We start from the raw sequence: 57,671 nt of genomic DNA, 5'->3' as shown, positions 1-57,671 counted from the left end.
GCTGGGGTCGAGTGCGCGTACGCGGACGCGACGACTTACCGGGCCGAACCCGTACGTCGTCCTCGTCGTACTCCCGCCGTCTGGTCGCCAGGACCTGTCCCCTTCTCGCGTCAGCTCTTGCCGGTCACCATCGCTGACCATAGTGCCGGGAACTCGGGCATCGTCTTGGAGGTACACCCCACGTCGTCCAGCTCGATGCCGGGAACGGCGAGCCCGGTCACCGCGGCGGCGTGCGCCATCCGGTGGTCGTGGTAGGTGCGGAAGGTCCCACCGCGCAGGGGGCGGGGCCGGATCTCCAACCCGTCCGGTGTCTCGGTGATGTCCGCACCGAGCCCGCTGAACTCCCGCGCCAGCGCGGCGAGCCGGTCGGTCTCGTGGCCGCGGATGTGCCCGACGCCGGTGAAGACCGACGGTGAGTCGGCCAGCATGGCCAGCGCGGTCAGCACCAGGGTCAGCTCGCCGACGTCGGACAGGTCGGCGGTCAGACCGTGCACCACGCCGGTGCCCCGCACGGTCAGCCCGTCGGTGGAGAGGGTGACCTCGCCGCCCATCCGTTGCAGCAGCGAGCGGAGCTGCTCGAGCGGTTGTGCACTGCTGTGCGGCCAGCCCTGGAGGGTCACCTCACCACCGGTGACCAGGGCTGCGGCGAAGAACGGCACCGCGCCGGAGAGGTCCGGCTCGATCTCCCAGGCGCGCCCGGTGAGCGGGCCGGGCTCGACGGCCCAGACGTCGGGGGTGCTGTCGTCGACCGCCGCGCCGGCAGCCTGCAGCATCTGCACGGTCATCCGAAGATGCGGCGCGGAGGGCACCGGCGGGCCGACGTGGCGCACCACGACGCCCCGGTCGAAGCGCGGGGCGGCCAGCAGTAGCCCGGAGACGAGCTGGCTGGAGGCGGACGCGTCGATGACCACCTCACCTCCGGTGACCCGGCCGGTGCCGAGCACGGTCAGCGGCAGGCTGCCCGTGCCGGTGACGTCGATCCGGACGCCCAGCGAGCGCAGCGCGCCGACCAGTGGGCCGAGTGGCCGGGTGCGGACGTACGGGTCACCGTCGAAGGTGACCTGCCCGTCGGCCAGGCCCGCCACCGGTGGCACGAACCGCATCACGGTGCCGGCCAGCCCCACGTCGACGTGCGCGGGGCCGACCAGCGGGTGCGGTCGGACCAGCCAGCGCTCGTCGTCGCTGATCGAGACGTGCGCGCCCATCGCCCGCAGGCCGGCGGCCATCAACTCGGTGTCGCGGGCGCGCAGTGGCCGGGCCAGCGTCGACGGGCCGGCGGCCAGCGCGCTGAGCACCAGGGCGCGGGCGGTCATCGACTTGGAACCGGGCAGGCGCAGCGTCGCCGCCACCGGGTCGGAAGCGGTCGGAGCGGTCCACGGCTGCGGCGGCCGGGTCGCGGTCAGGTTCCCCACGGTTACATTCTGCCGTGTCGCTGCTGGACGGCGGATGCCGGCGGTCGTACTCCCGGTTGGCGGGACAGCCGGGAGGGCCCGCGACGCGTTAGCGTGTGCCCATGTGCGGCAGGTACGCGACGACCCGGAGCCCCGGCGAGCTCAGCGCGCTGTTCGAGTCGTCCGATGACACCGACGGCCTGCTCCGACCGGACCACAACGTCGCGCCGACCGATCGGGTGCCGCTGGTCCGGGTGAGCCCGGAGGGGCATCGCAGTCTCTGCGTCGGCCGCTGGGGTCTGCTGCCGCACTGGTCCCGGTCCGCCGCCGGAGCCGCCCGCATGATCAATGCGCGGGCGGAGACGGTGGCCACCAGCCGCGCGTACGCCGGGTCGTTCTCCCGCCGCCGTTGCCTGGTCCCGGCCGACGGCTGGTACGAGTGGGTCCGTCGGCCCGACGGCGGGCGGCAGGCCTACTACATGACGCCCACCGACGGCTCGGTGCTCGCCCTGGCCGGCATCTGGTCGGTCTGGGAATCCGGCGCCGACTCCCGGCTCACCTTCAGCGTGCTGACCACCGCGGCGCTCGGCGACCTGGCCGAGGTGCACGACCGGATGCCGGTGCTGCTGCCACCCGAGGCCTGGTCGTCGTGGCTGGCGCCGACCGACGAGCCGGAGCGGTTGCTCGTCCCGGCGTCGGCCGAGCGGCTGGCGGGGTTGGAGATCCGGCCGGTGGGGGCGGCGGTGGGCGACGTCCGCAACGACGGCCCACAGCTGACCGCCCGGGTGTCGGTGCCGCCAACGGTGGCACCACAGGAGCTGACCCTGTTCTGAGGCGAAACCACATCGTCGGGCACCGATTTGACAGGGTTGCGCTCGATTCGTCTCCTGGCTGTTCAGTCATGTTCCCGGCAGACCCTTGTCCCGGTGTCGCGAAGTGCGATAGAACACAGCGCCGGTAGTGGCTGTCGATTCGCACGGGGCGGACGCCATCCACCGATCTTGCCGGTCCCACGGGGGAGGTGGGTGGATTGACACGAGCGCGTATGCCCCGCCCGCACGAGGTGGCAGCGGCGCGGCGAGATCCGCGACTGCTGCGGGCAGTGCGGGAACGGCGACAAGACGACGCGTGGCGCACCAGAGGCACCTGTCAGAGCGTCGATCCGGAGACATTCTTTCCGGCACCGAACGAGCCGGCGGACGCTGCCGTCGCGCTGTGCCGCAGTTGTGACGTTCAGGGGTCCTGCCTGGCCTGGGCCCTCGACGTCGGTGACTGCCATGGCGTCTGGGGGGCCACCACGCCCCGCGAGCGGCGGGCGATGCTGGTCGCCTGGCGGGGCGAGGTCGAACCTGACCGGGGCGCCGTCGACGACGCCGGTCCGCCGGTACGGGACCGGCTGCTCACCCTGGTGCCGCTGAGCTGACCAACGGTCCGGTCCGCCACCGGTCGTCCGTCACACGGCGCAGAATGGGCCGGTGCCAACCAGCGACGAGATCGACACCCCGCGCGGTCCGGCGGGGATCACCACCGACCTGCCGACCCGCCCGGTCACCGCACTGCTCGTGCTCGGGCACGGCGCGGGCGGCAGCGTCGACGCGCCCGACCTGCTCGCGGTCCGGGACGCGTCGGTCGCGGCCGGCCTGGTGGTGGTCCGGGTGACCCAGCCATACCGGGTCGCCGGTCGACGTGCGCCCGCACCGGCGGGTCACCTCGACGAGGCGTGGACGGCTGTGCTCGCCGTGCTGCGGGACCGGCACGCCGACGTGCCGACGGTGCTGGTCGGCGGCCGGTCCAGCGGTGCCCGGGTGGCCTGCCGGACGGCGCGTGCGGTGGGCGCGGCCGGTGTGGTCGCGTTGGCCTTCCCGCTGCACCCGCCCGGGCGGCCGGAGCGCTCGCGCGCCGCCGAACTGGGCACCGGCCTGCCGACGCTCGTCGTCAACGGCGACCGGGACCCGTTCGGGACGCCTGAGCCGACGTCGGCCGTGCAGGTGGTGAGCCGGCCGGGGGAGACGCACGACCTGCGGCGCGATCCGGTGGGAACGGCCGCTGTCGTACGGGACTGGCTGCGGACCCAGGGCTGGGCGGCCGACTGAACGGCTTCGACCGAGCGACCGTTTCCGGTGCCGGGCGCGGGTCGTTGCATCCGATGGTGCCACCGGGCCGATTCGGGCCGGCTGCACCAGTCCTCCCAGGCCCTTCCTGGTCCCAGCGCCGGCCGCCGTCGGGGCCGGGACCAGGAACGGGGAGGGGCGGCCGGAATGCCCCAGTGGTCATCTCGCGTTACAAACCCCGGACGACTTTTCTGCGAGGGGGGTGACCGGTGCCGACCGAGACACGGAGCCTGGAACGGGACGAACGGGACGCCCGGCAGCTGAAGCGGCTGCTGGATGGTCCGGAGTGGCCCGCGACGGCGGGACCGGGCGGGGTGGGTGTGGTGAGCACGGGCACACCGGCCGGAAGTGAATCTGCGGGCAGGTCCGTGCGCGTATCCTCGGCGGGAAAGCATCCGACGCGAGGGGATGTGCGGTTGACCACCGAGAAGACGGACGAGCGCAGGGCCCGATTCGAGCGGGACGCGATGCCATTCGTCGATCAGCTCTACGCTGCTGGGCTGCGGATGACACGCAACCCGGCGGATGCCGAGGACCTGGTCCAGGAGACATACCTGAAGGCGTACGCCGCCTTCCACCAGTTCGAGCAGGGCACCAACCTGAAGGCCTGGCTCTACCGGATCCTGACCAACACCTACATCAACTCCTACCGCAAGCGGCAGCGCCAACCGATCCAGGCGCCGACCGAGGAGATCACCGACTGGCAGCTCGCCGAGGCCGAGTCGCACACCTCCAGCGGGTTGCGCTCGGCGGAGACCGAGGCACTGGACCGGCTGCCGGACAGCGACGTCAAGGAGGCCCTCCAGCAACTGCCGGAGGAGTTCCGCCTGGCCGTCTACCTGACCGATGTCGAGGGCTTCTCGTACAAGGAGGTCGCGGACATCATGGGTACGCCGATCGGCACCGTGATGTCACGTCTGCACCGGGGCCGTCGTAATCTGCGCAAGCTGCTTGAGCGCTACGCCGGGGAGCGGGGCTTCAGTGCCGCCCGCTCGTCGAAGGGCTCGAGTGCCGCCGCTGCCGGCCGGGAGGTGTGACGTGAGCTGTGGGGAGCCGCACGAGACGGATTGCCGCGAAGTGCTCGCGGAGGTCTACCTCTACCTGGATCTGGAGTGCGCCGACGAGCGGCGCTCGCTGATCCGGCACCACCTGGACGAGTGCGGGCCGTGCCTGCGCGAGTACGGGCTGGAGCAGGAGGTGCGGGCGCTGGTGGCGCGTTGCTGCGGCAACGAGACCGCGCCGGACGAGCTGCGCGAAAGGCTGCGGGTCAAGCTCACCGAGTTGGTGGTCTTCGAGACCAGTGACTCCCGCGAGCTGGCCGACTGAGCGCCTGCACATCTGACGGACCAACACCGGTGGCCCGGGTCGACGTCGACCCGGGCCACCGGTGTGCCCGGCGTCGGCCGGGTCGGGCTGATCGGTGACGGGCCGCAGGCCCGTCGACTCGTTCAGGAGTTGGGACGCTTGCCGTGGTTCGCGGCGCTCTTCTTACGGGCCTTCTTCTTCCGGGACTTCTTCGCCATGCTGACCTCCTCGTGATGGGTCGGATCCGTCCTGCGCACGACCTCGGCGCGGGTGCACCCACCGGCCGTCCGGCGTCGGGTCCGACCCGCTGATGGTAGTGCGGTCGACACCCGCCGCCTTCCCCAGGGCGGATGTGCCATCCCGGCTGTGCCGCTGTGCGCTCACCGTCGGTCGGCGCATGATTGGATACGACGGCAGACACATCGCGAAGAGGGAGGGCCCGGACATGGCCGAGGAGATCCGCGCCGAGATGGTGGCGAACGTCTGGAAGGTCGTCGCCACGGCTGGTGACACGGTGGCCGAGGGCGACACCCTGGTGATCCTCGAGTCGATGAAGATGGAGATCCCGGTCATCGCCGAGTCCGAGGGCGTGGTTCAGCAGCTCGCCGTGCACGAGGGCGACGTCGTGCAGGACGGCGACCTGATCGCGGTGATTGCTTGACCGGGCTGCGGGTCCGTCCCGCCGAGTCGGCCGACTTCGCGGCGGTGGCCCGGCTGACCGTGGCCGCGTACGAGGCGGACGGTCAGCTCAAGGGCGAGCACGGCTACGGCACGGTGCTGGCCGACGTGTCGACCCGGGCCGCCGACGGCGAGGTGCTGGTCGCGGTGGACGAGGCGACCGACGCGGTGCTCGGCTCGGTGACCTTCGTGCTGCCGGGCACCCGCTTCGCGGAGTTGTCCGGGCCCGGCGAGGCCGAGTTCCGGATGCTCGCCGTCGACCCGGGCGCTCAGGGGCGGGGTGTCGGCGCCGCGCTGGCCCAGGCGTGCGTCACGCGCGCGACCGAGTTGGGCTGCGTGGCGGTGGTGATCTGCGTCCGGGCCGGGATGGCCCTCTCGGCCCACCGGCTCTACTCGCGGCTCGGGTTCGTCCGCTCACCGGAGAAGGACTGGTCGCCGGCACCGGGGGTGGACCTGCTCGGTCTGCGGCTGGACCTGACGCGCGGCTGAACCGGCCGACCGCTCAGCCCGGGTCGGCCGTGCCCCTGTGCGGCGTCCCGGTCGGATCGAGTGGAGCGCTCGGGTCGGGTGGCGAGGTCGGGTCGAGTGGCGAGGTCGGGGCGGGATCGGTGCCGATGGCGGCCAGCAACTCGTCGGCCACCTCCAGCGCGATCTTGCGGCGTTCGTCGTCGCTGATCTGCGGCGCGCGGACCGCGAACCAGCTGCTGTGTAGCGCGAACAGCGCCAGTGCGGCGCGGAGTTGGGCGGCCGGGGATTCATCGCCCTGGCAGAGCGCGTTGGCAAGCGCCATCATCCGTCCGCGCATCTGTTGGCCGGCGGCGAGGCTCTTGAGCACGGTCTGGTTCTGCTCGAAGAAGCGCATCACCGACGGCTGCTCTCCGCCGAACATCGTGTCCGCGTACCGGGAGATCAGCTCGCGCCGGGTGGCCAGGGTGGCTGGCTGCGTCTCGGCCCACGCGGTCAGCGCGTCCATCTGCTCAAACCGGTCCTCGACGAAGCTGGCGACGATGTCGTCCTTGCTCTTGAAGTGGTAGTAGAGCGCGGCCTTGGTGACATTGAGGCGCTCGGCGATCTCCCGGAGCGAGGTCTTCTCGTACCCCTGCTCGGTGAAGAGTTCGAGCGCGACGGCCTTGATCCGTTCCCGCGTTCCGCCGCCTGTGCTCTCGCTCACGCCCGCCCTCCAAATGGCTTGACCGTTGCTTGTACCCAACTTACCGTGCGGCTAGTAAGGTGACTAGCCGGGCGGCAAGTAAGTGTGGCAATCCTCGGGGGGAGCTTACCCATGACTCAGGCAACCCAGGCCGGCACACGACCCAACAACATCCGGGTCGTGCTGTTCGGGCTGATGATCGCGATGATGCTCGCGATGCTCGACAACATGATCGTCAGCACCGCGTTACCGCGGATCGTCGGCGAGTTCGGCGGGCTCAACCACTTCACCTGGGTGGTAACCGCGTACGTCCTGGGCACCACCGTCTCCACCCCGATCTGGGGCAAGCTCGGTGACCTCTACGGCCGCAAGTCGGTCTTCCTGACCTCGGTCGTCGTCTTCCTGGTCGGCTCCGCCCTCTGCGGCATGGCCGGCTCCGGGATGTTCGGCGGCCCGCAGGACGGCATGGTCCAGCTCATCGCCTTCCGGGCCGTGCAGGGCCTCGGCGCCGGCGGCCTCATGGTCGGCGTGATGGCGATCATCGGTGACCTGGTCCCGCCCCGCGAGCGCGGGCGCTACCAGGGCATGATCGCCGGCATCATGGCGATCGCCATGGTCGCCGGCCCGCTGGTCGGCGGCTTCATCACCGACCACCTCTCCTGGCGCTGGGCGTTCTACGTGAACCTGCCGCTGGGCGGTGTCGCGCTGCTCGTGCTGATCACCACCATGCACCTGCCGAAGTACCGCACCGAGCACCGGATCGACTGGCTCGGCGCGGGTCTGCTCTCGGTCGGCATCACCGCGATCGTGCTCATCACCACCTGGGGTGGCAACGAGTACGACTGGACGTCCCCGCAGATCCTCGGCCTGGCCGTGCTGGCCGTCGTCGCGTTGGTGGTGTTCGGCCTGGTGGAACGCCGGGTCCAGGAGCCGATCCTGCCGTTGGCGCTCTTCGCCAACCGCAACTTCGCGCTGATCTCGGTGATCGGCTTCCTGCTCGGCTTCGCGATGTTCGGCGCGATGAACTTCCTGCCGCTCTACCAGCAGACCGTGCAGGGGGCGTCGGCGACCAACAGTGGTCTGCTGCTGCTGCCGCTGATGTTCGGCATGCTGGTCGTCTCGCTGGTCATCGGCCGGGCGATCACCAAGAACGGCAGGTACCGGGCGTACCCGATCGTCGGTGGCGTGGTGATGACCGCCGGCATGGCGCTGCTGGCCATGCTCGACACCGACACCAGCAAGCTGATGTCCTCGCTCTACATGGTCGTGCTCGGCGTCGGCATGGGCTTCCTGATGCAGACGTCGATGCTGATCGCGCAGAACAGCGTGGAGCAGAAGGACCTCGGCGCGGCCAGCGGCGCGGCGACCTTCTTCCGGTCGATCGGCGGCTCGTTCGGCATCTCGCTGTTCGGCGCGATCTTCGCCAACCGGCTGGCCAACTCCGAGGGCGGCCGGGCCTTCGGTGGCGGCGAGGCCGGCGCCGGCATGGACCTGGCGAAGCTCAAGGAACTGCCCGCCGAGGCGCGCGAGTTGGTGCTCGGCGGTCTCTCCGACGCGATCTCGCACGTGTTCCTGTGGGCGGTGCTGTTCACCATCGTGATCCCGGTGCTCGCCTGGTTCATCAAGGAGATCCCGCTGCGGACCGCCAACGAGGCGCCGCCGCAGGCCACCCCGGAGGAGGAGGCCGAGGTCGCTCTCGGCAAGGCCCCCGTCGCCTGATCCGACAGCCGCACCGCACGCCGCGTCGTCCAGTCCGGGCCGGCGCGGCGTGTGCTTTCCCTGCGAACGCGCGGTTACCGGCGGCGCAGGCGGTGCCAGAGTCGGCGTAGGGGATTGCGAGGGCGGGGGACCCGGGCGGATCGCGGGCCGAGTAGTTCGGTGGCGAGGGCCGCGGTGGCCGGGTCCAGCTCCGGGGCGGCGAGCGCCAGGTGGGCCAGCGAACCGGCGATCGGGACCGGCCGGGTCCGCGCCACGTCGGCCGCGTCGGCGAGCCGCTCCGCCACCACCCGCGCCACGTCCGAGCGCACCGAGGGATCCACCCAGGCTGCGGTGACCAGGGCGAACAGCGCCGCCTCGGTGACCCAGTCCTCGACGCCCCAGATCAGGTCGAGCAGCACCCGGCGGCGGGTCGAACCCTCCCACGGCTCGTCGGTGCGGTGGTGCAGCAGACCCAGGCAGGCCCACACCTGCACACCCCGGACCCAGACCGACGGGTCGTGGGCGGCCAGCAGTCGACCCACCGCGTTGGCCGGTGCCGCGGGCGGGTGAACCAGCAGGCCGAGCAGGTCGGCCACGTCCAGACCGGCCAGGCCCACCGCCGCGTCGTACGCCGCGGGCGGGTGTGGCCACGCCGGCTGCGCGATCTGCCCGATCCGTTCGACCGCCGTCGCCGAGGGCGCCGGCAGGGCGGGCGCGGGCACGTCGTCCGCGTACCGCCACAACAGTTGTGCGGATGCCCGTCGAGGCTCGCGCGGGTCCGGCTCCGGCGCGCCGCCGACGACTTCGATCCGCAGCCCGGGTGCGGTCGACGTCGCCGTCCGGACGGCGCTCGGCGGGGCGGGGGCAGCCAGGCGTACGGCGCTGCCCAGGCCGTTGTCGTCGTCGGCCACCGCCTGGCGCATCGCGTCGAGCAGTGGGCCGTCAGCCGGCGTCAGTTGACCGAGCCAGGGTCGGGCCCGGCAGCACTGGGCCAGGTCGCCGTGCTCGTGGCTGTCGTCGGGGTGGTCCCGGACGAAGTCGGCGAGCGCGACCAGGTGGGCCAGGTCGCCGTCGCGCAGGTGCCGCAGGCGGTGTGCGGTGTGCACCGCGCAGTCGAACGACGGGTCGCGTGCCAGCGCCCGCTCGGTCCACTCCAGCGCCTCGTCGAGCCGGCCGATGTCGGCCAGGGTGCCGGCGATGTCCGCGTAGATCGCCAGGTCGTCCGGGTCCAGCTCGACTGCCCGACCGAGAGCCGCCAGGCCGTCGCGGGTCCGGCCCGCGCTGCGGTACGCGTACCCGAGCCACACCTCGCCCATCTTCGACGGCTGTGCGCGTACCCCTCGGGTGGCCCAGCGGACCGCCAGCTCGACCTCGCCGAGGCGCCGGGCCAGCGCGGACGCCGCGCCCAGCAGCAGGCTGTGCTCGGGGTGCACGGTGACCGCGTTGCGGGCCAGCGTCAGGTACGGCGTCAGGGCGCTCCGGCCGAGCCGTGGCACCGGGTCGGGCAGCGCCGCGCACACCTGCATGAGGACGCGGGCGGTGTGTTCCGGGTCCAACCGTTCGGGCAACTCGGGCGCGGTGACCCAGGGGACGCCGGCCCACGGCGCACTGGGCGCGTACGCGGTGGCCGCGGCCAGCAGCTCCAGCCCCTCGGCGGGGCGACCGGCGGTGGCGAGCAGGTGGGCGCGGGCGACGACGGCTCCCACGAACGTGTGGTGGTTGATCGGGAAGAGGGCGAGGCCACCGTCGCTCACCGCGGCGAGCCGGGCCAGCGTCTCGTGCACCTCGGGCAGGGTGGGTGCCCGCGCCAACGCGCCGGCGAGGTGGCCGGCGGCGTGGTGCAGGTCGCCCTCGTCCAGTGCCAGCCGGGCCAGCGCCAGCTCCTCCGTCGCGGAGAGCGCGGCATCGTCCGTTCCCTCGGGCACGTCGTCCTCTCGTCGCAGACTCGTCCGTGTGCAGCGGGCCAAGCGTAGTTGATATTGGGATGATTCGGTGATCATCTGCGCACTCCTGCTCGTTCGATTGCTCGGAGGCGTGTAAAGGTGCAAGACTGAGCAGGAAACGCGCGGGAACCGCGCAGGGGAGGAGTGTTAGTGACACGCGCAGGGGCTGGCATGGCCGCCGACATCGACGAACAGCCCGCTGGCTACGCGCGGCTGCTCTCCGCCGCCAACGCCGCCGAGATCGCCCGGGTGGCGGCGGTCGTCGCCGAACGCCGCCCGCGGCACGTGGTCTTCACCGCCCGGGGCACCTCCGACCACGCGGCTCTGTACGGGGCGTACCTGACCGAGATCCGGCTGGGCCTGCCCGCCGGGCTCGCCTCGCCCAGCGTGGTCACCCTGTTCGGGGCGCGCCCCGACCTGTCCGACGCGTTGGTCGTCGGGGTCAGCCAGAGCGGCGGGTCGCCCGACCTGGCCGAGGTGCTACGCGCCGCCCGGGCCTCCGGGGCGCTGACCCTCGCGGTGACCAACGCCCCCGACTCGCCGCTTGTCGACGTGGCCGAGTTGAGCGTCGACATCGCCGCCGGACACGAGCGGGCGGTGGCCGCCACCAAGACGTACACCGCCGAGCTGCTCGCCCTGCTGATGCTGGTGGAGGGGATCCGGGCCGGCGACGGCGTGCTCCCGGCGGCCGAACGGGAGGCACTCGACGCGCTGCCCGAACTGGCCGCCCGCACCCTCGCCGACGACACTCCGGCCCGGCTCGCACCCCGCTACCGGTTCGCCCGGCAACTGGTCACCACCGGGCGGGGGTACGCGTACCCGACCGCCCGGGAGGCCGCGCTGAAGCTGATGGAGACGTCGTACCTGCCGGCGCTCGCCTTCTCCGGCGCCGACCTGCTGCACGGCCCGCTCGCGATGACCGACCCGGAGGTCCCGGTGCTCGCCGTGGTCGGTTCCGGCCCGGGTGGGCGGTCGATGGGCGAGGTGCTGCCGCGTCTCGGTGAACGCCGCGCCGACGTGGTGGTGGTCGGCTCCGCCGAGGTGCCGGGAGCCACCCGGCTGGCCGTTCCCGAGGTCGACGAGCGGTACGCGCCACTGCTGGACATCCTGCCGCTGCAGCGGTTGGCGCTGGCCCTGGCCCTCACGCGGGGTGAGGACCCGGACGCGCCACGCGGGTTGAAGAAGGTCACCGCGACGATGTGAGGCGCGGCGTGGCACCCTGGTCACCGTGTCCACGCTGCGCGACCTCGCCGAGGAGCACACCCATCTCCGTCCGGCCGACATCGACCACCTGCACCGCATCGCCGGCGACTGGCAGCTGCTCTCCGATCTGTCCTTCGCCGACCTGCTGCTCTGGGTGCCGGTCGACGCCGACGGCACGTTCCTCTGCGTCGCCCAGGTCCGCCCGACCACCGCACCCACCGCGTACCAGGACGACCAGGTGGGGCGCATCGTCGGCGGGCCGGAGGTGGCGCACCTGGGCGTGGCGTACTCCCAGGGCCGGATCTGGCGGGAGGGCGACCCGGTCTGGTACGGCGACGTGCCGGCCCGGCACGAGGCGATCCCGGTCCGGCTGCGCACCGCCGAGGGGGAGGCCGGTGAGGTGATCGCCGTGGTGGGGCGGGACACCAACCTCTCCACCGCGCGCACCCCCAGCCAGTTGGAACTCAACTACCTGACCACGGCGGACGACCTGGCGCAGATGATCGCGGACGGCACCTTCCCGCCGCCCCGGCATCCGGGCGAGACCACCTCCGCGCCCCGGGTCGGCGACGGCCTGGTCCGGCTCGACGCCGGGGGGAAGGTCACCTACGCCAGCCCGAACGCCCAGTCCGCGTACCGCCGACTGGGCTACGCCTCCCATCTGGTGGGCGAAGACCTGGCCGCGCTGCACCGCCGGCTGGCCGGTGACCCGCTGGACGGCACCGAGGCCTCGAACGGCATCCTGGCCGCGCTGCGCGGTGAGGCGCCGCCCCGACGGGAGATCGACGCCCGCGGTGCCACGATGCTCACCCGGGCGCTGCCGCTGATGCCCGCCGGGGTCCCGATCGGCGCGCTGGTGCTGGTCCGGGACATCACCGAGGTTCGTCGCCGGGACCGAGCGCTGATCACCAAGGACGCCACCATCCGGGAGATCCACCACCGGGTGAAGAACAACCTCCAGACCGTGGCCGCGCTGCTGCGGTTGCAGGCCCGCCGGGTGTCCATGCCGGAGGCGCGGGTCGCGTTGGAGGAGTCGGTACGCCGGGTCGCGTCGATCGCCCTGGTGCACGAGACGCTCTCCATGTCCAGCGACGAGGCGGTCGAGTTCGACGGCATCGTCGACCGGGTGGCCAGCGCCGCGACCGAGGTCGCGGCGACCGAGGTGAGCGTCGGCATGCGACGGCGGGGCAGCTTCGGCGTGCTGCCGGCGGAGATCGCCACCTCGCTGGTGATGGTCCTCAACGAGTTGCTGCTCAACGCCGTCGAGCACGGCTTCCCGCCGACCGACGAGGGCGACGAGCCCCCCGCGGTCGCCGCCTCCGGGATGGTGCCGGTCGCCGTACCCGAGGTCGATCCGTCGGTACGGCCCGAGGTGGTGGTCTCGGCCCACCGGTTCCGCAAGATGCTGCACGTATCGGTGGCCGACAACGGGCGCGGTCTGCCGTCGGACTTCGACGCCGAACGTGCCAGCCGACTCGGCCTCCAGATCGTCCGGGCCCTGGTCACCGGGGAGCTGCGTGGCACCATCGAGCTGCGCGCCGGGGCCAACGGCGGCACCGAGGCGGTGCTGGTCGTCCCGCTGGCCCGCAATGCCCCGGACGGTCGCTCACAAGCCTGAGCCGCGCTGGTCACCCTCCGCCGGGTCGCGGCCCGCCGGGGCCCGCCTGCCTTTTGCCGCCCGTGTTCCTTTTGCCGCCTGCGTGCCGCCTGCGCCTGCGTGCCATGGCCCTCGTGCGGTCGCTCGCCCATCGCCGGGGGTGCGGTAGCTCGTTCAGCTGCCGGGCCGTCTGGTCAGCAGGGCGACGGTCAGGCCGGGGCGCGGCCAGACCTGGGCGACGGTGAACTGCGCGCGGAGCGCGTCGCCCTTGGCGCCCGGCACGGCGGCCAGCGGATCGGCGTGCCGGCCGGCGACGACCAGCCACACCCGTGGTGCGCCGGCCAGGCACTGCGCCGGTTGGGGGCACTCGGCGGCCCACAGGTCACCCCGGCGGGCCTCGTCCTCGGTGACCAGGACGTCACGCGGCGGGTCGTCGAGGTGGTACTCGATGCCGAGGTCGAGGAAGAGCCAACTGTGTCGGGGCGAGTAGACCACCGTGTCGCCCGGCCGCTGACCGTCGCCGATCACCCTCGCCGCGCCCGCGTAGTCCACCGGCGCGTTGCGCGGCCACTCGTGGGTCCGCCGCAGCGCGGCCTGGTCGGGCAGGCCGAGCAGCCCGGCCAGGACCACCACGACGAGCGCGGCCGGCGCGGTCACCGCGGCCAGCGCCGCGCCCGCCAGCACGCACGCGAAGGGCACCACGAAGACCAGGTACCGAGGCACCCACAGGGGTACGACCGCGCCGGCCACGAAGAGCAGCAGCACGGGCAGCAGTACCGCGCTCGCCGGCAGCAGGGCGCGCCGCCCGAGCCGGGCCGCGCCCAGCGCGGCGATCCCCAGCACCAGGCCACCGACCACGCTGCTCTGGGCCACGCCGCCGGGCAGCGCGGTCAGGTCGTCCAGCCGAGCCAGACCGACCCAGTTCAGCTGCCGGGACTGCTGGGTCCGGGCCCTGAGCAGCAACGGACCGGCCAACAGCGCGACCGGCACCACGGCGACCACCCACCGCCACACCCGCCGATCCCGCGCACCGTTGCGACCGGCCGGCGCGGTGGCGCCCGGCGCGGAGATGCCGGGCGCGGTGGCGCTTGACGCGGGGATGCCTGGCGCGGGGATGCCCGAGGCTGCGGTGCCAGGCCACCAGGCGAGCACGACGACCAGCGCGTGCGCGGCGAGCAGGGTGAGCGCGATCAGGTGGATGAGTCCGAGAGCGGTGACCGCGGCGGCGTACCCGGCCCAACGGGCCCAGCTCGGCCGACGCAACGCGGTCACCAGGAGCAAGGTGGCGAGCACCGCGAGCATGGTGGCCAGCGCGTACGGGCGCGCCTCCTGGCCGTAGCGCGACGTGCCGGGGAGCACCGCGAACAGCAGACCGGCGAAGAGACCACAGCGTCGGTCGACGAGCCGTGCGCCGAGCACGGCGAGCAGCCCGGCGGCCACGGTCATCGCCAGCACGGCCGGCGCGCGCAGGGCGACCGTGGAGTCGCCGACGATCCGGGTCCAGCCGTGCATCAGCAGGTAGTACGGCCCGGTGGCGGCGTCGATGGTGCCGGCCAGGCGGGCCAGGTCGGTGGGCGACCGGGTGGCCGCGCTCCAGGTCGCCAGCTCGTCGCGCCAGAGTTGGGCGGAGCCCAGCCCGGTCAGGGTCACCGCCAGGGTCAACAGCGCCGGGGGGAGCCAGACCGGTAGGCGGCGCAGGTGGTCCCACGCCGCCCCGCTCGACTTCTCGGACAATCCGCCCACGGTTCGAGCCTGCCACGGCCATGCCGCCCGTGGGTGTCAGCCGGCGGCAGGCGATGGGCGCCAGGAGGCCATCACGTCGTTCGGTCGGGCGGTCTTCGCCGGATCACGCTCGACGAGGTCGCCGAGCACCGCGTCGATCCGTGCCGTCAGCTCGTCGTCCAGCCGTACCGAGGTGGCCTCGGCCGTCTCCGCGAGCTGCTCGGGTCGGGACGCGCCGACGATCGCCCCGGCCACGGTCGGTCGGCGCAGCACCCACGCCACCGCCAACTGGGCCATCGTGCAGCCGGCGTCCGCAGCGATCGACCGGAGCTGGCGTACCCGGGAGAGCAGTAGGTCCGAGGAGTAGCGGGCGACGAACGACCCACCGAAGCTGTCGGTGGCCCGGGAGCCGGCGGGCGGACGTCGCCCGGGCTCGTACCGACCGGTAAGTACGCCCATGGCGAGCGGTGCCCAGGCGAGCTGACCGAGGCCGAACTCGGCGCAGGTGGGCACCACCTCGGCCTCCACCACCCGCCACAGCATCGAGTACTGCGGCTGGTTGGCGATGAACGGCACCCGCAGTTCGGCGGCGAGCCGCAGGCCCGCCCGCAGCTGCGGGGCGGTCCACTCGGAGGCGCCCACGTAGAGCACCTTGCCCTGGCGTACCAGGTCGGCGAAGGCGAGCATCGTCTCCTCCAGTGGCACCGTGTCGTCGTACCGGTGCGCCTGGTAGAGGTCGACGTAGTCGGTGCCCAGCCGGTTCAGCGAAGCGTGGCAACCCTCGATGATGTGCTTGCGGGACAGCCCGGCGTCGTTGGCCCCTGCCCCGACCGGCAGGCACACCTTCGTGCACAGTTCGATCGAGCTGCGCCGGACGCCGCTCAGCGCCTTGCCCAGCGCCTCCTCGGCCCGCCCCTGGGCGTACCGGTCGGCGGTGTCGAAGGTGGTGATGCCCGTGTCCAGGGCGGCGGCCACGCACGCGGCCGCCGCGTCGTCGTCGAGCTGATTGCCGTGGGTGACCCAGTTGCCGTACGCGACCGCGCTGACGCGCAGGCCCGACCGGCCCAGTTGCCTGTACTCCATGTGAGGATCCTCGGACCGCCCCGAGCTGTCGCCGAGACGTTCGAGCGTGGTCGAATCCGTCCGTGATCGAGGTTCGGTTCTCGCCCGACGACCTGAGCCGGGTGCGGTTCGTGCACTCGCCCCTGGCCGAGCTGGTGGCCAGCTCCTGGGCGTTGCGCAAGCCGGCGAAGTACTGGATGCACCGTCCGTGGCGGGAGCGCGCGGAGCGGCTGCTGCCGGACGCCGGCCTGGAGCCGCTGTTGGCGGTGCTCAGGTCGTCCAACGGTTACGTGCCGGATTTCCTCACCCCGATCGGGGTGGCACCGAACCTGGCCGCCGAGCTGCGGGCGGTCGCCGGCACCGACCCGTCCCGGGTGCGGCGGCAACTGGAACGCGCCGGCGCACCCCGGCTGTCCCCGGACGAACTGGTCGCGCAGCTCCACCGGTACTTCACCCTGTTGATCGCGCCGGACTGGCCGCGACTGCGGGCGCTCGCGCTGGCCGATATCCGGCGGCGGACCCTGCTCGCCGCCGAGCAGGGCGGGCGCACCCTGCTCCGCGAGGTGCACCCGTTGATCCGGTGGGACGGCGCGGCGCTGCGGGTCGCCGTCGGCACGACCCGCCCGGCCGGCCTGGACGGACGCCCGTGGACGCTGCTGCCCACCTCGTTCTCCGGACCGACGGTGCACGCGATCATGGAGGGCGACGCCGGGCCCGCCCTCTGCTATCCGCCGGCCGGGCTGGGCGGGCTGTGGGACTCGCCGCCGCCCAGCGCCGCGCTCGGCGCTCTGCTCGGCAGTACGCGGGCGGCGGCGCTGTCCCTGCTCGACACGCCGCTGAGCACCGGCGAGTTGGCCGCGATGCTGGGGCTTGCGCCGGCGACCGCGTCGCACCACCTCACCACCCTGCGGGACAACGGCCTGATCGCCGGCGTACGACAGGGGCGGGTGGTGCGTTATGCCCGAACTGTCCTTGGTGACCAGCTGGTCGGCTGACCTCCGGCCCGTGATGTGGGATCCAGCACGTGGACATTGGCCGGTCCCCTTGGGGTGTGGCAGCATGGGCCCATGACCGCCGCAGTCGTCCGCCGCTTCGTGGCACGTCGCCACGTCGATTACGGCCGCGTGCGCAGCGCGATCTGTCCGGCCTACTGACGACGCCCGACCAATCTGTCTCGGGCGCGCTCCGCGCCGGCTGTCTCAGACACCGTTGTCCCGCCCGCTTCGCCGGGCCGGCCGCCGCGCCCCGCGTATCCCGAGGCACAGCAGACAACGGAGGACGCCGCGATGGCGGTCAGCAGCATCCCGGCCCGATCCGAGGACCCGACGGCTCGCCCGACCCGAGCGCCGCGCCGGCCACGGGGTGAGGGTCAGTGGGCGCTCGGCCACCGCGAGCCGCTCAACCCCAACGAGCGGATCAAGAAGGACGACGACCCGCTCAACGTCCGGGCACGCATCGAGACGATCTACGCGCACCGCGGCTTCGCCTCCATCGACCCGCAGGATCTACGGGGCCGGTTCCGCTGGTGGGGCCTCTACACCCAGCGCAAGGCGGGCATCGACGGCGGGCGCACCGCGGTGCTGGAGCCGCACGAGCTGGAGGACGAGTTCTTCATGCTCCGGGTCCGCATCGACGGCGGCCAGCTCAGCCTGGCCCAGCTGCGGGTGATCGCGGACATCTCCCGGGAGTTCGCGCGGGACACCGCCGACATCACGGACCGGCAGAACATCCAGTACCACTGGATCCGGGTCGAGGACATGCCGGAGATCTGGCGTCGGCTGGAGTCGGTCGGTCTGCAGACCACCGAGGCGTGTGGCGACTGCCCGCGCATCGTGCTGGGCAGCCCGGTCGCCGGCGTGGCCCGCGACGAGCTGCTCGACCCGACTCCGGCGATCGACGAGATCGTCTCCCGGTACGTCGGCGACAAGCAGTTCTCCAATCTGCCCCGCAAGTTCAAGACGTCGATCTCCTGGTTGGTGGACACCCCGTACGAGTCGAACGACATCGCCTTCCTCGGTGTCGACCACCCCGAGCACGGGCCCGGCTTCGACGTCTGGGTCGGCGGGGGTCTCTCCACCAACCCGATGCTCGCCAAGCGGCTCGGCGTCTGGGTGCCGCTGGCCGAGGTGCCGGACGTGTGGGCCGGGGTGGTCGGGATCTTCCGCGACTACGGCTACCGCCGACTGCGCAACCGGGCCCGGTTGAAGTTCCTGGTGGCCGACTGGGGCGTGGAGCGCTTCCGCGAGGTCCTGGAGAAGGACTACCTCGGCCGCACGTTGCTCGACGGCCCGGCGCCGATCCTGCCGTCGAAGCCGGTCGACCACGTGGGCGTGCACGAGCAGTCCGACGGGCGGCACTACGTGGGCGCGGCCCCGGTGGTCGGGCGGGTCTCCGGTGCGCAGCTCAGCCAGCTGGCCGACGTGGTCGAGGCGCACGGCAGCGACCGGGTGCGGCTCACCCCGTACCAGAAGCTGCTGGTGCTCGACGTGCCGTCGGAGCGGACGGAGTCGCTGGTCGACGCGCTGCGCGGGATCGGCCTGGAGGCCCGGCCCTCGGCCTGGCGGCGCGGCACCATGGCGTGCACCGGCATCGAGTACTGCAAGTTGGCGATCGTCGAGACGAAGGCCCGCGGCGAGGAGTTGGTGGCCCGGCTGGAGCAGCGGCTGCGCGACTTCGACGCGGACATCTCGATCCACATCAACGGCTGCCCGAACGCGTGCGCGCGCACCCAGGTGGCCGACATCGGGCTCAAGGGTCAACTGGTGGTCGGCCCGGACGGCCGGCAGGTCGAGGGGTTCCAGGTGCACCTGGGCGGCGGGCTGGGCATGGCCCAGGGGCAGACCGCCGGTTTCGGGCGCAAGCTGCGCGGCCTGAAGACCACCGCCGAGGAGCTTCCGGAGTACGTGGAACGGCTGGCCCGTCGCTACCTGGCCGGTCGGAGCGAGGGCGAGACGTTCGCCAACTGGGTGATCAGAGTCGACGAGGAGGACCTGCGGTGAGCAGCGAGAACCGAGCGGCACCCCTGTACTGCCCGTACTGCGGCGAGGAGGACCTGCGGCCGCACGAGGCGGGGCACGGCGCGTGGGAGTGCCACGCCTGCACCCGCGTCTTCTCGGTGAAGTTCACCGGCCTGCTCTCGCGGGCGGTGACCCGATGAGTCTCGTCTCCGCCGCGAGTCTGCGCCTGGTCGGTCCGGGTGGTCCGACGCCGACCGAGCCGGCCCGGCGCGACCCGGACGAGCTGCGGGTCCTGGCCGAGCAGGCGGCCCGGGATCTGGAGGGCGCCCCGGCTCTGGAGATCGCCCGCTGGGCGGCGCAGACCTTCGGCGACCGCTTCTGCGTCACCAGCTCGATGGCCGACGCCGTGCTGGCCCACCTGGTGTCCCGGGTGGCTCCGGGCGTGGACGTGGTCTTCCTCGACACCGGTCTGCACTTCCCCGAGACGCTGCGGGTGCGCGACGAGGTCGCCCGCACGCTCCCGGTGAACGTCAGGTCGATCCGGCCCCGGCTCACCGTCGGCCAGCAGGACGGCCAGTACGGCCCCCGGCTGTTCAACAAGTCGCCGGACGACTGCTGCCAGCTGCGCAAGGTGGAGCCGCTGGAGCGGGCGCTGACCGGGTACGACGCCTGGGCTGCGGGCCTGCGCAGGGACGAGTCACCGACCCGGGCCAACACGCCCGTGGTGACCTTCGACGCGCGGCGGGGCAAGGTCAAGGTCAACCCGATCGCGGCGTGGTCGCAGCGGGATGTGGACGCCTACATCGCCCGCTTCAACGTGCCGGTCAACGAACTGTTCAAGCAGGGCTACGGGTCGATCGGCTGCTGGCCGTGCACCCGCCGCACCAAGGCCGGCGAGGACGCGCGGGCCGGCCGGTGGGCCATGTTCGAGAAGACCGAGTGCGGCCTGCACGTCTGACCTCACCGGCGACGACCCCGACCGGCCCCGGTGCGGCCGGCGGGGCCGATCCGGTGGTGCTGGTCGCGCACGGCAGCCGTGATCCACGAGCGGCCGAAGCCACCCGGGCGCTGGCCCGAGCCGTGTCGGCGGCCCGCCCGGGCACACCGGTGTGGGCGAGTTGGCTGGACCACACCGAGCCGGGGCCGACCTCGGTGTTGCGCGACCTGGCCGTGGCCGGTCACCGTCGGGCGGTGCTGGTGCCGCTGCTGCTGACAGCCGCGTACCACCATCGGGTGGACATCCCGGCGGCGGTCGCTGCGGCGGCGCAGACGGGGCCACCGCTGACGGTGCGGGTGACCGACGTGCTCGGCCCGGCGGACGGGACGGTCGACACAGGGCTGCTGGGCGGGTTGCGCCGCCGGCTCAGTGAGGCGTGCCCGGGTCGCTTCGACGCGCTTGTGCTGGCTGCGGCGGGCACCCGCGACGCACGGGCGCGCCGTTCGGTGGGCCGGGTCGCGGACGCGCTCGCCGAGGAGTTCGAGGTGCCCTGCCGGGTGGCGTACGCCTCAGCGGCTCCGCCGTCGGCCGGAGTGGCGGTGTCCCGGCTGCGGGCGGCTGGCGCACGGCGGGTCGCGGTGTGCGCGTACTTCCTGGCGCCTGGCCTGTTTCACGATGCGGTGACCGAGGCGGCCCGGTCGGCGGGCGCTGTGTCGGTCGCCGCGCCGTTGACCGACGCGCCCGAGTTGGTCGAGTTGGTGTTGCGGCGGGTCGACGACCGGGCTGTGCCGGCGTCGACGGGCTGACCCGTGCCGGCCCGCGGTGATCGGGTGCCGGACAGCGGAACGCCCCGGCGGGTGAACCCGCCGGGGCGTACAGCTGTGTCGTTGGGGGATCAGGCGGAGTGAGCGCGCAGCACCCGGAGGCCGCCGCGCCGCTTCACAGCGCGCCGCTCCTCCTCGCTCATTCCGCCCCAGACGCCGGCGTCCTGACCGGACTCGAGCGCCCACTGCAGGCACTGGTCGGTCACGGAGCAGCGCCTGCAGACGGCCTTGGCCTGCTCGACCTGCAGGAGAGCCGGACCGGACGTCCCGATCGGGAAGAACAGTTCCGGGTCCTCGTCGCGGCAGACAGCATGGTGACGCCAGTCCATGGCGGCAACACTCCTCATTCTGGATGGGTGGCAACAATTGCTTGTCGTGCTTTTCCTATATGCATCCGCAGTGCCGGTGGTGACAGTTAGCGTCCGACCATTCGGCAGTGCGTGAGCAGGCGGCCAGCGCCGGGGACCTGCTGGAACAGCTCAACCTGACGAGCATATCCAGGCAATGTCCCGGTAACTCAAGTTCGCTTGTGAATACTTTCACGAACGCTCGTGATGTCAAGGGTGACGCTCGGAAAAACTCCGGGCGGTGAGCAAGCCCACAACCCGTTTGTCCGGATTCCAGTGCTTTCCTGGTTACCCGCCGTGCCACAGCCGAGGGTCAATATAGTACAGTCCGCGTGACATTGCTGACATTTCCGGCACCTGTCCCTCGGTGTGGCGGTGACCGGCCGTTGCGGTTGTGGCCACCGTGTCAACCAAGAGCAGTACCCGAGACCTAGCAGATTACTCTCAGTGCGGCGGGAACGGAGGTGAATCTGACTTTCTCCCGCTCGCCGAGATAGTCGCCGTCCAGCTGGAACGCCTGCGGACGGCTGGAGACCAGGGTGAACTCCGGCGTGTCATGGAGTCGTAACACCTGCCGACCGCGCGGATCCGGCCGCCGGGACAGGAACTGCGTCACTGTCCGTGTTGTGCTAGCCACCCGGAGCTGACGCAGTGCCAGCACATCGAGCCCGAGGTCGAACGACGCCGCCGGATTCGGGTTGACCTCCCGGTCGCCCAGGTACGTCCACGGCGCCGTGTTCTGGATGATGACGGTGGCCAACTCGGACTCCGCCTGCTCGCCCGGACGCTCCAGGCTGATCGCGGGATGCCGGCGGTCCGAGGCGAGGAAGTACTGGTTCATGATCGAGCGCAGGTACAGCGTCGGCGTGGAGACCCGTCCCTTGCGCCGAGCCTGCTCCACCCGGTGGATCACCGCGGCGTCCAGGCCGAACCCGGCGCAGAACGTGAAGTAGCGGTCGTCCGCACGGCCCAGCCCCACCGTCCGGCTCCGGCCCAGCCGAAGCCCTTCGAGGATCATGCTGGTCGCCTCCGGCCACTCCCGGGGCAGGCCCAGCGCGCGGGCGAACACATTGGTGCTGCCGCCCGGAACGGTCGCCAGCGCCGGCAGTCGCTGGGCCAGCGCGGCGTCGTCGCCGAGATTCGGCGGGTCGGCCGTCATCAGACCGTTCACCACCTCGTTCACGGTGCCGTCGCCACCCAGGGTGACGACCAGGTCGACCCCCTCCGCGGCGGCCTCCCGGGCCAGCGCCACGGCGTGCCCGCGCCGACGGGTGTAGCGCACGTTGAGGTCGACTTCGCTGCGCAGCGCCCGGACAAGCACGTCCCGGCTGCGTTCGCTGGTGGTGGTGGCCTTCGGATTGACCACCAGGACGGCCCGCATGGGCGGCACTGTACCTCCCGACAGCCCGGGTATCGTGGCGCGCGTGACCATCGACTCGGCCCCGATTCCCGTCACGCTCCGCTGGGCGGTCCGGCTGCTGTGGGCGGAGGCGGCTGTCGTCGGGCTGATCGCCCTCTGGCTGGTCTGGGCCGACCTCACGGCCACCACCACCGATCTCCTGTCGGCGTTGCTGGTGACCGTGTTCGCCATCGGGGCGGCGGTGGTGCTCTGGGCACTGGGCCGGGCGCTGCTGCGCCGCCGGGCGGGCGCACGGGCCCCCGCGATCGTGCTCCAGCTGATGCTGCTGCCGATCGGGTGGTTCATGATCCAGGGCGGGCTGGGTTGGCTCGGCGTGCCGTTGATGGCGCTCGGCCTGGGCGTGGGTTGGTTGCTGGTCAGCCCTCCGACGACCCGAGCCCTCGGCTTCGACTGACCGTGCCGGTTGGCCTGACCGTGCCGGCGCGTGCCCAGCCGGTCAGTGGCGGGGCAGCCGCTCAGTAACCGCCGGAGCGGCGGGTGAGCAACGCGATCGTGGCCCGACCGTTGGCGGCCGTGGCGGACGCCGAGGTGGTCAAGGCGGTGAGGACCTTCCAGGCGAACGACGACTCGGCGGGCAGCGTGGCACCCCGCACGGTCGGCACGGTCACCTCGACGGTCAGCGCGTCCTCGGTGACGGCGAAGCGGCACTCCAACTCGGCGTCGCGGGTGGCGATGGCGAGCAGCATGGCGCACGCCTCGTCGACGGCGATCCGCAGATCCTCGATCTCGTCGAGTGCGAACTGCAACCGGGCCGCCAGGCCGGCGGTGGCGGTGCGGAGCACGCCGAGGTAACCGCCGTCGGCGGGCACCGTGAGGTGCACCACGTCGTCGTCGGTCGCTGGCTGGCCAGTCAGTTGAGTCACGCCTCATCCCCCCGGTCGGGGACTCTACCCGGTCAGTCGCCCGTACGCGTGCCGACGGTATTGGCGTGGCCGGCCAACTGGCGCAGGGCGTCACCGCTGAGCCGGTAGGGCACCCACTCGCTCATCTGTTCCGCACCGATCGAGGCGTAGAAGCCGGCGGCCGGGTTCCAGTCGATCATCCACCACTCCAGCCGCCGGTAGCCGCGTCGTATGCAGATGTCGGCCAGGGTGGCGAGCAGCATCCGACCTGCCCCGGTGCCCCTCGCGGACGGCCGGACGTACAGGTCTTCCAGGTAGATGCCGTGCACGCCGGCCCAGGTGGAGAAGTTGAGGAACCACAGCGCGAAGCCGACCGGCTCGTCGCGCTCGTCCACCGCGACGTGACCGAAGAGCGCCGGAGCGCTCGGCTCGTCCGACGCCGCGCCGAGGCCGAACAGAGCCGAGGTCAACTGATCGGTGGTGAGGTGGCACTGCTCCGGGGCGCGTTCGTACTCCGCCAGCTCGTGCACCATGGCGACGACGGCCGGCACGTCCTCGGGACGTGCCGGCCGGATCGTCGGGATGACCGACGAGGTCATGCCTTCTTGGTCTCCCAGAAGATCTTCGAGATCTCGTCGATCTTCGCGAGCAGCTTGTCGGCGGTGGCCGGGTCGAGGCTGCCCTTGACGCCACCAGCGCCGGCGAGCTTGGTGGCCTCGTTGAACAGGCTGTGCAGGTTCGGGTACTTCTCGAAGTGCGGCGGCTTGAAGTAGTCGGTCCACAGCACCCACAGGTGGTGCTTGACCAGCTCGGCGCGCTGCTCCTTGATGATGACGGCCCGGGTGCGGAACTCCGGGTCGGTGTTCGCCTGGTACTTCTCGCAGATCATTTTGACCGACTCGGCCTCGATCCGGGCCTGAGCCGGGTCGTAGACACCGCACGGCAGGTCGCAGTGAGCGCTCGCGGTGACGCGGGGCGCAAGGATGCGCGGAAGTCGCATCGGGATCCTCCATGGGAAGTTTGCGATGATCAAAGGCGACATTACTCCTGGGAATGCTCCCCGAACCGGGTGGAGGTGAAACCAGTGGACGCCGATCACCCGGCTGAGGCGGCCCGGTTGCGCGGGCCGCTGACCGCCGTCCTGGTGACCGGTCCGTCCATGGCGCCGACGCTGCGGCACGGCGACGCGGTGCTGGTGCGCCCCGGAGGTCGCCCGATCCGACCCGGGGACGTGGTGGTCGCGGTCTTCCGGACACGTCCCGAACTGCTGGTGGTGAAGCGGGCGGTCCGGCCGCAGGACGGCGGCTGGTGGCTGCGCGGGGACAACGACCTGATCACCGACGACTCCCGGGCGTACGGCGTGGCCGACGTGCGGGGGAGGGTCGTGGCCCGGTACTGGCCGCGCCCCGGGCGGGTACCCCGTCGGCGGATATGACCCTGCTCACATCCGAGGGGCAGTGCCGACACTATGCTCGGAAAGTGCCCGGGTGACCCCCCGCGCCGCGTGCCACCGCTCGCCGCCCACCTCGCGGCCGGGCCCGCCGCCTCACATCTGCTCGACAGATCCTGGAGTCACCGCCATGTCTTCGTCCATCGTGGACCCCGCTGATCCCGTCTTCCTGCTGCACCGGGGCGGCAAGATGGCCGTCGCCTCGACCGTGCCGCTCACCAGCCGGGAGGACCTCTCCCTGGCGTACACCCCGGGGGTGGCTCGGGTGTGTGAGGCGATCGCCGCCGACCCCGACCTGGCCGACGAGTACACCTGGGCGGCGCACGCCGTCGCGGTGGTCACCGACGGCTCGGCGGTGCTCGGGCTCGGCAACATCGGCCCGCGCGCGGCGCTGCCGGTGATGGAGGGCAAGGCGGTGCTGTTCAAGCAGTTCGGCGGGGTGGACGCGGTGCCGATCTGTCTGGACACGCAGGACGTCGACGAGATCGTCGCGGCGGTGCGGGCGCTGGCGCCCTCGTTCGGTGGCATCAACCTGGAGGACATCAGCGCGCCGCGCTGCTTCGAGGTGGAGCGCCGCCTCGACGAGGCGCTGGACATCCCGGTCTTCCACGACGACCAGCACGGCACCGCGATCGTGGTGCTGGCCGCGCTGCGCAACGCCGCGAGCCTGCTCAACCGCAAGCTCGGTGACCTGCGGGTGGCGGTGAGTGGTGCGGGCGCGGCCGGTGTGGCCGTGACGAAGATGCTGATCGCCGGGGGCGTCAACCCCGACCAGGTCGTGGTCTGCGACTCGAAGGGGATCATCGGCCGGCACCGCACCGAGCTGACCGGCACCAAGGCCGAGTTGGCGGCGAGCACCAACGCCGACGGCCGCCACGGCGACATCACCGAGGCGCTGCGTGACGCGGACGTGCTGGTCGGGGTCTCCGGCGGGCAGATCCCCGAGGCGGCGGTGGCCGGGATGGCGCCTGGCGGGATCGTGTTCGCTCTGGCGAACCCGACCCCCGAGGTGCACCCCGAGGTGGCGGCCCGGCACGTCGCGGTGGTCGCTACCGGGCGCAGTGACTACCCCAACCAGATCAACAACGTGCTGGCCTTCCCCGGGGTGTTCCGCGGTGCGCTGGATGCCGGTGCCACCCGGATCACCGAGGCGATGAAGGTTGCCGCCGCGGACGCCATCGCCGGCGTGGTGGCCGAGTCGCTGACCGCCGACGCGATCGTCCCGTCCCCGCTCGACCCGCGCGTCGCGCCGGCAGTGGCCGAGGCGGTCGCCGAAGCCGCCCGCCGCGACGGCGTCGCCCGCCGGTAAGGAAGGGCCCCTTCTTAACGCCTGGTGCATAAGAAGGGGCCCTTCCTAACATCTCGGCACCTTCTTAACGAGCGCTCAGCTTGTTACCGTGCCGATCATGCGTGCTGCCTTTGCCTCCCGTTTCGACGACGCCGACCCGCTCGCCGCGCTCACCGTCGGCGAGCGGCCCGAGCCGACCCCTCCGGCGGACGACTGGGTGACCGTGCAGTTGCGGGCCACCTCGCTCAACCACCACGACCTCTGGTCGCTGCGCGGGGTGGGTCTCACCGAGGCTCAACTGCCGATGATCCTTGGCTGCGACGCGGTCGGGCTGGACCCGGACGGGCGCCCGGTGGTCGTGTACCCGGTGGTCGTCACTCCGGGTGACCCGCGCGGGGTTTCCATCCTCTCCGAGCACTTTTCCGGGACGCTCGCCGAGCGGGTGTCCGTACCCCGGTCGAATCTGATCCCGCTGCCCGACGGCATGGCGGCGACCGACGCGGCGTGCCTGCCCACGGCCTGGCTGACCGCGTGGCGGATGCTGACCACCAAGGGCCGCGTCGCGGACGCTGACAGCGTGCTGGTCCAGGGCGCGGGCGGTGGCGTGGCCACCGCGGCCGTCGCGCTCGCCGTCGCGATGGGCAAGCGGGTGTACGCGACCAGCCGCGACGCCGCCAAGCGGGACCGGATCTCCGCCCTCGGCGCCACCGCCGTGGAGCCCGGCGCCCGGCTGCCGGAACGGGTCGACGTGGTGATCGAGACGGTCGGCGCGGCCACCTTCGACCACTCGCTGAAGTCGGCCGCGCCGATGGCCCGGATCGTGGTCTCCGGCGCGACCGCCGGGCATGAGCCGTCGGTCAACCTGCGCCGGGTCTTCGCCATGCAGTTGGAGATCCTGGGCACCTCGATGGGCACGCCCGGCGAGCTGTACGAGCTGCTGGCGTTCTGCTCCGACAACGAGGTGCGCCCGGTGGTGGACAGCGTCATCCCGTTCAGCCGGGTCGAGGACGCCTTCGCCCGACTGCACTCCGGCGACGCCTTCGGCAAGGTCGTCATCGACCACACCGCCTGATACCGCGCCGCGCCGCCGCTCGCGTCAAGATCCGCACGACATCGGGGAAACTGCTGCCTCCCGGCGTGTCGAGGCAGCAACATCCCCGATGTTGCGCGGATCTTGCAGGCGGGGTCGGGCGGCGGGGCGGGTCTGCGTGGCGGGGCGGGTCTGCGGGGCGGAGTGGGGCGGCGGGGCGGGTGTGCGTGGCGGGTTCGGGCGGCGTGGCGCGGCGGGCGCCGTGGGTCTCAGGGCTCCTGGTCGGGGGTGCGGGTGTAGACGAAGGTGGCGATGTCCAGCGCCACCGCCCGGCCCTGCTCGTCGCGGTGCACCGTGAGGATCTCGCCGTCCTGCCCACCGGCTCGACCTCGCCAGCGGTCCGGGCCCTCGGCGACGAAGCGGAGGTTCGGTGCGCCGACCGGGCCGGCGCGCAGGTCGCCGTCGGCGTCCGCGTACACCTCGATCGTGGTGCCCATCCACCACCAGCGACCGGTCAGCTCGGCGAGTGCGGCGGGCGGTGGGGCGGTGGCCGGCCGCCAGGGGGCGACCGGTGCGGGCTCGGCGTCCAACACCAGGGTGAGCAGCCGCCGCCCGAGTGCGCCGAGGTGCACGTTCCGGAGGGTGTACGCGTTGACCAGCCCGACCACGGCGGTACGGCTGGGTCGGTGCACGGCCAGCGAGGCGCCGTAGCCGGGCATCGATCCGCCGTGCCCGACGTACACCCGGTTGCCCTCCCGGAACAGCTCCAGCCCCAGGCCGTGCCCGTGGGTCCAGGCCTCGTGGTCACTGATCACGACGGGGGAGCACATCTCGGTCAGTGTCTCGGCGGCCAGCACCGACGGGTCGGGGTCGGCCAGGAACGCGGCCCAGCGGCCCAGGTCCTCGATCGTCGACCAGAGTTGCCCGGCGGGGGCCATCGCGCCGGTGTCGGTGCGCGGCTCCTCGCGGAGGGTGTCGTGCCAGGGGTGGACGACGTAGCCCCGGGCGTACGGCTCGGTGGCCGCGTACGTGGTGCGACCCATGCCCAGCGGGCCGAGGATCCGCTGGTCGAGCAGGTCGATCCAGGGTTTTCCGGTGAGCCGTTCGAGGACGCCCCCGAGCAGCCCGTACGCCAGGTTGGAGTAGTGGTACGTGAGGTGCGGCGGGTAGGCGATCTTGTCGGTGGTGACCGCGGCGAGCAGGGTGGGCAGGTCGACGCCCTCGGACCGCTCCCACCAGTCGCCGTCGGGTTCGCGTTGCAGGCCGCTGGCGTGGCCGAGGAGTTGGCGCAGGGTGAGCGCGCCGAGGCCGGTGCCCGGCAGGTGCTTCTCCAGCGGGTCGTCGACGGTGAGCCGGCCGGTGTCGCGCAGCTGCATGATCAGGGTCGCGGTCATCGTCTTGCTGATCGAGCCCAGCCGGTACTGCAGGTCGACGTCCGGGCGGGGGTGTTCGCCGGCGGTGGCCAGGTGCGTCAGGGTGCCGTCGCGGACGACGCCCACCATCAGCGACGGGGCGTGCCCGTCGCGCTGTGCCTGGGCGACCTGGTCGTCGAGCTGTCGGGCGGTCTCGGGCAGCAGGGGCAACGGGGTCTCCTCGGGTCGGGTCGGGCCGCCGGATCATGGCCGGAAAGGGCCTCGCCGAGCCTACTGATCTTCGCGGGGAGGCCGCGCGTGCATTTGCGTGTCACGATCGTGGGGTGGACGCGGTGGTGTGGATCGTATTGGGTGTGGTGCTGGCGGTCGCCGAGATCTTCACGACGACGCTATTTCTGATCATGTTCGGGGTCGGTGCGTTCGCCGCCGCCGGGGCCGCTGCTCTGGGCGCGCCGGTGGCGGTGCAGGCGCTGGTCTTCGCGGTGGTGTCGGCGTTGAGCCTGGTGGTGGCTCGTCCGGTCATCCGGCGGCACAAACGTTCCGCGCTGGAAAATGGCGAGCAGCCGTTCGGCGTGGAGGCGATCGAGGGCTCCACGGCGCTGGTGCTGGAGCGGGTGGACGCCGACCACGGTCTCGTCAAGATCGACGGCGAGCTGTGGACCGCCCGGTCGTACGACACGACGCAGGTTCACGACCCTGGTCAACGGGTTCGGGTGATAAAGGTCCGGGGCGCGACCGCCCTGGTCTGGCAGGACGACGTTTCTTCCGCCGGCGAGCTGCCGGAAGCGAGAGGGTGAACGGGATGACGGTCATTGGGGTGCTGATCATCGCGGTGGCGTTGATCGCCGTGATAACGCTGGCCAAGGCGGTGCGGATCGTGCCGCAGCAGCGCCAGGACGTGGTGGAACGGCTCGGTAAGTACAAGCGCACCCTCAGCCCCGGTCTCAACCTGCTGGTGCCGTTCATCGACGCGGTTCGTACCAAGGTCGACATGCGGGAGCAGGTGGTCAGCTTCCCTCCGCAGCCGGTGATCACCTCGGACAACCTGGTGGTCTCGATCGACACGGTTCTCTACTTCAAGGTGGTCGACTCGGTCCGGGCGACCTACGAGATCTCCAGCTTCCTGCAGGCCATCGAGCAGCTCACCGTCACGACGCTGCGTAACGTGATCGGTTCGCTGGACCTGGAGCGGGCGCTGACCAGCCGCGACGAGATCAACCGCCACCTGTCGGGTGTGCTGGACGAGACGACCGGTCGCTGGGGCATCAAGGTGACCCGGGTGGAGATCAAGGCGATCGAGCCGCCGGCCAGCATCCGCGACTCGATGGAGAAGCAGATGCGCGCCGAGCGGGACCGCCGCGCGGCGATCCTGACCGCCGAGGGGCACAAGCAGTCGCAGATCCTCACCGCCGAGGGTGAGAAGCAGTCGGCGGTGCTGCGGGCCGACGGTGACCGGCAGGCCCGCATCCTGCAGGCCGAGGGTCAGGCGAAGGCGATCCGGACGGTCTTCGACGCGATCCACCAGGCGAACCCGAGCCAGAAGGTGCTCGCCTACCAGTACCTGCAGGCTCTGCCGCAGATCGCGCAGGGCAGCGCCAACAAGGTCTGGATCGTCCCGGCCGAGCTGACCAAGGCGCTGGAGGGCATGGGTGGCGCTCTCGGCGGGCTGAGCCAGATGGTGGGGGACCTTCCCGCGCCGGAGGCGGCGGACCACGCGAGCCAGGTGGAGCGCGAGGCCGCGGAGGCCGCGCAGGCCGCAGCCGCGGCGGCCCAGCAGATCCACGACGAGGTACGCGTTGCCGAGGCGCAGGCCACCGGCGGCAACAAGCCGCAGGGGCTGCCGGCGCCGGAGCCGGTGTCTCCGCTGAGTCTGGTCGAGGATCCGGCCGACCAGCGCGAGCGCGGCTGACCCGACACACCGGCGGACGCATCCGCCGTTAATACGAGAAATGCTCATGGGGCGCTTCGACGCCTGCCACGATCGGTCCTAGGACGGGTGGTGACCAGGCAACGGGGCGCCCCGGCGCGTCTCGCACCGCTCGTGGACGAGCGAGGTGACGCATGAAGGATCCGGCGAAGCGGATGTGGTCCTCGGCCCCGGTGCCCGGCGCGCACGACCCGGTCGCCCCGTTGGGCTCCCGCCGAAGCGGTGGCGGGTTCGGCGTACTGCCCTTCGTCGGCGAGCCGACTCCGGGGGCTCCGGCCACGAACGCCAGTTGGGCCTGGTCGGTGCGGAAGTTCGCGCGGGCCGCCGTGTGGCTGCTGCCCGCGTACGCAATCCTCTACGGCGCGGTGGCGATGGCGAGCGACGGAGGGGTGGGAAACGACCCCTATCCGGCCGACGGCCGGGCGGTCTACCTGATCGGTTGGGTGGCCGCGGTCTGGCTCGGCCTGCTCGCTCTGCTGGCCCTCACCGGGCTGCTGGCCGCGACCCGTAGCCGCCGGGTGGCCGCCGCCGGGCTGCTGGTCAGCATCGCCGGCACGGTGCTGATGCTGCCCTTCGCCGGGCTCGCCGAACAGACGCCGGTCTTCGGCGCCACCGCACGGTCACTGGTCCTGCTCGGCGCGACGTTCTACAGCGTGGGCTGGTTCCTCACCGGATGGGCGGTGGCCCGCTCGGGCACCTTCAGCCTCGGCGACGGGGTCATGTTGATCATCGCCGCGCCGCTTCTCGGCCTCGGCGGCGCCCTGATCGGTTCGCTACAGACGTTCGGCGCGATCTTCGTGCTGATCGCCGGCATCGGCATCGGCTACCGCTCCGGCCGCCTGATGCCCCGCGAAACCGTCCACGACGCGGCCAACGCCAGCCTCTCCACGCCGCCACCCACTGCTCCGGGTGGTCCCATTTCCGCGGCCTGATTCGTTTGCATGGAACTCGGCCAGGGCCCCCGCAGAGGCCCGCTCTCATGGCGGACGGCATTGGCGACGGCCGGTGGAATGGTAGTCCGGAGATCTGTCGGATCCCTGACCTTCGTGACGGTTGTGGCCACCCGTCAATAGCGGGGAGTCGCACGGTGACGAGGTAGCGGACGGCGAATGGGTTGATCGCGTTCGGGTTGGTCCTTCAGCGCACCCGACGGCGCGTTGCCGCTGGCAGTGGTGTGGGTCGGAGGCCGGGCAGGACGCCGTAGCGGCCGGGTGTCCCGTCGGCCGGCTACCCGTCGACACTGTCACGCCGGTATCCACCAAGGACCTGGGCGTGTGGCCGCGGAAGCACACAGCCCATGCCGACCCGTCCCAATGGCGCGGAACGAATCCGTTTGGTCATTGTCGGGGGACGCAACGTGGAGGTGACCCGCCGGTGGACCGTGCCACCATTGGTGCTCCATTCCCGGCCATGCCGACATTCATGGAGCAATATCGTGGCTGCCCTTCCCCGATTGACCGTGCTGCTCTGCGATAGTGACAACGCCGCTGCCGGACGGCTTTACCAGGAACTTGCCTCCAGCCCACTGGTTGAGCGGGTGGTGGCGGTCGAAAGTCTCGCCGACGCCGTTCGCGAGACGGGCGAGGGGCAATTCGACGTCATCATCGTCGATCCGCTCAGCACCGATCTGGCCCAGGCCGGCCGATTCGTTCTCTCCCAGACGGGCGAGGGGACCGCCGCGGTGCTCTACGTCGACCTGGCCCGGGTGGAGGAGCAGGCGGTGACCTTCTACCACGGAGACCGCAACCGCCTTCGGGAAACCTTCACTCTGGACAAGCGCACCCCGCCGGGCATGCTGGCGGCGGAGGCCGACGTGGTCCTGACCAACTGCCAGGCGTTTCGGCTGCTCGCGACGGGCAGGTCGCGGGCGGATCGGCTCATCGGCGAGGTGCGCGACCGAGCGACCAGCACTGGCGACAACGAACTGGGGCGGCTGGTCGAGGACGTGGACCAGGTGCGGATTCTGGAGCATGTCCGGCCGGATCCGGGCCTGGTGCGGCCGAAGATCGCCAGCAACAGCGTTTTCCTGTCGTACCGGTTCAAGGAGGAGGACGGGTACGTCCGGGGTCTCAGTGGATTGTTGGAGGACCACGGTTTCACGGTGATCACCGGTCGGGCCGCGGACGGATACGTCGGAATGGCGGTGCTCAACCGCATTCGGGAGTGCGAGTTCTTCGTTTCCTTGATGACCCGGGCCCGGCAGTTCGTCGAGCCCGGGGAGAAGTTTGCGACGAGCGCCTGGCTGATCGAGGAGAAAGGCGCCGCCCTCGCCTTCAGTAAGTACATGGTGCTGCTGGTGGAGGAGGGGGTGGACGACATCGGCGGACTGCACGGTGACTGGCAACGACACCAGTTCACCGCTCCCACGTTCACCACCGCGGCCCGGGCGGCCGTGCAACAGTTGCGCAACCGCAGTGGGCGGTCGGAGTGAGTCGGCCCGAGACGGCATTCGCTCTTCGGCCCCCAGGCTGAGCCGTTCGGGCCAGACAATGCGGCTGATGGTCGATAGCGGTGAACTTTTCGGTCTGCTAGTCCTGGCGAAGGAGGTGTCGTGCTCGCAGATCGTGAAACAACCCGCGCGCAAAACAGCCATTGTCCGGCGTCATTGCCCTACTATCAGGTCGACGGCAGCTCTGACTTGGTCGGAGGGCGTTGTGGCGGAGACGATCGGCGCGGGGGGCACGGGTGCCATCGACCTGCCGGCGCCACCAGGTCCGACGGATGATGCGAGTCGGTGCCAGTCTCCGCACTTCGAGTGCGAACGGCACCGCCGGGCGGCGCTGGCGGCCATCCACGCCGGTCGGCTGCCACTCAAGTTCGCGTACGCCGGAAGTGCGGCCCACACGCACGACGCGTACGCCGCCACGGACGACTACCTGAGCATGCTCGCCTCCGCCCGACACGAAGCCGAAGCCCTGCTGGCCGCACGGGCGTTGACCGCCGGCGCGCTGGCGGTCGCGGAGATCGGCCCGGGCAACGGCAAGCGCAGCAGCGCCTTCCTCGACCGGCTGACCAGCCTTGGCCATCCCTGCCGGCGCTACCTCGCGTTGGACTTCAGTGCCACCCTGCTCGCCATCGCCTGCCACCGGTTGGCCCACTTCGCGAATGGGCAGATGAGCGTTGACTCTCACGTGTGGGACATCGAGTCTGGCGCATCCGAGTCTGTCGAGCGGTGGCGGCCCGGTCCTGAACCGGTGGTCGTCTGCCTGCTCGGGCACACCCTCGGCAACCTGGAATGCCCGTCCGCCGCCCTGGCCAACATCCGGGCCTCGCTGCGCCCGCACGACGTGCTCGTGCTGAGCGTGGTGGTGGGTCGACCGGACGAGCCGGAGGCGACGGTGCTGTCGCCGTACCGGTGCCCGGAGTTCCGCGACGCGGCCCTGGAGCCGCTGCGCGCCGCCGGTCTGCCCGAGGTCGACCTGGACTTCGTGCTGCGCTGGCGGGACGGGGTGGTGACCGGCGAAGCGGTGCTACGACGCCCCGGGGTCCTGGACGGCACGGAGGTGCCGGCGGGCCATCGCATCCGCTGCTTCCAGTCGCGCAGGTTCAACTATCCCGACGTCATCGCCGCCGTCAGGGAAGCAGGGTGGCTCATCCGGGACGCCGCGTTGGCGCCCGGAAGTCATCATTTGGTGATCACGGCTTCGCGAGGGTGAGGGAGTGGCGGACATGACCGAGCGAAAGGGGGCGCCTGGGAGGGTCTCGCCCGCCGACCTGATGGACCGGGCGCGTAGGGCCAGCCTCTTCTATCGGGCCTCCTACGAGGGCACCGACCCCAACTGCGTGCGGCTACCCGGTGCGGCGATGGACGAACTGGTGCAGGGGCTGGTCGCCGGCGTGCGCGACGAGCTGTGCCAGATCGTCCCGTACACCACTGTTGGCCGGCCCGCCGATCCGTTCTCCCGGGCGGTGTTCCGCCAGTTGGCGCAACGCGTGACCGTGCGCCGGATGTACCTGGTACCGGGGGAGGACGTGGGCACCGGGGAAATCGACAAGCAGTTGGCGGAAGACCGTAGGCACGATCTGGACGCGGTCATGGTGCCGGTGTTCATCGCCGGCGAACGTCCCATGGTGCCGATGACGGACATGTGGCTGATCGACGGTCAGGTGGTGGTCCGGCAGGAGGTGGGCGGGGACGGCCTCGCGTCCTGGGTGGTCAGTGGCCACTCCGAGGAGGTGAATCGAGCCCGGCTGCTCTGGGATCGTCTGATGACCCGGTCCTGCCTCCCCGACCGCGGCCGGCCGCGCCAGCCCGGCCCGGAGTTGACCCGCTGGTTGCTTCAGTCGGCCAACATGTTGTACGCCATGGCCCCGATGTCCTGCGGACCGTCGCACCTGGACAAGACCAGCTGCTCCTGGTACCACCAGTCGTGGCAGTACCTCCGCCTGTTCGACATGGTCAGCAGCCCGCAGTGGCACGCCGAGTTCTACGCCGTGCAGGTGGCCGAGGCAGTCAGCCGGGGAGCACGCCGGGTGCTGATCAGTGGCACCGCCGACTACACCATTCTCGCCTTCCTCCTGGAGGCGGTGCGCTCGACGATCGGCCACATCCCTGCGGACCTGGACGTGCACGTGCTCGACAAGTGCCGAACGCCGCTCCTGGCCTGCGACTGGTACGCCAAGCAGGTCGGTTCCCGGGTCCAGGTGCACCATGCCGACGTGACCTGCCCCGAGACGGTTGCCCGCCTCGTCGAGGACGGTCGCTTCGACCTGGTGTTGGCCGACGCGTTCCTGACCCGGTTCAACCGCGCCTCGGCGGACGCGGTGATCGGTAGCTGGTCCGCCCTGTTGAATCCGGGCGGCTCGGTGATCACCACGGTTCGGCTGCACCCGGGCAACGAGTGGCCCAGGGACGACGAGGAGCAGGACGACCGCCATCGGGTGTTGGATCTCGTGGACGACTTCGAGCTGAGGTTCCGCGAGCGAGCCGCCGGGTGGCGTGGACTGCTCTCGGTGGAGCTCGACGAACTCGCCGATGCCGCCCGCCGCTACGCGACCCGGATGGCCAGCCACGACCTTGGTGACGCCGACGAGGTGCAGGCGGCGTTCAACCGGGGCGGCTTCCAAGTGTCCGATTCGGACGTCAAGGCCGTCGACGGTGAGCTGGTGCGGACCCAGTACCTCCGCCTGCGCGTGGACCTGCCCTGCGACAGCGGAAGGACTGACGGTTAGCATCAACATGTCGTGGTGATGTGTTTGACCCACGGTGATCGCCGAAGGGGGGGTCGGTGCCCGACTATTTGCCCTGGACGGCCGTCAACGCGCTCAGCCTGAACGCGGGCACGTACGAGTTGCTCACCGCAGCCCACACCGACCTCCTCGCCCAGGCCGCCCTGCTCGACGAGCGGCCCGTCGCGCTGCGGGTCGTGAGCGCGACCCCCGAGTTCCGCGAGGGCAAGGGGGACCAGCTGCTCATTCGGGTCGAGACGATGGGGCAGCGCACCCAGGTGGGCCTGTCCGAGAAGGTCGTCCGAGCCACCGTGAACGGGGACCGGACGCACGGTGTCACGCCGTTGGCGCTGCTCTCGTACGCCCTGCAGAAGGACCCGTTCGGTCCCGGCTGGCGACCCAAGCGGGTCGGCAACGCCAAGCTGCCCTCCGAGAAAGTGATGAAGTACTACGCCCGGCTGCATCGGTCGACTGCCAGCTCCACCCAGGTGGAACAGCATCTCGAGGCGGGCCGGGACGTGGTGGTCATCGGTGAGCACGGCTGCGGTAAGTCCGCGCTGGTGGCCAACGCCGCCGAGAAGCGGCTCGACGAGGGCGACGCGGTCGTCTGGCTCAACCTCACCGACCCGGCCGACGGTCCGGAGTCGATCGTGCTGGCCCTGTTGGAGCAGGAGGCCGGCCGCAGTGGCCGTTACCTGGTCGTCCTGGAGAACCTGCACGCGAACCTGCCGCGGCTCAACGAGATGTTCGCCTGCCTGACCCGGCTGCGCTCGGACTTCAAGCTCAACGTGCAGGTGCTCGCATCGAGCTGGAAGTCGGCCGCCGCCATCCTCGCCCGCGGTGAACCCACTCGTGATCTCCGGCAGGTTCTCGTCGAGGGCCGCGAGTTGGTCAGGCAGTTGCTTGTCGACAGCGGTGTCGACGAGACGAACCGGGCGACGATCCGGCAGTTGGCACAGAACGACGCACACATCGCGTTGACCGCGATCGAGCTCTACGAGAGTCGCGGCACGGTGCCCACCGAGGCGGATCTGGAGGAGCACTACACCGGGCGGGTGACCAGCGACGACCAGCGCGAGGTGCTCTACCGCCTGGCCTGCCTGGGGGTGCTGGAGCTACAGATGGCCACCCGGGAGGCCGGCTCGTTGGAACCGGCGCTGCATCAGCTGCGCGACGACAGTCTCGTCTACCAGATCGACGGCGCGTATCTGATCGGCTCCCGCCGCCGGGCCCAGCTGGTGATGAACCACGCCCGCCGGCACTGGGACGCCGATCGCCGGTGGAAGAGCCCGGAGCGCAACGTGTGGCTGCACCTGCAGCGTGGCGGGGAACGCCTGATGCAGGCGACGCTCGGGCGGCTCGACCAACTGGTCTCGCCGGACACGGCGCGTACCGACACTCTGCACCTGCTGAGCACCTGGGAGACCCTGATCCGGCTCGGTCGCTCGATGCGGCGACGGAGTGCCGAGGACTCGTCCTGGGGGGACAACCTCGGGGCTGCCGTCTTCGCCGCGAGCGCGCTCAGCCAGCTCAACCACGTCGAGTCCTGGCATGAGATCGCCAAGGGGGTGCGCCAGCGCTGGAGCTACGACGCGCCCGGCTGCACGCTGCCCGAGCCGGTGGGTGGTGTGACCGCCGACTACGAGGACTTCGTGGAGATCCAACAGTCGATGGCGCAGGAAGACTCGATCTTCGGGCCCGCGCCGCACCTCGCCGGCATGACCGCCGACGAGCTGGACACCGGACGCATGTACCGCAACTGGGTCCTCGGTCTCCTGCTCGGGTTCGAGGGCGCCGCACCGGTCGTCCACCAGGACCAGGATCGAATCGACCAGCTGATCGAGGTGGCCCGCGAGGCCCAGGAGGAGGACGGCAACTTCTACCCGGCGCGGGTGCCGTGGGTGACCGCCCGGGTGGTCCTCGGTCTGTGCCAGGCGAATCTGCGGGTTGACCATCCGGTGGTTCGGGACGCCTGCAACTGGCTCCTGCGGCAGGTCACCGAGGGCGGGCCGTTCGACAACTGGTGGCGCAGCGGCACCGGCTCGTGGAACCGCGAGGAGGCGACCACCGCCATGTGTCTCAGCGCCCTGGTTCGTGCCGGGGTGCCGATGCGGCCGGAGATGGCGACCGCGCACGCCTGGCTGATGGGGCGCGAGGGGGAGTGGGCCACCCCGGGGCGGGAGATCGACATGTCGCAGGTGCTGGAGGCGACGCTGCTCTGCACCGAGGCCGTCAACGGCACTCGGGAACACCTGATGACGCTGTTCCAGCGGATCGCCACCGAGCGGCGAAGCCCGACGTTGCTGGCCACCGCGCCCGAGGAGCGGTTGCGCATTCCCTTCGTGGCGGCCCAGCTCGCCGACATCGTGTGGCGGATCGTGCAGTTGGAGAGCCTGAAACTGTTCGGCGACGTCATCAACCAGGGGCGGCCGGAGCCGGCCGAGCCCGCGGAGGTGGCCGTGGTGGCCGAGACCGTCGCGACGTCCGCCGTCGGCCCGACCCTGACCAGGCGTGAGCTCCGGGAGTGGCAGAAGGGGTGCGAGCAGATCGAGGCGACCATCCGGGACCGGATCAGCAAGCGCGACGGGCCGATGCGGACGCCGACGGTGGAGAAGGTGATCAATGAGCAGTTGGCCTATCGGGCTCAGCTCATGAAGCTGACCATCCAACTCGACGAGCACTCCGATCTAGAGGTGCTGGAGCAGATCGACGCCCTCGGAAACCGGGTCTGCGGCGTCGCCTGGCCGGATCTGCCCTGGCCCGACAGGAGATCGGACGCACCCTCGTGAGCATCGCGGTACCAGCGCCGTCAACGCTGAACTTCCTGGCCGGGCTCTTCGCCGGGGCCGGGATCAACATGCTCACCTCCGTCTCCACCGGCCCCGCCGACCCGGGGGTGTCCACCGGCAAGGTGGCGCTGGACTCGGCGCTCTGGGTGGTCGCCGCGGCCTTCCTGACCTGGGCGGCACACCTCTTCCAGTCGGCCGAGCGGGACGCCGACCTCTACATCGATCGCGACTTCAGCGAGCCCGAGAAGCAGGAGATCCGGCAGGAGTACCTCCGTCGCGCGTTGCGTCGGGCGCGGCTGCCGCTGATGATGACGGTTCTGGCGCTGGTGTGCGCCGTGCTCCTGTTGCCCGGTTTCATCCGCTGGAGCAGCGTGCTGGGCGGTTGACCGGGCGGCCCGCGCCACGGTTTCCGGTGAATTGCCTGACAATTGCGGCCCAGGTTTGGCCGACTGCCGCACTTCGTGGCAATCCTGGGGAGCATGGCCGCCTCCCGCTCGCCGCTGTCGCGGCTGTTCACCGTGCTGCTCGCCGGCGTGTTGGCCGGGCTTGTCCTGGCAGTCGCCGCGCTTCCGGGCAACCTGCTGCTCGGGTTGAGCGCCCGTGCCGCCCTCGGGTCGTACGCCGCGTTGCCGGCCTCGCTGAAGACCCCGGCGACCCCGCAGCGCTCGTACCTCTACGCCAACGACGGCAAGACGCTGATCACGACGTTCTACGACGTGAACCGTACCGACGTCCCGTTGGCGGACATCGCCCCGGTGATGCGGCAGGCGATCGTGGCGGCAGAGGACCGGCGCTTCTACGACCATGGTGGCGCTGACCTGCGCGGTCTCACCCGGGCGCTGGTGGCCAACGTCAAGGGCGGCGGCACCGAGCAGGGCGGCTCGACGCTGACCATGCAGTACGTCCGCAACGTGCTCAAGACCGACCCCACCCGCACGGCCGAGGAGCGCGCCGCCGCGACCGACCCCACCGTCGGACGCAAGATCCAGGAGATCCGGTACGCGAGTGCGCTGGACAAGAGCCTCGGCAAGGACGAGATCCTCGGCCGGTACCTGAACATCGCCTACTTCGGCTCCGGCGCGTACGGGATCGCGGCGGCCAGCCAGCGCTACTTCGGCAAAGCGCCGGCACAGCTGACCCTCGCCGAGTCTGCCCTGCTCGCCGGCCTGGTGCAGTCCCCGGACGCGTACAGCCCGATCGACGGGGACAAGGACGACGCGCTGGCTCGCCGGTCGTACGTGCTCGACTCGATGGTCGCCACCAACGCGATCACCGCCGCCCAGGCCGCCCAGGCCAAGGCGGAGCCGCTGGCCCTGCACCCGACCGCCCAGCCCAACGGCTGCACCGCGGTCTCCCAGGGCCACGACGACTGGGGCTTCTTCTGCGACTACCTGCGTCAGTGGTGGCGGAGCCAGCCGGCGTTCGGTGCCACCGTCGCCGAGCGCGAGCAGGCCCTGCGCACGGGTGGCTACACCGTGGTCACCTCGCTGGACCCGAAGATCCAGGCCACCGCGCAGCAGCAGGCCACCAAGGTCTACGGGTACGACAACAAGCGCGCCCTGCCGATCGCGGCGGTCCAGCCGGGCACCGGGCAGGTGCTGGCGATGGCGGTCAACCGGCACTACAGCCTGGCCGACAACCCGGCCGGGCAGGCGAACCACCCGAACACCGTCAACCCGTTGATCTCCGGTGGCGCCAGCGTCGACGGTTACCAGGCGGGTTCGACGTTCAAGCTGTTCACCATGCTCGCCGCGCTGGAGTCGGGCCGTACCCTCTCCACCGGCTTCGACGCGCCGGCCAAGCTGCCCACCCGGTACCCCGCCGAAGGGCCGGGCAGCTGCGACGGCCACTGGTGCCCGGCGAACGCCAACCCGGACTGGATGGACGGGTACCGGATGATGTGGGACGGCTTCGGCCGCTCGGTGAACACCTACTTCGTCTGGTTGGCCGAGCAGGTCGGCCAGGACAAGGTCGTCGAGATGGCGAAGCGGCTCGGTATCACCTTCCGAGCCGACTCGGATGCCGCCTTCGCCAAGGACAACGCCGCGAACTGGGGTTCGTTCACCCTCGGCGTCGCCGCCACCACCCCGCTGGACCTGGCCAACGCGTACGCCACGGTGGCCGCCGAGGGCACCTACTGCACCCCGGTGCCGGTGGTCTCGGTGACCGACGCGAGCGGTGCGAAGGTGCCGGTCGGTCAGCCGTCCTGCAAGCAGGTCCTCGACCCCGACGTCGCCCGTGCCGCCACGGATGCCGCTCGCTGCCCGGTGGGCCAGCAGTCCGCGTTCGGGCAGTGCAACGGTGGTACCGCGACCGGTGTGAACGACATCCTCGACGGCCGACCGGTGGCGGGCAAGACGGGCAGCTCGGAGCAGAACTCCACCGAGACGTTCGTCGGTTTCACGCCGCAGGTCGCGGTGGCCGGCATCGCCGCCAACCCGGACGACCCGGCCGACTCGGTGGGCTCGGCGGTGCAGACCAAGGTGATCGACGCGGTCGCCCGGGTCATCGCCACCGCCGTCAAGGGCCAACCGGAGAAGGCGTTCGTGGCGCCCAGCAAGGAACTGGCCGGCGACCCCCGCCGCCCGGTAGAGCGCCCGACGGTCCCGCAGAGCCCGCAAAACCAGAACGACGACCGCCTGTCGCCGCTGGAGCGCTGGCTGAACCGGCGAGGCTAACCGCCTGGCCCGTCGATCATGGACTTGTGGTGCCCGTTATGCGGTAGCTCGCGGCTTCCATCCACCACCACAACTCCATGATCGACGGGGCCGGGCCGGGCCGGGTGGGGCGGGGTGGGGTGGGGTCAGCGTTCGTGGCGGCGGCGGGGGCGGTAGCTCGTCAGGGTGGCGGGGAGGCCGCGGCGGACGATCCCGGCCCAGTCGGTGTCGCCGCGCAGCACCGCCGCCGCGGTCTTGCGGGCCTGCTCGGCGGTGAAGTGCGGCGGAAGCATCAGCTCGGCCGGGTCGACCAGGGCGTTGATGACCACCGGTCGGTCGGCGGACAGCGCCCGGTCCCAGACGTCGGGCACCTGCTCCGGCGAGTCGACCAGCTCACCGCGCAACCCGAGCACCTCTGCCCACTGGTGGTAGGCGATGTCGGGCAACTGCTGGCTGTCCGGGAACATCGGGGTCCCCTCGGTGGAGCGCTGTTCCCAGCTGACGAACGCCAGGTCCCGGTTGTTGAGCACGAGCACCACGAACCGGGGGTCGGCCCAGCTACGCCAGTACTTGGCCACGGTGATCAGCTCGTTGACCCCGTTCATCTGCATGGCGCCGTCGCCGATCAGCGCGACGAGCGGCCGGTCCGGATGGGCGAACTTGGCACTCAGCGCGTACGGCATGGCGCCACCCATGGACAGCAGCGTGCCGGACAGACTGGCCAGCATCCCGGGGCGGACCTGGATGTGCCGGGCGTACCAGGCGGTGGTGGTGCCACAGTCGACGGCGAGCAGCACGTCGTCGGGCAGTCGTTCGTTGAGGGTGTGGAAGAGCAACTGCGGGTTGACCGGGTCGGCGGTCTGCTCGGCCAGGTCGCGTTGCACCCGTCGCCACGCCGAGGTCGCCTCGGCGATCTCCGCCCGCCAGGCGGTCGGGGCGGGGCCGGGGCCCAGCTCGTCGAGCAACGCCCGCAGGGTGGGGCGGGCGTCGCCGGTCAGGTTCGCCTCGGTCGGGTACCGCAGCCCGAGCTGGGTGCCGTCCAGGTCGATCTGCACCGCGCGGGCCTGCCCGGGTGGCGGGTAGAACTCCGAGTAGGGCATGTTGCTGCCCACGATCAGCAGCCGGTCGCACCCGGTCATCAGCTGCCAGCTCGGTCGGGTGCCGAGCAGCCCGATCGCACCTGTCACCCACGGCTCGCGGTGGTCGACGGCGGTGAAGCCGAGCAGTGCCGTGGCCACTCCGGCACCGAGCCGGTGGGCGATGTCGCGGACCTCGTCACGCGCGCCGAGAGCGCCCTGCCCGACCAGCATCGCCACCCGCTGCCCGCCGCGCAGCACCTCGGCGGCCCGGCGTACGTCCGCCTGCGGTGGCACGGTCGGCGTGCTGCTCGGCGCGTTGCTGGTCTGGTAGTAGCCGTGCGCGTGCGGCGGGTCCACCACGGCCGGCTCGTCCTGGAGGTTCAGGGGGAGGACCAGGGCGGTGACGGTACGCCGGGCCAACGCCGTGCGGCACGCCCGGTCGACCAGGTGCCGGACCTGCGCGGGGTGGTCGAGCTGGGCCAGGAACGCGGCGGCCACGTCCTTGTAGAGGGCGAGCAGGTCGACCTCCTGGTAGTAGCCGCCACCCTCGGCGGTGGTCGCGGTGTGCCCGACCAGGGCGACCACCGGCTGGTGGTCGAGCTTGGCGTCGTACAGGCCGTTGAGCAGGTGGATGGCGCCCGGCCCGCTGGTGACCAGGGCGCAGCCCAGCGGCCCGCCGCCGTACTTGACGTGGGCGGAGGCGGCGAAGCCGGCGGTCTCCTCGTGGCGTACCTGGATGAACTGGGCGCGCCCGTCGGTGCGTTGCAACGCGGAGGTCATGCCGTTGATGCCGTCGCCGGGGTAGCCGAAGTAGCGGTGCACACCCCAGCTGAACAGTCGCGACACGATGTGGTCGGCGACGGTCGGGTGCCGGGGCAGAGCGCCCGCTTCATGCGGTGACGTGTGGTCCGTGCTCACCTGGCTGGTCCTTCCCGTCGGATCCCTGCTGTGCCGGCCATTCCCCTTCTTCTTCGGACAAAACGCCCCGCAGGGCGGGCATCCGAGCCGGAGGCCCGGCGTCCGGCAGAATCGTCGGGTGCCCGTCCACCAGATCACCGACCCTGACGACGACCGGATCGCCGACTACCGAGCGCTCACCGACGTCGAACTGCGCACACGCTGGGAACCGCCGCACGGGCTGTTCATCGCCGAGGGGGAGCTGGTGCTGCGCCGGGCGCTGCGCGCGGGCTACCCGGCCCGGTCGTACCTGGTCGACGCCAAACGGATCGACCAACTCGCCGACCTGGACACCGGCGACTCGCCGGTGTACGCCGCGACCCAGGACGTGCTGCAACAGGCCACCGGGTTCCACGTACACCGGGGGGTGCTGGCGTCGTTCCACCGCCGGTCGCTGCCGACGGCGGCCGAGGTGCTCGCCGCCGCGCGCCGGGTCGTGATCCTGGAGGACGTCAACAACCACACCAACCTCGGGGCGATCTTCCGGGGTGCCGCCGCGCTCGGCATCGACGCGGTGCTGCTGTCGCCGACCTGCGCCGACCCGCTGTACCGGCGCAGTGTGCGGGTCAGCATGGGGGAGGTGTTCGCCGTGCCGTACGCCAAGCTCGATCGCTGGCCGGCGGGCCTGGACCAGGTACGGGAGGCCGGCTTCACGGTGCTCGCCATGACACCAGCGCCGGACGCCGTACCCATGCAGCGGTTGACCCCGGCGCAGCGCGAGCGGGCGGCGCTGCTGCTCGGAGCGGAGGGGCCGGGCCTCACCGCGGCGGCCCAGTCGGCCAGCGACGTGCGGGTGGTCATCCCGATGCGGCGCGGGGTCGACTCGTTGAACGTCGCCGCCGCGGCGGCGGTGGCGTTCTGGGAGCTGGGCCGCGACGACCCGCCGAGCGGCGGCGAGTAGACCGCTTCGACTTGCATGGCCATACGTTCTATTGCATAATTTTCCCCGTGTCCAAGGTTCTCACCTCCCTGCCCATCGGCGAACGTGTCGGCATCGCCTTCTCCGGCGGCCTCGACACCTCGGTCGCGGTCGCGTGGATGCGCGACAAGGGCGCGATCCCCTGCGCCTACACGGCCGACATCGGCCAGTACGACGAGCCCGACATCGCCTCGGTGCCCGGTCGCGCGCTCAGCTACGGCGCCGAGTTGGGCCGCCTGGTCGACTGCCGCGCCGCCCTGGTCGAGGAGGGCCTCGCGGCGTTGACCTGCGGCGCCTTCCACATCCGCTCGGGCGGGCGGGCGTACTTCAACACCACACCGCTGGGCCGGGCCGTCACCGGGACCCTGCTGGTGCGGGCGATGATCTCCGACGACGTCCAGATCTGGGGCGACGGCTCGACGTTCAAGGGCAACGACATCGAGCGGTTCTACCGGTACGGCCTGCTGGCCAACCCGATGCTGCGGATCTACAAGCCGTGGCTCGACACCGCCTTCGTCACCGAGCTCGGTGGGCGTAAGGAGATGTCGGAGTGGCTGCTGGAGCGCGGCCTGCCCTATCGGGACAGCACCGAGAAGGCCTACTCGACCGACGCCAACATCTGGGGCGCCACGCACGAGGCGAAGACCCTGGAGCACCTCGACACCGGCATCGAGACGGTCAACCCGATCATGGGAGTCCGGTTCTGGGACCCGTCGGTGGAGATCCCGACCGAGGACGTCACCATCGGCTTCGACCAGGGCCGCCCGGTGACGATCAACGGCAAGGAGTTCGGCAGCGCCGTCGACCTGGTGCTGGAGGCCAACGCCATCGGCGGCCGGCACGGCCTGGGCATGTCGGACCAGATCGAGAACCGGATCATCGAGGCCAAGAGCCGGGGCATCTACGAGGCGCCCGGCATGGCGCTGCTGCACGCCGCGTACGAGCGGCTGGTCAACGCCATCCACAACGAGGACACCCTGGCCAACTACCACAACGAGGGTCGCCGCCTCGGCCGGCTCATGTACGAGGGCCGCTGGTTGGACCCGCAGGCGCTGATGCTGCGCGAGTCGTTGCAGCGCTGGGTCGGCACCGCCGTCACCGGTGAGGTGACGTTGCGGCTGCGCCGGGGCGAGGACTACTCGATCCTCGACACCACCGGCCCCGCGTTCAGCTACCACCCCGACAAGCTGTCGATGGAGCGCACCGAGGACTCGGCGTTCGGCCCGTCGGACCGGATCGGCCAGCTCACCATGCGCAACCTGGACATCGCCGACTCGCGGGCCAAGCTGGAGCAGTACGCCTCCCTGGGCATGGTCGGTGGCGCGGCCCCGCAGCGGGTGATCGGCGCCGCTCAGGCGGCCTCGACCGGGCTGATCGGTGCCATGCCGGAGGGCGGCGCGGAAGCCATCGCCTCCCGGGGTGTCGCCTCCGCCGAGGACGAGGCACTCGACCGCGCCGCCATGGAGTTCGGCGTCGACTGAGCCGCCGCACCCGCGTCGCCGGCCGCTGTTCGAGATCCGGCGTCACGGACGGTAGCGTGTCGGCCGTGTTCCCTACCGTCCGTGAGGTCCTCGCCCTGGACCCCGTCCGCCACGGCGCGCCGCGCGTGGTCGCCGGAGACGCGGGGCTGGACCGACCCGTCCGGTGGATACACATCGCCGAGGTGCCGGACATCGCCACCCTGCTCGGCGGCGGCGAGCTGGTGCTCACCACCGGCATCGGCCTTCCCGGGGACGACGCGGGTCTGCGCGCGTTCATCGGCGACCTCGCCGACGTCGGCGTCTCCGGCCTCGTCGTCGAGCTGGGCCGCCGCTACCTCAGCGGGGTGCCCCGGGTGATGGTCGCCGCCGCCGACCGGCGCGGACTTCCCCTGGTGGAGCTGCGCCGGGCCACCCCGTTCGTGCGGATCACCGAGGCGGTGCACGCGCTGATCGTCGACGCGCAGCTCACCGAGCTGCGCGCCACCGAGGAGATCCACCAGCGCTTCAACGACCTGTCCGTCGAGGGTGCCGACACCGCCGAGGTCATCCGGCAGGCCGCCGAGCTGTCCGGGTGCCCGGTGGTGCTGGAGAACCTGTCCCGGCAGGTGCTCGGGTACGACCCGGCGGGCGAGAGCGCCGAACTGCTACTCGACGGCTGGGAGCAACACTCCCGGCGGATCCGGCTGACCGGGCGTACCGCGTACGACCCGGACAGCGGCTGGCTGGTCACCTCCGTCGGGGCGCGAGGTCAGGACTGGGGGCGGCTGCTGCTGCGATGGCCGGCCACCGGCGACGTCCCCAGCGCCCGCTCCGGCGAACCGACCGCCGGCCCGCCCACCCGGCTCACCATCCTCATCGAACGGGCCGCCTCCACCCTCGCGCTGGGCCGGCTGATCCGCCGCGACGCCGAGGGGCTGGAACGGCAGATCCACCGCACCCTGCTCACCGCGCTGCTCGACCACTCCCGCCCGGTGGACGAGGTCGCGCTGCGGGCCAAGGCACTCGGTGTGGTGCTCGACCGCCGGCACCTGGTCGGCGTGATGGTCCGGCACCGGGTCGAGGACCTGGTCGGGGAGAGTGGCCCGGAGGCGGCTCAGGCCCGACTGCGGGACCTGTCCGAGGCAGTCGGCCAGGCACTGCGGGAGGCGAAACTGAACGCGCTGACCAGCGCGGTCGACGACAACTCGGTGGGCGCGCTGCTGGCTCTGACCGACCCGGCCGCCGAGGACCGCGCGCTGTCCGCGTTCGCCAGCGCACTACGTCGGGTACGCCTCGACGCCGGCGCGGCCCGGGCGACACCCGGTGTCGATCCGGCCCGGGGTGTCGGGGCGGGTGCGGTGATCGTGGCCGCCGGGTCCGGGGTGGGGAACCTGCGGGAGGCCCGACGGTCGTTGGTCGAGGCACGGCAGATCGCCGAGGCCGCCCGGCGGGACCGGCGGGATCTGCCCGTCTTCCGTCTTCCGCACGTCGGACTGGCCGGGTTGCTGCACCTGCTGCGTGACGAGCCCCGCCTGCAGACCTTCGTGGAGCGTGAACTCGGCGCACTGCTGGAGTACGACGCCCGGCACCCCCGTGAGCAGCTGCTCGACACCCTGCGCGCGTACCTGGAACAGGGCCGCAACAAGACCGCGGGCGCTGCCGCCGCCCACCTGTCCCGGCCCGCCTTCTACGAACGCCTGGCCCGTATCGCCCGCATCCTCGACGTCGACCTCGACTCGGTGGAGGCGAGCCTCTCCCTACACGTAGCCCTACTGGCTCTGGAAGCGGTCCGAACCCCCTGACCCTGCCCCCACCCCCGGTGGGGGTTAGAGGTTTAGGGTTTTTGCGTAGGTTGGGGGGATGTGGTGGGGGCCGCCGGGGGTGAAGACGTCGGAGTTCGCCACTGCGGACCACGCCGTTGCCGGCACGGCGTCGACCAGGGCTCGGATCACCGGGGCGTCGCGCCACTGGTCCTGCTCGGCGAGCAGGCCGAGGGCCACCACCGACTCCTCGACCTCGCCCACGCACTCGAACGGCTTGTGCCCGTCCACGCCCAGCAGCTCCCGGTAGCCGGGGATCTGCTCCGGGTCGGCGAGCAGGTCACCGCCGAAGATGTGCGTGACCCGCTCCCGCGACATGAACGGCGCCATGGCCAGGAAGACGAAACGGCACTTCGGGCAGTCACGGCACCAGCGCTCGCTCGCGTCGTGCAGCTTGAACGCGGCGTTGCAACTGGTCACCACGTCGTCGTACCGGGTGATCTCGGCGAACAGTCGGGCGATGTGCAGCTCCGACAGTGAACGCAGCAGCGAGAAGTACGGGTCGGTCAGACCGGCGTGTTCGGCCAGCGCCGACCGCAGCAGCCCTTCCGCCTCGACACCCTTGGACCACTGGTGGTTGATCTCGTGGCCGTCCCAGACCAGGTTCGGGTCGGACGCCGAGCGCTCGTTGGACATCACCACCGGGCCCAACCCGTGCAGCACGGCGGTGGCCACCGCGATCAGCGAGTTGATCGCCGTGACCGGAATGTGCCCGTTCAGGGCCCCGGCCTTGTTGAGGTCGAACAACACCGGGTCGATGCGCCGCCGGGCGGTCAGCGGGGTCAGCCCGGACGCCTCGTTCACCGCGACGATCACGTGGTTCGGGTTGACCGAGAACGGCACCGGGTCCAGCTCGGCGCGCCGCAGCGCCTCCAGGCTGACGATCGAGTCCTTGCCGCCACCGACCGCGGAGAGGGGACGACGGTCGGAGTTGTCGTACACCCGGGGCGGCTCCGGTGAGCCCGCCGGCACCTCCGGGCGCAGCTGGAGCACGTGCGGCAGCTGGTTGCGGTACGCGTACTCCGCGAGGCCCTTGGTGTAGATGGCCGTGACGTAGTCGACGACGGCCGCGCCCAGCGGCGCCGGCAGCACGAGCCGGGGCGGCGCGGCGACCTTGTAGTAGCTGACGCCGGCGACGAGGTGCAGCACCTCCAGCACCCGGTTGAGGGTCGCCACCGTCTCGTCCGAGGGCGGCTCCGCCGGCAGCGGAAGGGTGATCACCTCGGTGAACCGCTGCTCACCGGCCGGACCGGTCAGGGTGTAGTCGAACAACACCTCGCCGGTGGCGAAGTCGATCGAGTAGGACGGGAAGGTGAAGGCGTCCATCCGCCGGAGCTGCTCGTTGGGCACACGCCATACTAGGCCCTGGTTCGTCCGGCCGTGTCCGGACCGGGCCCGCCCTGCCGCCGCCGTGACCCCCGAGGAGAGCCCAGTGCGCCTGTCTGACCTGCGCGGACGTACCGTCGCCGTCTGGGGCACCGGTCGGGAGGGTCGGGCCGCTGTGACCGCGATCGCCGCGCACGGCCCGGCCGACCTGGTCGCCGTCGACGACAGCGCGAACTTCCTGTCGCTGCCGTGGGAAGGCCCGCTGGCCGAGGCCGCGCCGCTGGTGACCGGCGAGGCGGGCTTCGAACGGCTGGCCGCCGCGGACGTGGTGGTCCGCTCCCCGGGCGTGCCCCAGACCCACCCGTGGCTTGTCGAACTGCGCCGACGCGGGGTCATGGTGACCCAGGGGACCGCGCTGTGGATGGCCGACCACGCCGCGCGCACCGTCGGGGTCACCGGCAGCAAGGGCAAGAGCACCACCTCCAGCCTGATCAGCCACCTACTCACCGCGATGGGCCGGCCGAACGTCTTCGGCGGCAACATCGGGGTGCCGACGCTGGACCTGCCGGAGGCGGAGCTGTACGTGCTGGAGCTGTCCAGCTACCAGTGCAGCGACCTCGCCGACTCGCCCCGGGTGGCGGTGGTCACCGCGCTCTTCCCCGAGCACCTGGACGCGCACGGTGGGGAGCGGGAGTACTACCGGGACAAGCTCAACCTGCTCGCCCACGACCCGCAGACGATCGTGGTCAACGGTGGCGACCCGAGGCTCGCCGCCGAGTTGGGGGAGCTGCCGGCGGTCCGGGCGGGTCGTCCCGACACCACCCACGTCGCCACCGGTGCCGACGGCACACCCTGGTTCCACCTCGGTGACCAGCCGCTCTTCCCGCGGGCGGTGCTGCCGCTGGTGGGCCGGCACAACGAGGGCAACCTGTCCGTCGCGCTCGCCGTGCTCGACGCGCTCGGTGTCGACGTGGTGGCCGGCAAGGACCACCTCGCCGTCGCGGTCGCCGAGTTCCAGGGGTTGGCCCACCGGCTCACCGAGATCACCGACCCGTCCGGGTTGACCTTCGTCGACGACACCCTGGCCACCAGCCCGTACGCGGCGATGCACGCGATCGACGCGTACGACGGGCGGCCGTTGACGGTGATCGTCGGGGGCAATGATCGCGGGCTGGACTACACGCCGCTGGCCGAGCACCTGGCCGAGCGGGAACTGACCGTGATCGGCATTCCGGACAGCGGCGCGCGCATCGTCGAGGCGCTCGCCGGCCTGCCGAAGGTGCGGACCGAGATGGTCGACGACCTGGTGGACGCGGTACGGCTGTCCCGGGAGGTGACCCCGGTCGGCGGGGTGGTGCTGTTGTCGCCGGCCGCGCCCAGCTATGGCCGGTTCCGCAACTTCGAACACCGCTCCGAGGTCTTCGCCCAGGCCGTCGCCGACACCGCAGGCTGATGCCCGGCGCGGATGCCGCCGGGCGTTGCCGTCAGCGTGGGCGCAGCCCGGCGTGCAGGGCGCGCATCGAGCGGATCGCCGAGCGGATCTCCTGCAGGTAACGGCCCGGGGTGAGGGTCTGCTCGGGTAGGACCGCCAGGTCGGCCGCCGCGGGGTCCACCCCGACCGTGTCGATGTCGCAGCCGTAGGGCAGGGCCAGGGTGCGCAGCGCGTCGCAGTGTTGGAACGGCACGTAGATCGGGGCGGTGACCGTCAGCACCTCGTCGCCGGGAGCGAGTCGGACGTGCCCGGCCCAGAACCGTTGCGTGTCGGCGGTGTGCGCTCGCCGCCGGTCCGGTTCGCTGGACGGCGCGGCCAGCACCCGTACCGGTGGGAGGCCCGCCGGCCGATAGGTCCGCGACGACCAGGAGTGGTGCGGGTGGCCGGCGTCGACGCCGGCCTGCTCCGCCGGCGTGGAGACCCCGAACATCCGCCGGACGGCGGTGTCCAGCACGTCCACCTCGGTGTCGTCGGCCGGCAGGCCCGCGTCGGCCAGGGTCCGGCGTTCCCAGTCCGACAGCGGCCGGAAGCTGCCCAACACGGCGACCTCGCCACTCACCGCCAGGCCGGCGCGGAGCAGGTGCGCGGCGTACCCGACGCGGCGGACGCAGGCGTGCGCCAGGCCGCCGAGGACCACCAGGTGGGCGTAGGCCGGGCGGGCCGGCGGTGCCGGGTGGATCAGCCCGAGCGTGGCAGCCGCGTCGAGGACGAGCGCCGCGGTGGCCGGATCGAGGTCCGGCTCCCGAGCGTCGGGCCGCTCCCGACCGCCCCGGAAATCCCAGTGGTGGGCGGAGAAGTCGTCCAGGAACCGCAGCACCGCGTCGAGGTCACCGGCCGGCCAGTCACCGCCGAAGTGGCGGACCAGGCCGCGCAGCGCGGTGGAGCAGACCCAGGCCCGGACGTCCTGCGTGATCCGCTCGGCGACCGTGCCGGTCGACGGGAACGCGTCCGCTCTCTGCACCTGCCGGATGCTACCGGTGTGGCGGTACGGGCGGTTGTAGCTGGTGTTTACGCTGGCGACAGCGGCTGATTGGAGAGCTTCGATGACCCGTGACGTGGCCCGTCCGCGAAAGCGGGGCGGCACCGCTTCCGGCGGCTTTCTCCGACTGGTGGCGCACACCGACCCGGTGGCGTTGGTCGGCATCACGCTGTCGATCACTCTCAGCATCGCGCTCGACCTCAGCAACGCCGCCTCCGGCGTGGAGTCGCTGCTGGCCGGCCTGATGGGCATCACCATCTCGCTGTTGGTCGACTCGCTGGCCCGCGCGGAGCGCCGGTTTCACCTGCGGACCCTGCTGGACGGTCCGCCCTGGCTCGCGCACACCACGACGGAGCTCGTCGGGGCCATCCGGGACGCGACCGAGCAGCACGCGGGGACCCGGGTCGCGGTGGAGGCACAGCGGCGGTACGAGCAGTTCCGGCTGGAGGCCGAGCAACTCGCGTACGGTCGGATCATCCGGCGGGGCGACGAGGACGAGGACCTGGCCGGCGCGACCCGCACCTGTCTGCACCGGCTGGACGGCCTGACCAACGTGATGCCTCGGGTGAGCGGGGAGCTGAGCTGGTGGCGCAGCGAGATCGGCCGGCGCTACTGGGAGGCAAACGTGGAGGCCCTGCAACGGGGTGTCCAGGTCACCCGGGTCTTCGTCTACGCCAACCTGACCGACGAGCTGTCCGCCCTGGTGGAGAAGCAGCGCGCGGCCGGCGCCCGGGTGGGCCTCCTGCCCCTCGGCGTGGTCAGCCCCCAGCTGCACGTCAATCTGACGCTGTGGGACGGGTCGAGTTGTTGGGAGGCCCACATGACCGCGCACGGTGAGATCGGCGAGAACCAGTTCTCGGTCAACCGGACGGATGTCGCCCGCCTCACCCGCGTGTTCGACCTTTGCGCGAACGCCGCGACCTTCCAGGACTGACGGCCCGGCGGGGCGGAGGCGGTGCGTCATGACGTGGAGTGGGGTCCTGCTGGTGACGGCCCTGGTCTGGGCGGTCAGCCTGATCCGTTCGGTCCGGCTCCGGGCGCTGGTCTACAGCCTGCCGCTGCCGATGACGCTCGCCCTGGTCAGCAGCGGCCACCGGGTGGAGGGCGCGCAGCTGCTCGGCGTGCTCGGGCTCAACCTCTTCTTCGTCACCGTGGCGGTCACCTACCAGCGGCTGCGCTGGCCGATCCTGCTCGCCGACGGCGCGGGGATCGCTGTCTACGTGGTGCTCAGCGCCGGCCTGCTGGCCGTCGAGATTCCGTTCGAGGCGGCCCTCGCCGGCACGCTCGTACTCTGGCTGGCGGCGATGCTGCTGCTGCGCCGTCGCGCACGCGCGCGAACCGTCCGCACCCCCGCCGACGCCCCCGCGGCCGAACCGGTTCTTGGAGACGCCTCCGCCGTCGTCGACACCTCGATCGACGATCGCCGGGACAGGCTGCCGGCACTGCTCAAGTTGGTGGTGATCTTCGTGGGGGCGGTCCTCACCACACTGCTCGGTGCCGTGTTGCGCGGCATGGTGGTGACCTTCCCGTACTCGGGGGTGCTGGTCGCTGTCGAGGCGCGCCGCCAGTTGTTCGAGTTCAGTCGGCACTTCGCCCGCAACAGCCTCGCGCTGGTCGGTTTCCTCACCGCGTACCACTTCCTTCAGGAGGTCTCCTCGGCCCTGGCGCTCGGTGCCGGCTGGGTGGCCTTCGCGGTGGTCGTCGCCGTGCTGCACCTGCCGTCGCGCCCCCTGCCGGGCCGTGTCAACGTCGGGTTCCCCACCCGGACCTGAGCAGTCGCAGCGCACCCGCTCCGGCCGCGTACGCCAGCAGCGCCCCGACCGGTGTGCCGAGCGGTTCCGGGGAATCCTGTGGTGTCGTGCTGTTGAGCAGCAGCGCGGCCACCACGGCGGCGTAGCCGGCGACGGTCGCCGCCGCCTTGGCCGGTGTGCCCCGACCTGCCCGACGAGCGGTACGGTGTCGGCCACTTCGTGCCTCGACCGGCCCGAAGATGGCGACCAGCACCGCCAGGACGGCGGTGAGCAGCAGCAGCCACGGCACTCGCCACGCCCACCAACTGGCCGAGTCGACCACCGGGGTGGGCAGGGTTCCGGTCGCGTCGAGCAATCCGATCAGCAGGATCGCGGCGGTCAGGTGCCAGAGGAAGATGGTCAGCACCACCAGGTTGACCCCGATCACCACCTGCCAGGGGCCGGTGCGGCGCAGCAGCCGCTCGGCCGAGCCGCGGAGCAGCAGGATCACGCCGAGTTGGCCGGCGGCGACGGCCAGCAGCGCGAGGCTGGGTGGCGCCGCGTTGTCGAGCCGTTCGCCGGGCACCTTGAGCATGGCCACCGGCCACGGCCCGAGCACGGTGAGCAGCAGCAGCGCGCCCAGCCCGACGGCCAGGAAGGCCAGGCCGGCCCGGCGGGAGGTGGGCAGTCGTCGTCGGCGTACCGCCGGGCGCTCGGGTCCCGACGGCCCGGCGGCGTCGGCCTCCGCGGATGGTGGCGCGGTCTGACCGGCGGGCGGCGGTGCGGCGTGAGTGTCGTGCCAGGCGAAGCCGAGCTGGTGGACGGCCAGCCAGCCGAAGAGGTAGTTGCCGTAGCTCAGCGGTTCCGGCCCGGTCAGCCGGCCGAGATCGCCGAGGCCGACCAGGGCGACCAGGGCCAGTGGGACCGCCAGGCCGAAGCGGCGGTGCAGCGCGTACATCGGTGGGGTGAGCACGACCACCGCCAGGTAGGCGACCAGGAACCAGAGCGGGATGGTGGCGAACCAGAACACCTCGCGGATCCAGGTCGGGTCGGCGCCGCGCAGCCAGGCGACCGCCGCTGCGGCGGTGAGCACCAGCAGCAGCATGCTGGTGGGGCGGACCAGTCGGGCGCTGCGGTCGAGCAGCCAGTCGGCGGCGTCGCCGCCGCGCGCCCGCAACCGGGTCAGCGAGGCCGCATTGGCATAGCCCCCCACCAGGAAGAAGACGGGCATCACCTGCGCCAGCCAGGTCAGCGGGTACGCCCAGGGTAGATCACCGAGCGCGGAGTGCCCGGTGGCTCGTCCGTCCGAGTCACGCTCGATGACCGTGACGACCCAGTGTCCGATAATGACCATCGTGATGGCGAGCGCGCGGAGCAGGTCGACGTACCGGTCCCGCCCAGCTGGGGTGCGCTCGGCTAGCTGGCGCAGGCGGCGCATCGCCCCAGGCTAGGCGACTCGACAGTCGCTGGTGGCGATAACGGTTCGACCGTCAGGACTTGAAGTCCGGGCCCGGCTGTCGTAGAAATTCTTCAGCAACAGAGCATGAACTGAAGAGAATCAACGCGCCTCGCGCGGCGGTCGCCTTCCCCCTGACATCGGCGGCCCGCCCGACCCGACCCGAGGAGAACCGATGAACAGGCGTGACATCCTGCGGCGTACCGCTGCCGCCGGCGTGCTGGCCACCCCCGCTGCCGCTCTGCTGGCCGGCTGCGTCACCGGCGGCGGCGGTGACAAGAGCGACGCCGGCACCTACCAGGGCACGAAGAGCGCCGAGAACCCGCTCGGCGTGAAGGAGGACGCCCCACTCGAGGTGGTGATCTTCGGCGGCGGGTTCGGCGAGGAGTACGCCAAGGCCCACGAGGCCATGTACACCGAGAGGTACCCGAAGGCGAAGGTCAAGCACTCCGTCACGCAGGAGATCAGCAAGACCCTCCAGCCGCGCTTCGTCGACGGCACCCCACCGGACGTGGTCAACAACTCCGGTGCGGGCCAGATCGACTTCAACGGGCTGGTCAGCCAGAACGCCGTCGCCGACCTCGGTGAGCTGCTCGCCGCGCCGAGCCTCGACGTCCCCGGCAAGACGGTCCGGGACACCCTGCTGCCCGGCGCGGTCGAGGTCGGCTCGTACGACGGCAGGTTCCTGGTCCTCAACTACACGTACACCGCCTACGGCATCTGGCACTCCAGCAAGCTGTTCACCGACCGCTCCTGGGAGTACGCGAAGACCTGGGACCAGCACATCGCGCTCTGCAAGGAGATCAAGGCCGCCGGCATCGCCCCGTGGACGTACGCCGGCCTGCACCCGCGCTACATGAGCTGGCCGGTGATCGCCACCGCGATCAAGCTCGGCGGCCCGTCGGTGGCGACCGCCATCGACAACCTGGAACCGAACGCCTGGAAGTCCGAATCGATGCGGACCGCCGCCGACGCCTGGTACCAGATCGTCAAGGACAGATACATCCTGGACGGCTCGTCCGGTCTGGATCACAAGCAGTCACAGACCGCCTGGTGCCAGGGCAAGGCCGCCTTCATCTCCTGCGGCTCCTGGTTGGAGAGCGAGCAGAAGGACGTCACCCCGGCCGGGTTCAACATGACCATCGCGCCGACGCCGAGCCTGGGCAGCGGCGACAAGCTGCCGTTCGAGGCGCTCCGGGGCACCGCCGGTGAACCGTTCATGGTGCCCGCCAAGGCCCGCAACCTCGCCGGCGGCCTGGAGTACTTCCGGACGATGCTCTCCAAGAAGGGCGCGCAGGACTTCACGAAGAAGGTCGCCAGCCTCACCGTGGTCGCCGGGGCCACCGAGGGCGTCGAGTTGCCGTACGGGCTGAACAGCGTGGTCAAGGCCCTCGACGCGTCCGGCGCCAACGGCTTCAACTGGGTCTACAACAACTACTACCGCAAGTTGGAGCGCAACCTCGTCGACGCCGCGTGCGGCGAGTTCTTCAGCGGCCGGACGAGCCCCGCGGAATTCCTCGACCAGTGTCAGAAGGGCGCCGACTCGATCGCCCAGGACAGCTCGATCAAGAAGTACAAGCGAGCGGCCTGACGGCCCGGCCGGCCGGTGGGGGATAGGTCCGCCCCACCGGCCGTGCCCCAACGGAAGAGGTCCTCCTCGTGAGACATGGCAAGTGGCCGCTGATCGTCGTGTTCCTGGTGCCGCCGGTACTGCTGTACGTGTTCTTCGTCGTCTCGCCGTACCTGCAGGCGTTCCAGATCTCCACCACCGACTGGCTCGGCTACTCCGCCGACGCCAACCCGGTCGGTCTGGCGAACTTCAAGACGCTGTGGCACGACGACTACGTGTGGAACGCGCTGAAGAACAACGCGATCCTGCTGGGCCTGGTGCCGGTGCTGACCATCGTGCTCGGGCTCTTCTTCGCCAGCATGCTCGCCCTCGGTGGGCGCAAGGGCCGCGCCGGCGTGACCGGGGTACGCGGCGGGGCGCTCTACCGCACGGTGTACTTCTTCCCGCAGGTGCTCTCGGTGGTGATCATCGCGCTGCTCTGGAAAGAGGTGTACCACCCCAACCAGGGTCTGCTCAGCGGCATCGTGCGCGCGGTCGGGCTACCCGCGCCGACCTGGCTCGGCGACCCGGCGACCGCGTTCTGGTGCGTCCTGGCGGTGATGGTCTGGAGCAACGTCGGCTTCTACGTGGTGCTGTTCGGTGCCGCCATGTCGGCCGTGCCGAAGGAGATCTACGAAGCGGTGCTGCTCGACGGCGCGTCCCGGTTCACCACGCTGCGCCGGGTCACGCTGCCGCTGCTCTGGGACACCATCCAGGTCGCCTGGGTCTACCTGGCCATCTTCGCCCTGGACGGGTTCATCCTCGTGCAGTTGATGACCAATGGAGGCCCGAACTTCTCCACCGACGTCATCGGCGTACGGATGTACGACACCGCCTTCGGCAGCGAGACCAAGTTCGGCTACGCCTCGGCGATCGGCGTGGTGATGTTCTTCCTGACCCTCACGGTGGCAGTGCTGTCGCTGCGGGTCGGCCGGCGCGATCGGATCGAGTACTCGTGACCACTCTGGATCAGTCCACCAGCCCCGCGCCGACGTCGACCGCCGGTCGGGACCGCCCGGTGCGCCGGGAACTCGGCTTCGGAAACACCCTCTCGCACGGCTTCCTGCTGCTCTGGGGCCTGCTCACCGTGCTCCCGCTGCTGTGGATGTTCGTCAGCTCGTTCAAGACGAACGGTGAGATCCTGGCCGACCCCTGGGGGCTCCCCGGGGCGCTGCACTGGGACAACTGGGCGCGGGCCTGGACGGGCGCGCACATCGGCCGGTACTTCCTCAACAGCCTGGTGGTGGTGACCGGCTCGGTCGCACTCACCATGCTGATGGGCGCGACCGCCGCGTACGTCTTCGCCCGCTACGAGTTCCGCGGCCGTCAGGTCGTCTACTACCTGTTCGTCGGCGGCCTGATGTTCCCGGTGTTCCTCGCCCTGGTGCCGCTCTTCTTCGTGGTCCGCGACGCCGGCCTCTTCGGCACCTGGAAAGGGCTGATCCTGGTGTACGCGGCCTACTCGCTGCCCTTCACGGTGTTCTTCCTGACCGCGTTCTTCCGGACCCTGCCGACTGCGGTGGCAGAGGCCGCGATGGTCGACGGCTGCGGGCACTTCCGGCTCTTCTTCCGGGTGATGCTGCCGATGGCGCGTCCGGGATTGATCAGCGTCGCGATCTTCAACTTCCTCAGCCACTGGAACCAGTTCCTGCTGCCGCAGGTGCTGATGCAGGGCGACGACTCCAAGTGGATGCTGGCGCAGGGGCTCTTCGCGCTCTCGGTGAGCCAGGGCTACGCCGGCGACTACGCGCGGCTCTTCGCCGGGCTGAGCATCGCGGTGCTGCCGGTGCTCGCCGTGTACGTGGCGTTCCAGCGCCAGGTGCAGACAGGCCTCACGGCAGGGCAGCTCAAGTAACCCCGACCAGTCCCGCCGTCGATCACCACACCCCACCACCACGCGCCGCCGACCGGACCTCCGCACCTTCCCCGTCCCACCCACCCTGACCCCCGTCCCGCCCGAGCACGTCCCACCCC

At 71.4% G+C, this 57,671-nt stretch carries 52 protein-coding genes; 37 read left to right on the top strand and 15 right to left on the bottom strand.

The features are described from left to right. Window positions 1-110: 110 nt before the first annotated feature. Entirely contained in the window at window positions 111-1,412 is a 1,302-nt protein-coding gene (aroA, locus tag ABGB10_RS24115) for a 3-phosphoshikimate 1-carboxyvinyltransferase (RefSeq protein ID WP_347663229.1), read from the bottom strand. Between the two features lie 101 nt (window positions 1,413-1,513). Between aroA and ABGB10_RS24110 the strand changes: the two genes are divergently transcribed. From ABGB10_RS24110 to ABGB10_RS24080, 7 genes are all read left to right on the top strand, one after another. After that, the gene (locus ABGB10_RS24110; protein WP_347663228.1) at window positions 1,514-2,224 is read left to right on the top strand and encodes an SOS response-associated peptidase; all 711 of its coding nucleotides are present in this window, start codon (window positions 1,514-1,516) and stop codon (window positions 2,222-2,224) included. A 197-nt stretch (window positions 2,225-2,421) separates the two neighbouring features. Beyond that, window positions 2,422-2,814 (top strand): WhiB family transcriptional regulator, encoded by a 393-nt coding sequence (locus ABGB10_RS24105; RefSeq protein ID WP_347663227.1) that lies wholly within the window; start codon window positions 2,422-2,424, stop codon window positions 2,812-2,814. 52 nt (window positions 2,815-2,866) lie between these two features. Next, window positions 2,867-3,484 carry an alpha/beta family hydrolase gene (locus ABGB10_RS24100; protein WP_347663226.1) on the top strand — a complete coding sequence of 206 codons (618 nt, stop codon included), beginning with the start codon at window positions 2,867-2,869 and terminating at the stop codon, window positions 3,482-3,484. A gap of 227 nt (window positions 3,485-3,711) precedes the next feature. Further along, a complete protein-coding gene (locus ABGB10_RS24095) occupies window positions 3,712-4,539 on the top strand; it encodes a sigma-70 family RNA polymerase sigma factor (RefSeq protein ID WP_347663225.1) in 828 nt (275 codons plus the stop codon). A 1-nt stretch (window position 4,540) separates the two neighbouring features. Then, on the top strand, window positions 4,541-4,828 hold the full coding sequence (rsrA, locus tag ABGB10_RS24090) for a mycothiol system anti-sigma-R factor (RefSeq protein ID WP_030336658.1): 288 nt from the start codon (window positions 4,541-4,543) through the stop codon (window positions 4,826-4,828). Between the two features lie 424 nt (window positions 4,829-5,252). Continuing rightward, window positions 5,253-5,468 carry a biotin/lipoyl-binding carrier protein gene (locus tag ABGB10_RS24085; RefSeq protein WP_278141506.1) on the top strand — a complete coding sequence of 72 codons (216 nt, stop codon included), beginning with the start codon at window positions 5,253-5,255 and terminating at the stop codon, window positions 5,466-5,468. Next, complete coding sequence (locus tag ABGB10_RS24080; RefSeq protein ID WP_347663224.1) at window positions 5,465-5,974, top strand: GNAT family N-acetyltransferase; 510 nt, start codon at window positions 5,465-5,467, stop codon at window positions 5,972-5,974. The genes ABGB10_RS24085 and ABGB10_RS24080 overlap by 4 nt, the downstream gene beginning before the upstream one ends. 13 nt (window positions 5,975-5,987) lie before the next feature. Here ABGB10_RS24080 and ABGB10_RS24075 read toward each other — a convergent pair whose 3' ends face one another. Then, window positions 5,988-6,656: a TetR/AcrR family transcriptional regulator gene (locus ABGB10_RS24075; RefSeq protein WP_347663223.1), complete on the bottom strand. Its 669-nt coding sequence runs from the start codon at window positions 6,654-6,656 to the stop codon at window positions 5,988-5,990. A 111-nt stretch (window positions 6,657-6,767) separates the two neighbouring features. Between ABGB10_RS24075 and ABGB10_RS24070 the strand changes: the two genes are divergently transcribed. Further along, on the top strand, window positions 6,768-8,354 hold the full coding sequence (locus ABGB10_RS24070; RefSeq protein WP_347663222.1) for an MDR family MFS transporter: 1,587 nt from the start codon (window positions 6,768-6,770) through the stop codon (window positions 8,352-8,354). Window positions 8,355-8,428: 74 nt separating this feature from the next. Here ABGB10_RS24070 and ABGB10_RS24065 read toward each other — a convergent pair whose 3' ends face one another. Beyond that, entirely contained in the window at window positions 8,429-10,258 is a 1,830-nt protein-coding gene (locus tag ABGB10_RS24065) for a tetratricopeptide repeat protein (protein ID WP_347663221.1), read from the bottom strand. A gap of 189 nt (window positions 10,259-10,447) precedes the next feature. On the opposite strand from ABGB10_RS24065, the gene ABGB10_RS24060 reads away from it, so the two are divergent. Further along, window positions 10,448-11,479: an SIS domain-containing protein gene (locus tag ABGB10_RS24060; protein ID WP_347663306.1), complete on the top strand. Its 1,032-nt coding sequence runs from the start codon at window positions 10,448-10,450 to the stop codon at window positions 11,477-11,479. A 25-nt stretch (window positions 11,480-11,504) separates the two neighbouring features. Then, on the top strand, window positions 11,505-13,097 hold the full coding sequence (locus tag ABGB10_RS24055; protein WP_347663220.1) for a histidine kinase N-terminal domain-containing protein: 1,593 nt from the start codon (window positions 11,505-11,507) through the stop codon (window positions 13,095-13,097). Between the two features lie 153 nt (window positions 13,098-13,250). Here the strand turns inward: ABGB10_RS24055 and ABGB10_RS24050 are convergent, their stop codons facing one another. Beyond that, window positions 13,251-14,819, bottom strand: coding sequence for a glycosyltransferase family 39 protein (locus ABGB10_RS24050; protein ID WP_347663219.1), 1,569 nt, complete (start codon window positions 14,817-14,819; stop codon window positions 13,251-13,253). Between the two features lie 36 nt (window positions 14,820-14,855). Beyond that, on the bottom strand, window positions 14,856-15,881 hold the full coding sequence (locus ABGB10_RS24045; RefSeq protein WP_347663218.1) for an aldo/keto reductase family protein: 1,026 nt from the start codon (window positions 15,879-15,881) through the stop codon (window positions 14,856-14,858). A gap of 62 nt (window positions 15,882-15,943) precedes the next feature. Here ABGB10_RS24045 and ABGB10_RS24040 point away from each other — a divergent pair, with 62 nt between their 5' ends. The 5 genes from ABGB10_RS24040 to ABGB10_RS24020 all read left to right on the top strand — a co-directional run bounded on the left by ABGB10_RS24040 (window position 15,944) and on the right by ABGB10_RS24020 (window position 20,560). Further along, window positions 15,944-16,855, top strand: a complete 912-nt coding sequence (locus ABGB10_RS24040; protein WP_347663217.1) for an ArsR family transcriptional regulator — start codon at window positions 15,944-15,946, stop codon at window positions 16,853-16,855. Window positions 16,856-17,146: 291 nt separating this feature from the next. Further along, the gene (locus ABGB10_RS24035) at window positions 17,147-18,859 is read left to right on the top strand and encodes a nitrite/sulfite reductase (protein ID WP_347663216.1); all 1,713 of its coding nucleotides are present in this window, start codon (window positions 17,147-17,149) and stop codon (window positions 18,857-18,859) included. After that, complete coding sequence (locus ABGB10_RS24030; RefSeq protein ID WP_167393614.1) at window positions 18,856-19,017, top strand: hypothetical protein; 162 nt, start codon at window positions 18,856-18,858, stop codon at window positions 19,015-19,017. Before ABGB10_RS24035 ends, ABGB10_RS24030 begins: the two co-directional genes overlap by 4 nt. After that, the gene (locus ABGB10_RS24025; RefSeq protein ID WP_347663215.1) at window positions 19,014-19,775 is read left to right on the top strand and encodes a phosphoadenylyl-sulfate reductase; all 762 of its coding nucleotides are present in this window, start codon (window positions 19,014-19,016) and stop codon (window positions 19,773-19,775) included. Before ABGB10_RS24030 ends, ABGB10_RS24025 begins: the two co-directional genes overlap by 4 nt. Next, a complete protein-coding gene (locus ABGB10_RS24020) occupies window positions 19,772-20,560 on the top strand; it encodes a CbiX/SirB N-terminal domain-containing protein (RefSeq protein ID WP_347663305.1) in 789 nt (262 codons plus the stop codon). The genes ABGB10_RS24025 and ABGB10_RS24020 overlap by 4 nt, the downstream gene beginning before the upstream one ends. Before the next feature lie 89 nt (window positions 20,561-20,649). On the opposite strand, the gene ABGB10_RS24015 is transcribed toward ABGB10_RS24020, so the two are convergent. After that, on the bottom strand, window positions 20,650-20,907 hold the full coding sequence (locus ABGB10_RS24015; protein ID WP_007072794.1) for a WhiB family transcriptional regulator: 258 nt from the start codon (window positions 20,905-20,907) through the stop codon (window positions 20,650-20,652). A gap of 448 nt (window positions 20,908-21,355) precedes the next feature. Next, window positions 21,356-22,306, bottom strand: coding sequence for a diacylglycerol kinase family protein (locus ABGB10_RS24010; RefSeq protein WP_347663214.1), 951 nt, complete (start codon window positions 22,304-22,306; stop codon window positions 21,356-21,358). Between the two features lie 43 nt (window positions 22,307-22,349). Here ABGB10_RS24010 and ABGB10_RS24005 point away from each other — a divergent pair, with 43 nt between their 5' ends. Further along, entirely contained in the window at window positions 22,350-22,739 is a 390-nt protein-coding gene (locus ABGB10_RS24005) for a hypothetical protein (protein WP_347663213.1), read from the top strand. A 61-nt stretch (window positions 22,740-22,800) separates the two neighbouring features. Here the strand turns inward: ABGB10_RS24005 and ABGB10_RS24000 are convergent, their stop codons facing one another. Genes ABGB10_RS24000 through sodN form a run of 3 tightly spaced genes read right to left on the bottom strand, consistent with a single transcriptional unit; the run spans window position 22,801 to window position 24,187 of the window. Beyond that, on the bottom strand, window positions 22,801-23,208 hold the full coding sequence (locus ABGB10_RS24000) for an ATP-binding protein (RefSeq protein WP_278141495.1): 408 nt from the start codon (window positions 23,206-23,208) through the stop codon (window positions 22,801-22,803). A 32-nt stretch (window positions 23,209-23,240) separates the two neighbouring features. Further along, window positions 23,241-23,786, bottom strand: a complete 546-nt coding sequence (locus ABGB10_RS23995) for a GNAT family N-acetyltransferase (RefSeq protein WP_347663212.1) — start codon at window positions 23,784-23,786, stop codon at window positions 23,241-23,243. Continuing rightward, entirely contained in the window at window positions 23,783-24,187 is a 405-nt protein-coding gene (gene sodN, locus ABGB10_RS23990; protein ID WP_088987805.1) for a superoxide dismutase, Ni, read from the bottom strand. Before sodN ends, ABGB10_RS23995 begins: the two co-directional genes overlap by 4 nt. A gap of 84 nt (window positions 24,188-24,271) precedes the next feature. Here sodN and ABGB10_RS23985 point away from each other — a divergent pair, with 84 nt between their 5' ends. The 3 genes from ABGB10_RS23985 (at window position 24,272) to ABGB10_RS23975 (ending at window position 26,997) form a co-directional block, all read left to right on the top strand. Next, window positions 24,272-24,622, top strand: a complete 351-nt coding sequence (locus ABGB10_RS23985; RefSeq protein ID WP_347663211.1) for a S24/S26 family peptidase — start codon at window positions 24,272-24,274, stop codon at window positions 24,620-24,622. Between the two features lie 145 nt (window positions 24,623-24,767). Next, window positions 24,768-25,946, top strand: a complete 1,179-nt coding sequence (locus ABGB10_RS23980; protein ID WP_347663210.1) for an NADP-dependent malic enzyme — start codon at window positions 24,768-24,770, stop codon at window positions 25,944-25,946. 88 nt (window positions 25,947-26,034) lie between these two features. Continuing rightward, complete coding sequence (locus ABGB10_RS23975) at window positions 26,035-26,997, top strand: zinc-binding dehydrogenase (RefSeq protein ID WP_347663209.1); 963 nt, start codon at window positions 26,035-26,037, stop codon at window positions 26,995-26,997. 227 nt (window positions 26,998-27,224) lie between these two features. Here the strand turns inward: ABGB10_RS23975 and ABGB10_RS23970 are convergent, their stop codons facing one another. After that, window positions 27,225-28,538 carry a serine hydrolase domain-containing protein gene (locus tag ABGB10_RS23970; RefSeq protein WP_347663208.1) on the bottom strand — a complete coding sequence of 438 codons (1,314 nt, stop codon included), beginning with the start codon at window positions 28,536-28,538 and terminating at the stop codon, window positions 27,225-27,227. Between the two features lie 113 nt (window positions 28,539-28,651). Between ABGB10_RS23970 and ABGB10_RS23965 the strand changes: the two genes are divergently transcribed. The 9 genes from ABGB10_RS23965 (at window position 28,652) to ABGB10_RS23925 (ending at window position 40,891) form a co-directional block, all read left to right on the top strand. After that, complete coding sequence (locus ABGB10_RS23965) at window positions 28,652-29,125, top strand: NfeD family protein (RefSeq protein ID WP_347663304.1); 474 nt, start codon at window positions 28,652-28,654, stop codon at window positions 29,123-29,125. A gap of 5 nt (window positions 29,126-29,130) precedes the next feature. Beyond that, window positions 29,131-30,237 carry an SPFH domain-containing protein gene (locus tag ABGB10_RS23960; protein WP_145779926.1) on the top strand — a complete coding sequence of 369 codons (1,107 nt, stop codon included), beginning with the start codon at window positions 29,131-29,133 and terminating at the stop codon, window positions 30,235-30,237. Window positions 30,238-30,389: 152 nt separating this feature from the next. Next, window positions 30,390-31,187 (top strand): hypothetical protein, encoded by a 798-nt coding sequence (locus ABGB10_RS23955; protein WP_347663207.1) that lies wholly within the window; start codon window positions 30,390-30,392, stop codon window positions 31,185-31,187. Between the two features lie 365 nt (window positions 31,188-31,552). Continuing rightward, a complete protein-coding gene (locus ABGB10_RS23950) occupies window positions 31,553-32,686 on the top strand; it encodes a hypothetical protein (RefSeq protein WP_347663206.1) in 1,134 nt (377 codons plus the stop codon). 223 nt (window positions 32,687-32,909) lie between these two features. Continuing rightward, window positions 32,910-33,911 carry an L-histidine N(alpha)-methyltransferase gene (locus ABGB10_RS23945; protein WP_347663205.1) on the top strand — a complete coding sequence of 334 codons (1,002 nt, stop codon included), beginning with the start codon at window positions 32,910-32,912 and terminating at the stop codon, window positions 33,909-33,911. Between the two features lie 13 nt (window positions 33,912-33,924). Next, complete coding sequence (locus ABGB10_RS23940; RefSeq protein WP_347663204.1) at window positions 33,925-35,427, top strand: class I SAM-dependent methyltransferase; 1,503 nt, start codon at window positions 33,925-33,927, stop codon at window positions 35,425-35,427. 56 nt (window positions 35,428-35,483) lie between these two features. Then, a complete protein-coding gene (locus ABGB10_RS23935; RefSeq protein ID WP_347663203.1) occupies window positions 35,484-38,213 on the top strand; it encodes a prenyltransferase/squalene oxidase repeat-containing protein in 2,730 nt (909 codons plus the stop codon). Further along, a complete protein-coding gene (locus ABGB10_RS23930; RefSeq protein ID WP_347663202.1) occupies window positions 38,210-38,599 on the top strand; it encodes a hypothetical protein in 390 nt (129 codons plus the stop codon). Before ABGB10_RS23935 ends, ABGB10_RS23930 begins: the two co-directional genes overlap by 4 nt. Before the next feature lie 93 nt (window positions 38,600-38,692). Further along, window positions 38,693-40,891, top strand: coding sequence for a transglycosylase domain-containing protein (locus tag ABGB10_RS23925; protein ID WP_347663201.1), 2,199 nt, complete (start codon window positions 38,693-38,695; stop codon window positions 40,889-40,891). 125 nt (window positions 40,892-41,016) lie between these two features. Here the strand turns inward: ABGB10_RS23925 and ABGB10_RS23920 are convergent, their stop codons facing one another. Beyond that, window positions 41,017-42,867, bottom strand: coding sequence for a thiamine pyrophosphate-requiring protein (locus ABGB10_RS23920; RefSeq protein WP_347663200.1), 1,851 nt, complete (start codon window positions 42,865-42,867; stop codon window positions 41,017-41,019). Between the two features lie 118 nt (window positions 42,868-42,985). On the opposite strand from ABGB10_RS23920, the gene ABGB10_RS23915 reads away from it, so the two are divergent. From ABGB10_RS23915 to ABGB10_RS23905, 3 genes are read left to right on the top strand one after another with little or no spacing between them, the layout of a single operon-like run. After that, on the top strand, window positions 42,986-43,807 hold the full coding sequence (locus tag ABGB10_RS23915; protein WP_347663199.1) for an RNA methyltransferase: 822 nt from the start codon (window positions 42,986-42,988) through the stop codon (window positions 43,805-43,807). Between the two features lie 47 nt (window positions 43,808-43,854). Continuing rightward, window positions 43,855-45,306: an argininosuccinate synthase gene (argG, locus tag ABGB10_RS23910; protein WP_347663198.1), complete on the top strand. Its 1,452-nt coding sequence runs from the start codon at window positions 43,855-43,857 to the stop codon at window positions 45,304-45,306. A gap of 56 nt (window positions 45,307-45,362) precedes the next feature. After that, complete coding sequence (locus ABGB10_RS23905) at window positions 45,363-47,087, top strand: PucR family transcriptional regulator (RefSeq protein ID WP_347663197.1); 1,725 nt, start codon at window positions 45,363-45,365, stop codon at window positions 47,085-47,087. A gap of 24 nt (window positions 47,088-47,111) precedes the next feature. Here the strand turns inward: ABGB10_RS23905 and ABGB10_RS23900 are convergent, their stop codons facing one another. Then, window positions 47,112-48,455, bottom strand: a complete 1,344-nt coding sequence (locus ABGB10_RS23900; RefSeq protein WP_347663196.1) for a hypothetical protein — start codon at window positions 48,453-48,455, stop codon at window positions 47,112-47,114. A gap of 82 nt (window positions 48,456-48,537) precedes the next feature. Between ABGB10_RS23900 and murD the strand changes: the two genes are divergently transcribed. After that, the gene (gene murD, locus ABGB10_RS23895; protein WP_347663195.1) at window positions 48,538-49,884 is read left to right on the top strand and encodes a UDP-N-acetylmuramoyl-L-alanine--D-glutamate ligase; all 1,347 of its coding nucleotides are present in this window, start codon (window positions 48,538-48,540) and stop codon (window positions 49,882-49,884) included. Window positions 49,885-49,915: 31 nt separating this feature from the next. On the opposite strand, the gene ABGB10_RS23890 is transcribed toward murD, so the two are convergent. Beyond that, entirely contained in the window at window positions 49,916-50,884 is a 969-nt protein-coding gene (locus ABGB10_RS23890; protein ID WP_347663194.1) for a hypothetical protein, read from the bottom strand. 82 nt (window positions 50,885-50,966) lie between these two features. Here ABGB10_RS23890 and ABGB10_RS23885 point away from each other — a divergent pair, with 82 nt between their 5' ends. Together ABGB10_RS23885 and ABGB10_RS23880 are read left to right on the top strand one after the other, a co-directional pair. Further along, window positions 50,967-51,836 (top strand): hypothetical protein, encoded by an 870-nt coding sequence (locus ABGB10_RS23885; protein ID WP_347663193.1) that lies wholly within the window; start codon window positions 50,967-50,969, stop codon window positions 51,834-51,836. A 28-nt stretch (window positions 51,837-51,864) separates the two neighbouring features. Further along, a complete protein-coding gene (locus ABGB10_RS23880; RefSeq protein ID WP_347663192.1) occupies window positions 51,865-52,674 on the top strand; it encodes a hypothetical protein in 810 nt (269 codons plus the stop codon). Here ABGB10_RS23880 and ABGB10_RS23875 read toward each other — a convergent pair. Continuing rightward, window positions 52,646-54,070 (bottom strand): acyltransferase, encoded by a 1,425-nt coding sequence (locus ABGB10_RS23875; protein WP_347663191.1) that lies wholly within the window; start codon window positions 54,068-54,070, stop codon window positions 52,646-52,648. The genes ABGB10_RS23880 and ABGB10_RS23875 overlap by 29 nt on opposite strands. A 193-nt stretch (window positions 54,071-54,263) precedes the next feature. Between ABGB10_RS23875 and ngcE the strand changes: the two genes are divergently transcribed. The 3 genes from ngcE to ABGB10_RS23860 all read left to right on the top strand — a co-directional run bounded on the left by ngcE (window position 54,264) and on the right by ABGB10_RS23860 (window position 57,552). Continuing rightward, window positions 54,264-55,679, top strand: a complete 1,416-nt coding sequence (ngcE, locus tag ABGB10_RS23870) for an N-acetylglucosamine/diacetylchitobiose ABC transporter substrate-binding protein (RefSeq protein WP_347663190.1) — start codon at window positions 54,264-54,266, stop codon at window positions 55,677-55,679. Window positions 55,680-55,747: 68 nt separating this feature from the next. Next, window positions 55,748-56,656, top strand: a complete 909-nt coding sequence (locus ABGB10_RS23865) for a sugar ABC transporter permease (protein ID WP_347663189.1) — start codon at window positions 55,748-55,750, stop codon at window positions 56,654-56,656. After that, window positions 56,653-57,552: a carbohydrate ABC transporter permease gene (locus tag ABGB10_RS23860; RefSeq protein ID WP_347663188.1), complete on the top strand. Its 900-nt coding sequence runs from the start codon at window positions 56,653-56,655 to the stop codon at window positions 57,550-57,552. The genes ABGB10_RS23865 and ABGB10_RS23860 overlap by 4 nt, the downstream gene beginning before the upstream one ends. The last annotated feature ends 119 nt before the right edge of the window (window positions 57,553-57,671 follow it).

The sequence above is a fragment of the Micromonospora sp. B9E7 genome (assembly GCF_039871815.1).
Classification (GTDB): Bacteria; Actinomycetota; Actinomycetes; order Mycobacteriales; family Micromonosporaceae; genus Micromonospora.
The sequence above is the reverse complement of the archived record's forward strand: the minus strand, read 5'-3'. Positions and strand labels throughout refer to the sequence as shown.

Coding starts and splice junctions, on each gene's coding strand:
- ABGB10_RS24110 (WP_347663228.1), top strand. CDS start 1,514: ATGTGCGGCAGGTACGCGACGACCCGGAGCCCCGGCGAGCTCAGCGCG.
- ABGB10_RS24085 (WP_278141506.1), top strand. CDS start 5,253: ATGGCCGAGGAGATCCGCGCCGAGATGGTGGCGAACGTCTGGAAGGTC.
- ABGB10_RS24070 (WP_347663222.1), top strand. CDS start 6,768: ATGACTCAGGCAACCCAGGCCGGCACACGACCCAACAACATCCGGGTC.
- ABGB10_RS24060 (WP_347663306.1), top strand. CDS start 10,448: ATGGCCGCCGACATCGACGAACAGCCCGCTGGCTACGCGCGGCTGCTC.
- ABGB10_RS24045 (WP_347663218.1), bottom strand. CDS start 15,881: ATGGAGTACAGGCAACTGGGCCGGTCGGGCCTGCGCGTCAGCGCGGTC.
- ABGB10_RS24035 (WP_347663216.1), top strand. CDS start 17,147: ATGGCGGTCAGCAGCATCCCGGCCCGATCCGAGGACCCGACGGCTCGC.
- ABGB10_RS24025 (WP_347663215.1), top strand. CDS start 19,014: ATGAGTCTCGTCTCCGCCGCGAGTCTGCGCCTGGTCGGTCCGGGTGGT.
- ABGB10_RS24015 (WP_007072794.1), bottom strand. CDS start 20,907: ATGGACTGGCGTCACCATGCTGTCTGCCGCGACGAGGACCCGGAACTG.
- ABGB10_RS24010 (WP_347663214.1), bottom strand. CDS start 22,306: ATGCGGGCCGTCCTGGTGGTCAATCCGAAGGCCACCACCACCAGCGAA.
- ABGB10_RS23995 (WP_347663212.1), bottom strand. CDS start 23,786: ATGACCTCGTCGGTCATCCCGACGATCCGGCCGGCACGTCCCGAGGAC.
- sodN (WP_088987805.1), bottom strand. CDS start 24,187: ATGCGACTTCCGCGCATCCTTGCGCCCCGCGTCACCGCGAGCGCTCAC.
- ABGB10_RS23980 (WP_347663210.1), top strand. CDS start 24,768: ATGTCTTCGTCCATCGTGGACCCCGCTGATCCCGTCTTCCTGCTGCAC.
- ABGB10_RS23960 (WP_145779926.1), top strand. CDS start 29,131: ATGACGGTCATTGGGGTGCTGATCATCGCGGTGGCGTTGATCGCCGTG.
- ABGB10_RS23955 (WP_347663207.1), top strand. CDS start 30,390: ATGAAGGATCCGGCGAAGCGGATGTGGTCCTCGGCCCCGGTGCCCGGC.
- ABGB10_RS23950 (WP_347663206.1), top strand. CDS start 31,553: ATGCCGACCCGTCCCAATGGCGCGGAACGAATCCGTTTGGTCATTGTC.
- ABGB10_RS23940 (WP_347663204.1), top strand. CDS start 33,925: ATGACCGAGCGAAAGGGGGCGCCTGGGAGGGTCTCGCCCGCCGACCTG.
- ABGB10_RS23925 (WP_347663201.1), top strand. CDS start 38,693: ATGGCCGCCTCCCGCTCGCCGCTGTCGCGGCTGTTCACCGTGCTGCTC.
- ABGB10_RS23885 (WP_347663193.1), top strand. CDS start 50,967: ATGACCCGTGACGTGGCCCGTCCGCGAAAGCGGGGCGGCACCGCTTCC.
- ABGB10_RS23880 (WP_347663192.1), top strand. CDS start 51,865: ATGACGTGGAGTGGGGTCCTGCTGGTGACGGCCCTGGTCTGGGCGGTC.
- ABGB10_RS23875 (WP_347663191.1), bottom strand. CDS start 54,070: ATGCGCCGCCTGCGCCAGCTAGCCGAGCGCACCCCAGCTGGGCGGGAC.
- ngcE (WP_347663190.1), top strand. CDS start 54,264: ATGAACAGGCGTGACATCCTGCGGCGTACCGCTGCCGCCGGCGTGCTG.